The sequence below is a fragment of the Marinobacter sp. C7 genome (assembly GCF_022343555.1).
Classification (GTDB): Bacteria; Pseudomonadota; Gammaproteobacteria; order Pseudomonadales; family Oleiphilaceae; genus Marinobacter.
In genome coordinates this window covers 459,362-515,666 of the sequence record NZ_JAKQZH010000002.1, presented here as the reverse complement: position 1 = coordinate 515,666, position 56,305 = coordinate 459,362, and the positions used below count along the sequence as shown (strand labels likewise).

54 protein-coding genes and 1 pseudogene (2 of these 55 cut by a window edge) are annotated in these 56,305 nt (G+C 60.9%); 26 read left to right on the top strand and 29 right to left on the bottom strand.

The window, feature by feature from the left end; translation table 11 throughout:
* Positions 1-490 carry the 5' portion of a YfiR family protein gene (locus MD273_RS12275; RefSeq protein ID WP_239038078.1) on the bottom strand. It extends 47 nt beyond the left edge of the window, so only the first 490 of its 537 coding nucleotides appear in the window; the start codon lies at positions 488-490; the stop codon falls past the left edge of the window.
* An 87-nt stretch (positions 491-577) separates the two neighbouring features.
* Positions 578-1,084 carry a transcription elongation factor GreB gene (gene greB, locus MD273_RS12270; RefSeq protein WP_239038077.1) on the bottom strand — a complete coding sequence of 169 codons (507 nt, stop codon included), beginning with the start codon at positions 1,082-1,084 and terminating at the stop codon, positions 578-580.
* A 288-nt stretch (positions 1,085-1,372) separates the two neighbouring features.
* Here greB and MD273_RS12265 point away from each other — a divergent pair, with 288 nt between their 5' ends.
* Positions 1,373-1,654 (top strand): hypothetical protein, encoded by a 282-nt coding sequence (locus MD273_RS12265; RefSeq protein ID WP_239038076.1) that lies wholly within the window; start codon positions 1,373-1,375, stop codon positions 1,652-1,654.
* On the opposite strand, the gene MD273_RS12260 is transcribed toward MD273_RS12265, so the two are convergent.
* The 8 genes from MD273_RS12260 to ftsY form a co-directional block, all read right to left on the bottom strand.
* Positions 1,655-3,133 carry a HAMP domain-containing sensor histidine kinase gene (locus MD273_RS12260; protein WP_239038075.1) on the bottom strand — a complete coding sequence of 493 codons (1,479 nt, stop codon included), beginning with the start codon at positions 3,131-3,133 and terminating at the stop codon, positions 1,655-1,657.
* The gene (locus tag MD273_RS12255; protein WP_239038074.1) at positions 3,120-3,800 is read right to left on the bottom strand and encodes a winged helix-turn-helix domain-containing protein; all 681 of its coding nucleotides are present in this window, start codon (positions 3,798-3,800) and stop codon (positions 3,120-3,122) included. The genes MD273_RS12260 and MD273_RS12255 overlap by 14 nt, the downstream gene beginning before the upstream one ends.
* A 91-nt stretch (positions 3,801-3,891) precedes the next feature.
* Positions 3,892-4,683: a hydroxypyruvate isomerase gene (hyi, locus tag MD273_RS12250; protein WP_239038073.1), complete on the bottom strand. Its 792-nt coding sequence runs from the start codon at positions 4,681-4,683 to the stop codon at positions 3,892-3,894.
* Between the two features lie 5 nt (positions 4,684-4,688).
* Positions 4,689-5,600, bottom strand: a complete 912-nt coding sequence (locus MD273_RS12245) for an NAD(P)-dependent oxidoreductase (RefSeq protein WP_239038072.1) — start codon at positions 5,598-5,600, stop codon at positions 4,689-4,691.
* 118 nt (positions 5,601-5,718) lie between these two features.
* Complete coding sequence (gene rpoH / locus MD273_RS12240; protein WP_239038071.1) at positions 5,719-6,579, bottom strand: RNA polymerase sigma factor RpoH; 861 nt, start codon at positions 6,577-6,579, stop codon at positions 5,719-5,721.
* Between the two features lie 206 nt (positions 6,580-6,785).
* On the bottom strand, positions 6,786-7,790 hold the full coding sequence (gene ftsX, locus MD273_RS12235) for a permease-like cell division protein FtsX (RefSeq protein WP_239038070.1): 1,005 nt from the start codon (positions 7,788-7,790) through the stop codon (positions 6,786-6,788).
* Positions 7,780-8,481, bottom strand: coding sequence for a cell division ATP-binding protein FtsE (gene ftsE / locus MD273_RS12230; protein WP_239038069.1), 702 nt, complete (start codon positions 8,479-8,481; stop codon positions 7,780-7,782). Before ftsE ends, ftsX begins: the two co-directional genes overlap by 11 nt.
* 31 nt (positions 8,482-8,512) lie before the next feature.
* The gene (gene ftsY, locus MD273_RS12225) at positions 8,513-9,724 is read right to left on the bottom strand and encodes a signal recognition particle-docking protein FtsY (RefSeq protein WP_239038068.1); all 1,212 of its coding nucleotides are present in this window, start codon (positions 9,722-9,724) and stop codon (positions 8,513-8,515) included.
* 161 nt (positions 9,725-9,885) lie between these two features.
* Between ftsY and rsmD the strand changes: the two genes are divergently transcribed.
* On the top strand, positions 9,886-10,524 hold the full coding sequence (gene rsmD, locus MD273_RS12220) for a 16S rRNA (guanine(966)-N(2))-methyltransferase RsmD (protein ID WP_239038067.1): 639 nt from the start codon (positions 9,886-9,888) through the stop codon (positions 10,522-10,524).
* Positions 10,525-10,737: 213 nt separating this feature from the next.
* On the opposite strand, the pseudogene MD273_RS12215 reads toward rsmD, so the two are convergent.
* The 3 genes and pseudogenes from MD273_RS12215 to MD273_RS12205 all read right to left on the bottom strand — a co-directional run.
* Positions 10,738-11,049 (bottom strand): annotated as a pseudogene (locus tag MD273_RS12215) (type VI secretion IcmF C-terminal domain-containing protein); the annotation flags it as partial.
* Positions 11,050-11,270: 221 nt separating this feature from the next.
* Positions 11,271-11,966, bottom strand: a complete 696-nt coding sequence (locus MD273_RS12210) for a hypothetical protein (protein WP_239038066.1) — start codon at positions 11,964-11,966, stop codon at positions 11,271-11,273.
* Between the two features lie 15 nt (positions 11,967-11,981).
* The gene (locus tag MD273_RS12205) at positions 11,982-12,716 is read right to left on the bottom strand and encodes a HupE/UreJ family protein (protein ID WP_239038065.1); all 735 of its coding nucleotides are present in this window, start codon (positions 12,714-12,716) and stop codon (positions 11,982-11,984) included.
* A gap of 565 nt (positions 12,717-13,281) precedes the next feature.
* Here MD273_RS12205 and MD273_RS12200 point away from each other — a divergent pair.
* A complete protein-coding gene (locus MD273_RS12200; protein ID WP_239038064.1) occupies positions 13,282-14,592 on the top strand; it encodes an MFS transporter in 1,311 nt (436 codons plus the stop codon).
* Between the two features lie 34 nt (positions 14,593-14,626).
* On the opposite strand, the gene MD273_RS12195 is transcribed toward MD273_RS12200, so the two are convergent.
* Together MD273_RS12195 and MD273_RS12190 are read right to left on the bottom strand one after the other, a co-directional pair.
* Positions 14,627-14,827 carry a hypothetical protein gene (locus MD273_RS12195; protein WP_239038063.1) on the bottom strand — a complete coding sequence of 67 codons (201 nt, stop codon included), beginning with the start codon at positions 14,825-14,827 and terminating at the stop codon, positions 14,627-14,629.
* 97 nt (positions 14,828-14,924) lie between these two features.
* Positions 14,925-15,653: an HNH endonuclease family protein gene (locus tag MD273_RS12190; RefSeq protein WP_239038062.1), complete on the bottom strand. Its 729-nt coding sequence runs from the start codon at positions 15,651-15,653 to the stop codon at positions 14,925-14,927.
* Between the two features lie 542 nt (positions 15,654-16,195).
* Here MD273_RS12190 and MD273_RS12185 point away from each other — a divergent pair.
* Positions 16,196-16,456 (top strand): acyl-CoA-binding protein, encoded by a 261-nt coding sequence (locus MD273_RS12185; RefSeq protein ID WP_239038061.1) that lies wholly within the window; start codon positions 16,196-16,198, stop codon positions 16,454-16,456.
* A 71-nt stretch (positions 16,457-16,527) separates the two neighbouring features.
* Here MD273_RS12185 and MD273_RS12180 read toward each other — a convergent pair whose 3' ends face one another.
* From MD273_RS12180 to MD273_RS12160, 5 genes are all read right to left on the bottom strand, one after another.
* Positions 16,528-17,310 carry a MetQ/NlpA family ABC transporter substrate-binding protein gene (locus tag MD273_RS12180; protein ID WP_239038483.1) on the bottom strand — a complete coding sequence of 261 codons (783 nt, stop codon included), beginning with the start codon at positions 17,308-17,310 and terminating at the stop codon, positions 16,528-16,530.
* Positions 17,311-17,493: 183 nt separating this feature from the next.
* Positions 17,494-18,159 (bottom strand): methionine ABC transporter permease, encoded by a 666-nt coding sequence (locus MD273_RS12175; protein ID WP_239038060.1) that lies wholly within the window; start codon positions 18,157-18,159, stop codon positions 17,494-17,496.
* Positions 18,159-19,166: a methionine ABC transporter ATP-binding protein gene (locus MD273_RS12170; protein WP_239038059.1), complete on the bottom strand. Its 1,008-nt coding sequence runs from the start codon at positions 19,164-19,166 to the stop codon at positions 18,159-18,161. Before MD273_RS12170 ends, MD273_RS12175 begins: the two co-directional genes overlap by 1 nt.
* A gap of 143 nt (positions 19,167-19,309) precedes the next feature.
* The gene (locus MD273_RS12165; RefSeq protein ID WP_239038058.1) at positions 19,310-20,005 is read right to left on the bottom strand and encodes an anti-sigma factor; all 696 of its coding nucleotides are present in this window, start codon (positions 20,003-20,005) and stop codon (positions 19,310-19,312) included.
* Complete coding sequence (locus tag MD273_RS12160; protein WP_239038057.1) at positions 20,002-20,559, bottom strand: sigma-70 family RNA polymerase sigma factor; 558 nt, start codon at positions 20,557-20,559, stop codon at positions 20,002-20,004. Before MD273_RS12160 ends, MD273_RS12165 begins: the two co-directional genes overlap by 4 nt.
* Before the next feature lie 167 nt (positions 20,560-20,726).
* On the opposite strand from MD273_RS12160, the gene MD273_RS12155 reads away from it, so the two are divergent.
* From MD273_RS12155 to MD273_RS12140, 4 genes are all read left to right on the top strand, one after another.
* The gene (locus MD273_RS12155) at positions 20,727-22,211 is read left to right on the top strand and encodes a DUF4331 domain-containing protein (protein ID WP_239038056.1); all 1,485 of its coding nucleotides are present in this window, start codon (positions 20,727-20,729) and stop codon (positions 22,209-22,211) included.
* Between the two features lie 12 nt (positions 22,212-22,223).
* Positions 22,224-22,454, top strand: coding sequence for a hypothetical protein (locus tag MD273_RS12150; RefSeq protein WP_239038055.1), 231 nt, complete (start codon positions 22,224-22,226; stop codon positions 22,452-22,454).
* Between the two features lie 166 nt (positions 22,455-22,620).
* Positions 22,621-23,655: a tetratricopeptide repeat protein gene (locus tag MD273_RS12145; protein WP_239038054.1), complete on the top strand. Its 1,035-nt coding sequence runs from the start codon at positions 22,621-22,623 to the stop codon at positions 23,653-23,655.
* Positions 23,655-24,764, top strand: coding sequence for a HupE/UreJ family protein (locus MD273_RS12140; RefSeq protein WP_239038053.1), 1,110 nt, complete (start codon positions 23,655-23,657; stop codon positions 24,762-24,764). Before MD273_RS12145 ends, MD273_RS12140 begins: the two co-directional genes overlap by 1 nt.
* 43 nt (positions 24,765-24,807) lie before the next feature.
* On the opposite strand, the gene MD273_RS12135 is transcribed toward MD273_RS12140, so the two are convergent.
* Together MD273_RS12135 and MD273_RS12130 are read right to left on the bottom strand one after the other, a co-directional pair.
* The gene (locus MD273_RS12135; protein WP_239038052.1) at positions 24,808-25,416 is read right to left on the bottom strand and encodes a hypothetical protein; all 609 of its coding nucleotides are present in this window, start codon (positions 25,414-25,416) and stop codon (positions 24,808-24,810) included.
* Positions 25,417-25,539: 123 nt separating this feature from the next.
* Positions 25,540-27,027: an amidase gene (locus MD273_RS12130; RefSeq protein ID WP_239038051.1), complete on the bottom strand. Its 1,488-nt coding sequence runs from the start codon at positions 27,025-27,027 to the stop codon at positions 25,540-25,542.
* 52 nt (positions 27,028-27,079) lie between these two features.
* Here MD273_RS12130 and MD273_RS12125 point away from each other — a divergent pair, with 52 nt between their 5' ends.
* A complete protein-coding gene (locus MD273_RS12125; protein ID WP_239038050.1) occupies positions 27,080-28,207 on the top strand; it encodes a lysozyme family protein in 1,128 nt (375 codons plus the stop codon).
* On the top strand, positions 28,198-28,974 hold the full coding sequence (locus MD273_RS12120) for a sulfite exporter TauE/SafE family protein (RefSeq protein WP_239038049.1): 777 nt from the start codon (positions 28,198-28,200) through the stop codon (positions 28,972-28,974). The genes MD273_RS12125 and MD273_RS12120 overlap by 10 nt, the downstream gene beginning before the upstream one ends.
* On the opposite strand, the gene MD273_RS12115 is transcribed toward MD273_RS12120, so the two are convergent.
* Complete coding sequence (locus tag MD273_RS12115; RefSeq protein ID WP_353050312.1) at positions 28,971-30,935, bottom strand: sensor domain-containing diguanylate cyclase; 1,965 nt, start codon at positions 30,933-30,935, stop codon at positions 28,971-28,973. The genes MD273_RS12120 and MD273_RS12115 overlap by 4 nt on opposite strands.
* A 197-nt stretch (positions 30,936-31,132) precedes the next feature.
* On the opposite strand from MD273_RS12115, the gene MD273_RS12110 reads away from it, so the two are divergent.
* The 8 genes from MD273_RS12110 to MD273_RS12075 all read left to right on the top strand — a co-directional run bounded on the left by MD273_RS12110 (position 31,133) and on the right by MD273_RS12075 (position 37,870).
* Positions 31,133-31,933: a MotA/TolQ/ExbB proton channel family protein gene (locus MD273_RS12110; protein WP_239038048.1), complete on the top strand. Its 801-nt coding sequence runs from the start codon at positions 31,133-31,135 to the stop codon at positions 31,931-31,933.
* Complete coding sequence (locus MD273_RS12105; RefSeq protein WP_239038047.1) at positions 31,920-32,315, top strand: ExbD/TolR family protein; 396 nt, start codon at positions 31,920-31,922, stop codon at positions 32,313-32,315. The genes MD273_RS12110 and MD273_RS12105 overlap by 14 nt, the downstream gene beginning before the upstream one ends.
* A complete protein-coding gene (locus MD273_RS12100; RefSeq protein ID WP_239038046.1) occupies positions 32,312-32,722 on the top strand; it encodes an ExbD/TolR family protein in 411 nt (136 codons plus the stop codon). The genes MD273_RS12105 and MD273_RS12100 overlap by 4 nt, the downstream gene beginning before the upstream one ends.
* Positions 32,719-33,438 carry an energy transducer TonB gene (locus MD273_RS12095; RefSeq protein ID WP_239038045.1) on the top strand — a complete coding sequence of 240 codons (720 nt, stop codon included), beginning with the start codon at positions 32,719-32,721 and terminating at the stop codon, positions 33,436-33,438. The genes MD273_RS12100 and MD273_RS12095 overlap by 4 nt, the downstream gene beginning before the upstream one ends.
* 309 nt (positions 33,439-33,747) lie before the next feature.
* Entirely contained in the window at positions 33,748-34,602 is an 855-nt protein-coding gene (locus MD273_RS12090) for a formate/nitrite transporter family protein (protein ID WP_239038044.1), read from the top strand.
* Between the two features lie 3 nt (positions 34,603-34,605).
* Positions 34,606-36,354 carry a bifunctional protein-serine/threonine kinase/phosphatase gene (locus MD273_RS12085; protein ID WP_239038043.1) on the top strand — a complete coding sequence of 583 codons (1,749 nt, stop codon included), beginning with the start codon at positions 34,606-34,608 and terminating at the stop codon, positions 36,352-36,354.
* 200 nt (positions 36,355-36,554) lie between these two features.
* A complete protein-coding gene (locus MD273_RS12080; RefSeq protein WP_239038042.1) occupies positions 36,555-37,073 on the top strand; it encodes an Hcp family type VI secretion system effector in 519 nt (172 codons plus the stop codon).
* A 98-nt stretch (positions 37,074-37,171) separates the two neighbouring features.
* Positions 37,172-37,870 (top strand): hypothetical protein, encoded by a 699-nt coding sequence (locus MD273_RS12075; protein ID WP_239038041.1) that lies wholly within the window; start codon positions 37,172-37,174, stop codon positions 37,868-37,870.
* Positions 37,871-37,877: 7 nt separating this feature from the next.
* On the opposite strand, the gene MD273_RS12070 is transcribed toward MD273_RS12075, so the two are convergent.
* Positions 37,878-40,547 carry a nitrate reductase gene (locus tag MD273_RS12070; protein ID WP_353050311.1) on the bottom strand — a complete coding sequence of 890 codons (2,670 nt, stop codon included), beginning with the start codon at positions 40,545-40,547 and terminating at the stop codon, positions 37,878-37,880.
* Between the two features lie 548 nt (positions 40,548-41,095).
* On the opposite strand from MD273_RS12070, the gene MD273_RS12065 reads away from it, so the two are divergent.
* The 3 genes from MD273_RS12065 to MD273_RS12055 are packed head-to-tail and all read left to right on the top strand — an operon-like array spanning position 41,096 to position 44,355.
* The gene (locus MD273_RS12065) at positions 41,096-42,436 is read left to right on the top strand and encodes a CmpA/NrtA family ABC transporter substrate-binding protein (RefSeq protein ID WP_239038480.1); all 1,341 of its coding nucleotides are present in this window, start codon (positions 41,096-41,098) and stop codon (positions 42,434-42,436) included.
* A 23-nt stretch (positions 42,437-42,459) separates the two neighbouring features.
* Positions 42,460-43,458, top strand: coding sequence for an ABC transporter permease (locus MD273_RS12060; RefSeq protein ID WP_239038040.1), 999 nt, complete (start codon positions 42,460-42,462; stop codon positions 43,456-43,458).
* 21 nt (positions 43,459-43,479) lie between these two features.
* A complete protein-coding gene (locus MD273_RS12055; RefSeq protein ID WP_239038039.1) occupies positions 43,480-44,355 on the top strand; it encodes an ABC transporter ATP-binding protein in 876 nt (291 codons plus the stop codon).
* Positions 44,356-44,364: 9 nt separating this feature from the next.
* Here MD273_RS12055 and MD273_RS12050 read toward each other — a convergent pair whose 3' ends face one another.
* Complete coding sequence (locus MD273_RS12050) at positions 44,365-45,663, bottom strand: nitrate- and nitrite sensing domain-containing protein (RefSeq protein WP_239038038.1); 1,299 nt, start codon at positions 45,661-45,663, stop codon at positions 44,365-44,367.
* 366 nt (positions 45,664-46,029) lie between these two features.
* Between MD273_RS12050 and MD273_RS12045 the strand changes: the two genes are divergently transcribed.
* The 4 genes from MD273_RS12045 (at position 46,030) to MD273_RS12030 (ending at position 51,953) form a co-directional block, all read left to right on the top strand.
* Positions 46,030-47,262, top strand: a complete 1,233-nt coding sequence (locus tag MD273_RS12045) for an NAD(P)/FAD-dependent oxidoreductase (protein ID WP_239038037.1) — start codon at positions 46,030-46,032, stop codon at positions 47,260-47,262.
* A 31-nt stretch (positions 47,263-47,293) separates the two neighbouring features.
* The gene (gene nirB, locus MD273_RS12040) at positions 47,294-49,801 is read left to right on the top strand and encodes a nitrite reductase large subunit NirB (RefSeq protein WP_239038036.1); all 2,508 of its coding nucleotides are present in this window, start codon (positions 47,294-47,296) and stop codon (positions 49,799-49,801) included.
* A 184-nt stretch (positions 49,802-49,985) separates the two neighbouring features.
* Positions 49,986-50,354, top strand: coding sequence for a nitrite reductase small subunit NirD (gene nirD / locus MD273_RS12035; RefSeq protein ID WP_239038035.1), 369 nt, complete (start codon positions 49,986-49,988; stop codon positions 50,352-50,354).
* Between the two features lie 234 nt (positions 50,355-50,588).
* Positions 50,589-51,953, top strand: a complete 1,365-nt coding sequence (locus MD273_RS12030) for a WS/DGAT/MGAT family O-acyltransferase (protein ID WP_239038034.1) — start codon at positions 50,589-50,591, stop codon at positions 51,951-51,953.
* Here MD273_RS12030 and MD273_RS12025 read toward each other — a convergent pair whose 3' ends face one another.
* Together MD273_RS12025 and MD273_RS12020 are read right to left on the bottom strand one after the other, a co-directional pair.
* Entirely contained in the window at positions 51,954-52,361 is a 408-nt protein-coding gene (locus MD273_RS12025; RefSeq protein WP_239038033.1) for an NINE protein, read from the bottom strand.
* Between the two features lie 221 nt (positions 52,362-52,582).
* Complete coding sequence (locus MD273_RS12020) at positions 52,583-53,689, bottom strand: AraC family transcriptional regulator (RefSeq protein WP_239038032.1); 1,107 nt, start codon at positions 53,687-53,689, stop codon at positions 52,583-52,585.
* Between the two features lie 230 nt (positions 53,690-53,919).
* On the opposite strand from MD273_RS12020, the gene MD273_RS12015 reads away from it, so the two are divergent.
* Positions 53,920-54,810 (top strand): metal-dependent hydrolase, encoded by an 891-nt coding sequence (locus tag MD273_RS12015; RefSeq protein ID WP_239038031.1) that lies wholly within the window; start codon positions 53,920-53,922, stop codon positions 54,808-54,810.
* 7 nt (positions 54,811-54,817) lie between these two features.
* On the opposite strand, the gene MD273_RS12010 is transcribed toward MD273_RS12015, so the two are convergent.
* Positions 54,818-55,606, bottom strand: a complete 789-nt coding sequence (locus MD273_RS12010; RefSeq protein ID WP_239038030.1) for a class II glutamine amidotransferase — start codon at positions 55,604-55,606, stop codon at positions 54,818-54,820.
* Positions 55,607-55,732: 126 nt separating this feature from the next.
* On the bottom strand, positions 55,733-56,305 hold the 3' portion of the coding sequence (locus MD273_RS12005; protein WP_239038029.1) for an SDR family NAD(P)-dependent oxidoreductase. It continues 243 nt past the right edge of the window; the window shows 573 of its 816 coding nt (coding positions 244-816); its start codon lies beyond the right edge, outside the window; the stop codon is at positions 55,733-55,735.

Here is a 56,305-nt window from a genome sequence, read left to right as displayed (position 1 = left end):
TCAGGCCCGACGCCCGGGCGGCCCTGAGATTGATCTCGAATCTGATGACGTTGCCCTGTTTGACGTACCCAATGACACCTCCGTTATCGACAAATCCGGCGATATCACTGACCGTCATGATGCCCGCATCCGTGGCCTGTTCAATGATCCGGGAAAGCTCACGCCCCGCTGCAGAACGGACAAACAGAACCTGGCACGACTCAGGACGATCAAATTGCTCAATCAACGAGAGGGAAATGGTGCGGCCCTGTGCGCTGCGGCCACTGATTGGCTGGAGCGCATCCCAGAATTCTCTGTCATCAAGAACACAAAGGGACAGCTCCGACGTCTCCGGCAATTCCTCCCACTCGACGAACCGCGTGAAGTTGTAGAGATACGCTGCCTTGATTTCAGCTTCGGAACTGACCTCTGCCTGGGCCGGGACCGCCAGGGCTGCGAGTAACAAAGCGAAGATAACTACCCTGAGCACTCTCGGGGTACTCCATGTCATTTTAAGGATATTCCTGAACGCCCGAGTCTCAAGGTTCGAGTACAAGCTTGAACGCAAAGCGTAGCATCGCTAACGAGTCGATAAAACTCAAGATTTCACGCTGTAACAGATATCTGTGATGAACCAGGAGCTTTCGCCTTCGGGAGTCCGTACATGAACCTCATCATCAATACGCTTTCCAATCAGGGCCCGGGCCATGGGGGAATTGATGCTGAGATAGCCTTTATCAAGATCAAACTCGTCTGCCCCCACCAACCGGTAGGTCTGTTCCTCGCCATCCTCGTTTTCGATGGTCACCCAGGCCCCGAAGAAGACCTTGTCCCGCTGCTCCGGAAGCCGATCGACAACCGTGACTTCCTCCAGACGCTTGCTGAGAAAGCGGACGCGCCGGTCAATCTCCCGCAGCTGCTTCTTGCCATAAATGTACTCGGCGTTCTCCGAACGATCGCCGAGGGCAGCCGCCTCGCGCACGGCCTGAGTCACCTGGGGGCGTTTTTCCTTCCACAGGTACTGCAGCTCTTCCCGGAGTGCCTGCTCGCCCTCCGGCGTGATATAGCGCGGCCGGGCACCGCCGTTACCGGATGCCTGTTTCATGTTGCGGATGATTCCTTTGTAGTGTTGGCCTGAAATCCGGCCATAAAAAAACCCCGTGAGAACGGGGTTAAGGCTAGCGCTGTGCTGGAGGGAGAAGCAAGCGGTTGCTACCGCTCCTTCCTGTCTACAATGCCTATTCTCCACACTTCACATTACCCCGCTGTGGCCGGCGAATTACCTTTCAGACAGGCTTTGACCCACTTCAAATTAGGTTGCACAGCCTAGATGAACGGCGTTAGCGTTCTGGTAATCGATTATAGAATGCGGGTAATAGACGGAGATCCGACCATGAACACACAGAAACTGATGCAGCTGACCCTGAACGGCGTAGATGCGCTGGGGTACCGGCTGGACCAGCTGGGCGTGACCAGCAAGATCAACCGCCACAACCTGGCGGCCTTCCTGTTTGCCGAACAGAAGCACTGGGAAGGGGAGTGGGACAGCATCCAGGCTAAGGTGGACCGCCGACGCTCGCAGTTCGAGCACCTGGCTCACACCGTGGAAGACCGGGCTGACGCAGTGATTGGCCCCGTCCGGGACCGCTTCAACCGGTTCCGCGCCAGCCAGTAATCAATGGCCCGACGTCTCTGCCGGCGCTTTCGTATCCGCGCCGGCAGCTTCACTCGATTCTGCCTGGGTTGCCTTGATCCGCTTGCGGGCACCGGTGAAAGCCGGCATGTGGACGGTTACCGTCAGGCCCGGTGATTCTTCCCCGGGATAGGTATCGCTCAACACGATCCGCCCCTGGTGGATTTCCGCCACCGCACTGACGAGGCTCAGACCCAGGCCGTTGCCGGGCAGGGACCGGCTTTTTCCGACCCGGTAGAACCGCTGGAAGACCTGATCCTTCTCGTCATCGGGAATACCGATGCCGCTGTCCTGAACTTCAAAGATCGCCTCGTTCCCCTGACGCCTGACCACAATCCCGATCCGGCCTTTCTCCGGTGTGTACTTGATGGCGTTGTCGATCAGGTTGCTGATCATCTGGAACAGGAGGTCGCGATCCCCTTCAATCATCACCCCCTTGGCCAGGGACTGCTCGAACGCCTGCTCCTTGTCTTCCGCCAGCGCTTCGTAGAGTTCACAGGCATCGGAAACCAGTTCGTCCAGAGAGACCTCTTTCATATCGGCCGCGTTGCCCCGGGTTTCCAGACGGGCGATCCGCAAAAGGGCGTTGAAGGTGGCGAGCAGTTGGTCCGCCTCGGCCACAGCCTGGCCCACATGCTCCCTGGCCTCATCGTCGTCGACCATGATCAGGGTATTTTCCAGCTGATTCCGGAGTCGGGTAAGGGGCGTTCGCAGATCGTGGGCAATGCTGTCGGAGACATGCCGGATACCCTCCATCAGATACACAATCCGGTCCAGCATCTGGTTCAGGTTTTCTGCCAGCTGGTCAAAGTCGTCGTCGGTGCCCCGGGTGGGTATGCGCAGGGAGAGGTGCCCGTTCATGATTCGTCGGGAAGTGTTGTTGATCACCTCGATCCGCCGGGTGGTACTCCGGCTCATCAGGAATCCGCCCAGCAAGGCCAGGGCCAGGGTGATGCCCATGCCCCAGTTGATGGCGGTTTCAATCACCCGCTTGAGGTTGGTAAGTTCATCGACGTCCCGCCCCACCAACAGACGCAAGCCGCCCTGAACCTCGAAAATTCGCGCGCGAGCGAGGCGCTCGGGGCCGTTCCAGCCGACGGATTCGTTCAGGGTGAAGTTGATCCAGCCACTCTCCGAACGGCTGCCTTCCGGCCAGGCCTCAATGTTGCCGGCCAGCTTGAGGAAATCGTCAGTCGTCAGCAGGTAAATGGACTTGGCATTGGGATCCCGGGCAACCCGCTCCCGGATAATCGTGATCAGGCCGTTCACACCACGGCCCCGGTACTGCTCTGCCAGCCCGGCAATCTCAGCCTCGATGGTCTGGTCGGTCTGGGCAGTCATGAAGCCTGCTGTACGCCAGTAGATGAAGGCCAGTAACAGGAATACCGAGGTGGCAAAAACCACCATGTACAGCAGGGCGAGCTGAAAAGTAGAGGTTCTGAGCTGACTAAGCAGTTTCACGCAGCATGTATCCTGCACCCCGGATGGTTTGCAGCAAGGGTGTATCGAACTCCTTGTCGATTTTGGCGCGCAGGCGGCTGATGTGAACGTCGATGACATTGGTCTGGGGATCGAAATGGTAATCCCAGACTTTCTCGAGCAACATGGTCCGGGTCACCACCTGCCCGGCATTACGCATCAGGTATTCCAGCAACCGGAATTCCCGCGGCTGCACGTCAATATTCTTGCCGGCTCGTTTGACCGTGCGGGCCAGCAGATCCATCTCCAGGTCCGCGACCCGCAATACCGTCTCGGTCTCAGACGTCTGGCGATGGCGGCGAATCAGTGACTCGATCCGGGCCAGCAGCTCGGTGAAAGAGAACGGCTTGGTGAGGTAATCATCACCACCCCCACGCAAACCTTCCACACGATCATCGACATCCCCCAGGGCACTCAGAATAAGTACCGGGGTCTGGTTGCCTGTGGCACGGACCGTCTTGATGATGGACAGTCCGTCCATACCGGGCAACATCCGGTCAACAATCATGATGTCATATTCTTCACTGGCCGCCATCATCATGCCTTCTTTACCATCAGCGGCATGATCAACCACGAAATCGGATTCTCTCAGTCCCTTTAACAGGTAATTGGCTACATCCTTATCGTCTTCGATTACCAGTGCTTTCACCGGTTCCCCTCCTGATAGCGGATAACATTAACTGTAAGGTTACGGAGAAGTCGCAAACCCGGCCAGTTACGATCTTGTAAGAGGGTGTCGCCTAAAGCGACGGTCGCGAAGGGCCCGAAAACCACCCCAACGACGCCTCTGAGCCACCGGAAGGTCGATACTCCGCACTTACCCAGCCATCGTAGTCCAGGCCATCAATGGCCGCGAAAACATTCGAAAAGTTAATCTCTCCGGTGCCCGGCTCGTGACGACCCGGATTATCGGCAAACTGAATGTGGCCAATCCACGGCAGTAAGCACTCCATGGTCCGGATCAGGTCACCCTCCATGATCTGCATGTGGTAAAGATCGTACTGCAGGCGGACATTGTCCATGCCCACCTCTTCGATCAAAGCCAGAACCTTGCCCGAGGTATCCAGGAAGAACCCGGGCATATCCACCCGGGAGTTGATGGCTTCCAGACACAGCATGATCCCCTCGGAATCCAGCCTCTCCGCGGCATACTGGATATTGGCAACCAGGGTTTTCCAGGCTGTCTCCTCATCCAGATCCGCGGGCTTCAGCCCTGCAAGGCAATTCACCTGCTGGCATCCCAACGCCTGGGCATATTCGATAGCCTGGTCCACACCTTCCCGGAACTCCTCGACCCGGTCCGGCAGGCAGGCAATCCCCCGCTCGCCGGCATCCCAGTCTCCCGGCGGCAGGTTGAACAGGACCTGGGTCAGATTGTTGTTCTCCAGCTCCCGGGCAATGTCCGCTGCGGGCCAGGCATAGGGGAACAGATACTCCACCCCCTCAAAGCCCGCTTCCCGGGCCCGGGCAAAGCGCTCCATAAACTCCACTTCGGTGAACAGCATCGACAGATTGGCGGCAAAACGGGGCATAGCGTTTACTCCTTGGGGCCTCGGCCGAGAGAACCCATCAGGGCTCCGTTCAGGTGTTCCAGTTCCAGCAGCAAACCGCTGTGGTCGACATCACTGTGGCCGTTGGCCACCAGGGACAGATATTCATTATGCACCTGCTGGGACAGCGGCAGGGTCAAGCCTTCCGCCCGCGCCTCATCCAGAATCATGCGCAGGTCCTTGAGCTGGATCCGCGCCGGCGCGCCCGGTGCAAAATCCCGATCGATCATCCGCTGCCCATGCAGTTCCAGAATCCGGCTACCGGCAAAACCGCCCATCAGCGCCTCCCGAACCGCCGCCGGATCGGCCCCGCCCTTGGCGGCCAGCAACAGCGCCTCCGACACGGCCCCGATGGTAATACCGACAATCGCCTGGTTGGCCAGCTTGGCGAGTTGTCCTGCGCCTACCGGTCCGATGCGGGTACATTTGCCCAGCGCCTCGAACACCGGCCTCGCGCGCTCAACATCCGCCTCCGAACCGCCGGCCATGATACTCAACCGCGCCTCGGCGGCTCCGACGGTACCACCAGAGACCGGCGCATCCACATAACCGGCGTCCTTCTCCAGCGCGTGTTCCGCATGCCGCCGGGCCAGAGACGGCTGGACCGAACTCATGTCGATCACCAGTGCGCCGGGTTTCAGAGCTTCAATGACCCCCTGCGCAACCAGCACGTCCTCAACCACATCGCCGTTCTCCAGCATGGTGATCACCACGTCTGCCTCACGGACGGCCTCCGCCGGCGTTTCGGCGATGGTTGCCTCGTCGGCGAACGGATCACACTTACTGGCGGTCCGGTTCCACAACGTCAGCGGAAAACCGGCGTCCAGCAGATTGCGCGTCATCGGAGCCCCCATCAGGCCGATGCCGAGAAAGGCGATAGAAGGTTGTTTCGAGGTCATGGTCTGTCAGCCTTTAAACCAAATGTACGAGAAGCAGTTTTTACCGATTATACAAACAAAAACGCCACCAACCGCGAACGGTGGTGGCGTTTATATTCAGCCGATTGGCGGGACCGGATCAGGCCGCTTCCGCCATTCTCGCCTTGATCTTCTTCATGGCATTCTTCTCAAGCTGGCGGATCCGCTCCGCGGACACCCCATACTTGTCAGCCAGCTCGTGCAGCGTGGACTTGCTCTCGGACAACCAGCGCTCACGCAGGATGTCCTGACTGCGCTCGTCCAGGCTCTCCAATGCCTGCATCAGGCGACCGTTGGAATCCTCGGACCAGTCCGCGTTTTCCAGCTGGGTCGCCGGATCACTGCGGCGATCCTCCAGGTAATACGCCGGTGCCTGGTAGGCGTTGTCGTCATCATCGTCCATCGGACCATCAAACGCCGTGTCCTGGGACGCCAGCCGGCCCTCCATTTCGCGGACTACCTTCGGTTCCACACCGAGATCCTCCGCCACAGCGTTAAGCTCATCGTGGTTCAACCACGCCAGCTTCTTCTTCTGGCTGCGCAGGTTGAAGAACAGCTTGCGCTGGGCCTTGGTGGTCGCCACCTTCACGATCCGCCAGTTACGCAGAATGAACTCGTGGATCTCGGCCTTGATCCAGTGCACCGCGAAGGACACCAGACGCACCCCGTACTCCGGGTTGAAACGCTTGACGGCCTTCATCAGCCCGACATTCCCTTCCTGGATCAGGTCAGCCTGGGCCAACCCGTAACCGGAATAGCTGCGGGCAATGTGAATCACAAAACGAAGATGAGAGAGTACAAGCTGACGAGCGGCTTCCACATCGCCGTCATAATGGAGCCGTTCCGCCAGCTCCTTTTCCTCGTCTGCAGAGAGCACTGGGATGCGACTCGCAGCCTGTATATAAGACTCGAGATTGGCACCCGGAACCAGTCTGTCAACCAGTTGTAAACTCGTACCCATTCAGTTTCCTCCGAACTCGACGACCTTTAAATATAGCAACTAAAACTTAGACCGCCAAGAACTTGATAAGTTCCCGAACCTTCCAGTAAAACGTTTTAAATCAACTACCTGGAAAATTCACTGTTGCTTTCGCTGATTCTCAAACTACGCCAGCGCCAGCTGTGTTTTCAATACGGTTTTCCCGCGACGCGGATCACTCCTCCGCCTCAACCACCCGCAATATCACCGGGTTCAATGTCATCCAGATGACGCTTAACCGCCACCCATGAGCCAAGCCAGCCTAGCAGCATTGCCACAATAATCAACGTCAGCACACCATCAAAGCCCAGACCGACCAGGGCAAAATCCGTGCGGTACAGGCCCGCCAGACGCTCAATCGGGCCCGTCAGCCACCAGAGCGCCAATTGCAGCAGAATCCAGGCAACAACACCACCACCCAGGCCATACCAGGCACCGGTATAGAGAAATGGCCGGCGCACAAAGGCGTCGGTACCGCCCACCAGCTTGGCCACCAGGATCTCATCCCGGCGGTTCTCGATTGCCAGTCTTACCGTGTTACCAATAACCAGGATCACTGCCGCCGCCAGCAGGACCGCCAGCGCCCAGACCGCCCGGGCAAGCAGATCGGTCATCGCGTTGAGCCGTTGCAGCCAGCCCAGATCGACCTGCACCCGCTCAACGCCCTCCATTCCCCGGATAAACGTGACCAGCGCCTCGACACCGGTCGCCGACCGGCTGCGCTCCTCGGGGGTGATCAGGAGGGTGTGCGGCAGGGGATTTTCCTCAAGGTAGTCCAGGGCGTCCTCCAGGCCGGAATTGGCACGAAACTCCGCCAGCGCCTGCTCCCGATCCACCAGTTCGATGCCTGCAATGCGGCTATCGGCACGAATCTCGTCCACCAGCGCCTGCGCCTCCTCAAGCGGCACCTCCAGCTCCAGGTACGCGGTGACCCGGGCACTGCTCTCCCAGCCAGCACTGACACCCTGGAGACTGGTCAGCAACAGCAGCAAGGCCACCGGCAATGCCAGGGCGACGCCCATAACCGTCCAGGTCATGCCGGTGCCCACCGGCGTCTTCCATAGACGGCGTGCGCTGTCCTTCGCCACCTTCGCGTGGTGGTCAAAATAACTCCGGACCTGATCCTTCCAGGGCGAGCGCTCCGTCCTGGCACCGCGGGCCGGGTCGGGCTTCCGGCGCGAGTCAGTGGCCACTGACACCTCCCGTGGCTCCCTGCAGCGGCGAGCTGCCGCCGGCAATCAGGCGACCGTGGTCGAGGGTGAGGGTCCGGCGCTGCATTTCATTCACCAGACCGATGTCGTGGGTCGCGATCAGAACGGTCACGCCCACCTGACTGAATCGGGTAAACAGGTTCATGATGTCCGCGGACAGTTCGGGGTCCAGGTTACCGGTGGGCTCATCCGCCAGCAGCACCGGTGGCTTGTTCACCACGGCCCGGGCAATGCCCACCCGCTGCTGCTCACCACCGGACAGCTGCATCGGGTTCATCTTTTCCTTGTTGAGCAGCCCCACCTTGTCCAGCGCCGCACGCACACGGCGGCCGATATCCCGGGGGGAGGCCCCCATGACTTCCAGGGGCATGGCCACGTTGTCGAACACGGTGCGATCAAACAGTAACTGGTGGTTCTGGAAGACCACGCCGATGTGGCGACGGATGTAGGGGATCTGCCGGCGCGGCAGCCGGTTGAGCAGCTGGCCACCGACCACCACCTCACCGGCGCTGGGCCGCTCCATCACCATGATGAGCTTGAGGAGGGTACTCTTGCCGGCCCCGGAATGGCCGGTCAGGAAGGCCAGCTCACCCCGGTTCAGGGCAAAATTGACCTGCGCCAGCGCCGTGTGGTCGCTGTCATAGCGCTTGGTGACCTGGCGAAACTCGATCATCGGTGACTACTGCTCCGGGTTGAACGCGGCCTCAGTCGAACAGCGCGTCGACAAAGGTCTCGGCATCGAAACTGCGCAGGTCTTCGGCCTGCTCGCCCACACCGATAAAGCGGATCGGCAGCTGCAACTGGCGGGCAATGGCGAATACGATACCGCCTTTTGCGGTACCGTCCAGTTTCGTCAAGGTAATACCGGACACGCCCACCGCCTGCTGGAACACCTGGGCCTGGCTCAGGGCGTTCTGGCCGGTGCCGGCATCCAGTACCAGCATCACCTCGTGGGGCGCGGACTCGTCCAGCTTCTTCATGACCCGAACGACCTTAGCCAGCTCGTTCATCAGGTTTTCCTTGTTCTGGAGACGACCGGCGGTATCGGCGATGACCACATCGGTGCCACGGGACTGGGCAGACTGGATCGCATCGAAGATCACCGAGGCGCTGTCGGAACCGGTCTCCTGAGCCACCACCGGCACGTTGTTGCGCTCACCCCAGACCTGCAGCTGCTCGACCGCCGCCGCCCGGAAGGTATCACCGGCGGCCAGCATGACGGACTTGCCATCCGCCTGGAATTTCTTGGTGAGCTTGCCGATGGTGGTGGTTTTGCCCACCCCGTTCACACCCACCATCAGGATCACGTAGGGCTTCTTACCGGCATCAATCTCCAAGGGCTTGGTGACATCCGCCAGCAGGCCATGCAACTCGTCCCGCAGGGCCTTGCGCAGGGCTTCCCCATCCTTGAGCTGGTTGCGCTCGAGCTTGTCGGTCAGGGAATCGATGATCTCGGAGGTGGCCGTCACGCCCACATCGGCCATCAGCAGCGTGGTCTCGATTTCCTCGAGCAGCTCCTCATCGATCTTCTTGCCCACGGAGAACATGTCCGCCAGGCCACCGGTCAGGCTGGCGCGGGTCTTGCCCAGGCCCTGCTTGATGCGCTCGAAAACGCTGATTTGCGGCTCGGGTGCAGGTTCCGGCTCGGGCTCTGGCGCCGCTGCCGGAGCGGGCGCTTCCACCGGCTTCTCTTCCGCCGGCGCCTCAACGGGGGCTTCCGGAGCAGCCGGGGCCTCGGCTTCGACCGTTTCCTTCGCCTCTGGCTCGGCGGCCGGGGCCGGCCCCCTGGCGACCTCCGGCTTACGCTGGGGCACCGGCTTGGGCCGGGGGACCCGCTTGCGGTTCCCGGCGAGGTCCGCCACAAAGAAGAGCACCAGAAGGGCCAAAAGGCCGATTGAAATCCACTCTGCCGTCATAATTCTACCGTCTGTCTGAAAATGGGCGGGCGAAAACAAAGCCGACATTCTAGCAGACTGCTTGGTGTAAGTGAGGGGCCGCCGGGTTATCCACAGGGGCGGGGCTTTCCGGTACCATAACTCCCACCGATTCACCGCCCCCAGCACCCCGGAGCATACCCATGGCGCAACGCAGAACAGCCCGCCGAAAACCCGGCCCGCCGTCCCGGAAACCCGACGCCCAGAGCGGTACCGGCGAGCTGCGCATCATCGGCGGAGACTGGCGCAGCCGGAAGCTCCGCTTCCCCGACGCCGGCGGCGTGCGCCCGACCCCGGCCCGCACCCGGGAAACCCTGTTCAACTGGCTGAATTTCCATATCGCAGGGGCGGACTGCCTGGACCTGTTCGCCGGCTCCGGCGCCCTGGGCCTGGAAGCGCTCTCGCGCGGCGCCGGCAGTGCCACCCTCGTCGATCACACCCCGGCCCTGGCCAAAGCCCTGCGGGACAACCTGCGCCTGCTGAAATCCGACAAGGGTGACGTTGTCTGCCAGGACGTGGAAGCCTACCTGACCCACCGCCAGCGGCCACCCTTCGATATCGTGTTCATGGACCCGCCCTTCCGCCAGGGCTGGCTGGAAAGACTGCTCCCCCTGCTGGCATCGCAGCAATGGATCAAGCCCGGCGGTTGGGCTTACGTGGAACACGAGAGTGAACGGGCGACGCCGGCAATGCCTTCCGGCTGGCAACTACACCGGCAGAAAACCGCGGGGCAGGTGACCTATAGCCTTTTCCAGGTGCCATCCGAGGCCGCCGGCGTATAAAGAAGGGGTCAGAAGAAAACGTTCTTCTGACCCCGGATTCAGACCGTGAGCGCAGAGATTGAGTTAAAGAAGGGGTCAGATGAAAGCTTTCATCTGACCCCGCAGTCCGGCCGCAAACACAGAAGTTGAGCTGAAACTGGGGTCTGATGAAGACCTTCATCTGACCCCGACTTCGACGTTAGCACCAAAGCCATCCGTCCATCTCCCGCCCGATCAATAGAGGCTTCGCGGTATCCGGTACCCCGCCAACAGTTGTTGAGTGAAGGGGTTGGTATTGCTACTTGCATGCAGGCGGTACTTCATCTCCCCGTCGTCGACACGGAATCTCAAATCCACCGCATTACTGCTGACACCGGTAATGTCGGCTTTGCCCAGCAACCGGAACAAGGCCCAGGGGCCACGCTCGGAGATGCTACGGGGCGAGCGGTTGACTTGTATTGGCACCAGGGTGATGCGAGTTTCCACTGAATCCCTAAGCGTGTTAGGCCATATGAGCGGAATGCTCTGCCGCTGGCCATGCTCCCAAGCCCAGAGCATAGTATTGGGGCCAGCAATTTATCGTTCGCTGAGGTCGCAAAGCGAACATTGAGAGACTGCTCGTCGCGATCACTTTTTTAGACTTCAATGCAGTTTAAACTGGTTTGGCGTTTACTCCGAGTGGCTCGATCAGGTTCGACATGGCTGTATGCGACATCCGGACCTTTTTAAGCACAGGCCCGGATGTCGTCACCACACTCAGTGGCTAATCACAACATCTTCTTCAACTGCCCGTAGTCTCCTCCGGTGCGAAGTACCAGAGTAATGTCATTGTCGTTCCGGTTTCTGAAGAACCAGCCATGATTGCCGGTAAAGGCTGCTTCCAGCTCGCCTTCATCTTTCGGTACGCCCCGGCCTTTCTCATAGGAAATGGACTGGCCGCCTCCATCACCGTGGGTATCAAAGTTGATCGGGCCACCCTCAGATACCCAGGAGAACCGGGCTACCGCGCCTTCCTCCATTGTGAGTTTGAATTCGGTGCCCTCTCCCGGTGTGAGAACAACGCGCACTTCATCCTGCCATTTTGGTTCGGCAATTTCTGGTTCATGTGCGGGCTCTGGCTCCGCAGGCGCAACCTCGGCTTTCGATGAGGGAGCTGGTTCCTCAACGGCTTCAGCCATGACTGGTTCCGAGACTTCCGGAGCCGTCTGATCAGCCGAGGAGTTCACCGCAACCATCTGGGCAGCCTCGTCAGCCGCAGCTTCTTCGGCGAGCTGTTCCTTGATTTCGCCCATTTCGGTCAATCCCAGCAGTCGGCCCGCGCCAGTCGGGTCCAGAGCGTACTCGGCGGGCATGACCACGGTAACCAGCAGGACCAGTGCCACAATGGCTGCAATAATGGTTGATCGAATCAACTTGGCAGTGCTAGGCAGTTCTTCACGGTTGGGTATATCGGTGTTGTACATAGGGAATCTCCAGAATTAAGCGACAAAGTAACCGGTGAGCTGATAGCCAAATAGCAGGAAACCTGCACTCATCATGGCCACGTTGGCGGTGTAGGCGTGCCGGAAAAAGCCGTCGGTCTTCCGCCAGAAACTGATCGCAATCAGGATCATGGCGAGGGCGATGAGCTGTCCGATTTCCACGCCCACGTTGAAGGCGAGGAGGTTCGGAATCAGGCCATCCGGCGAGATGTCGTACTCGATAATCTTCGTGGAGAGACCGAAACCGTGGAAGAACCCGAAAATCAGCGTGGCGGCCTTGGTATTGGGTTGGAAGCCAAACCAGCGCTGATAGGCACCGATGTTGTCCAGTGCCTTGTACACGATGGACAGACCGATAATCGCATCAATGATGTAGCTATTGATGCCCACGTTGAAGTACACCCCGAGCAACATCGTTGTGGAATGCCCGAGGGCAAACAGGTTCACGTAGATCGCGATGTGCTTCATCTGGTAGAGGAAGAAAATGACACCCAGCAGGAACAGCAGGTGGTCATAGCCGGTGACCATGTGTTTGGCCCCGAGATAGGTGAAGGCGATGAGGTTTACACCGGTAATTTCCTGGATGTACCCCTTGTCGCCCTGGGCGACTGCGTGGGCGAGCACATCGGTACTCATCCCCAGCAAGCCCAGGGTCAGAAATATCCAAAACAGACGACTGCCGGTGCCCGTTGAGGACAGGCCACGGCAACCGCCAAGCAAGCTTGACAACATATAGACTCCAATCACATTTGTTTTCTTGGGCCGCTCCAGCGGCAAGAATCAAGTAGGAAGGGAGGCTTTTGGAGGGCGTTCGAGCCGATAGCGCAAACTGCGGGGAGAACCTCCGGCAAATGGAATGGCCTGCCGGAAAATGGTCGGGCTTTGGGAAACGAATGGAACCTTCAGCTGGTCAACGGTCTCGTGTGTATGGTTCCCAGCATCGTGGTGCAGTGAAGGTGACTCTGGTTCTTCGTCGAAATCGTGAGTGTGTCCGTGTCCACCGTGACTGCCATGGTGGCCGTCCGACTGAAACTCCCAGTCGCCCGCTATCTCAACCACACCGTGAGAGAACGACTCGCCAATCACCGACAGTGACAGGCCCGCCAATGCGAACAACATAACGAGCGTCGGAAGCAGTTTTCTCCGGTGAATGGCGGAAATCATCTATCGGATACGTCGAGTCTGTGGTTGGATATCATTGGACACAAAGGATACCAGCTCCCCCAAGAGGGATAGAAATTAAACATGGTAAAGCTACCACAACCGTTCAATTTTAGACCGTTTCACTGATGCCCCCATGCTTGAGATTCTGAAACACCGAACCTATCGCCATTTGTTCCTGGCCCAGGTGGTTGCATTGCTGGGTACCGGGCTGGCGACGGTGGCATTAAGCCTGCTGGCGTTTGACCTGGCCGGAGATCAGGCGGGACAGGTGCTCGGCACCGCCATGGCGATAAAAATGGTCGCTTATGTCTTGATAGCCCCGCTGGCGTCGGCCCTGGCAGAGAACATACCTCGTCGTGCTCTGCTGGTCTCCCTGGATGTGGTTCGAGCGGCGACGGCGCTGGCTTTGCCTTTCGTTACCGAAGTGTGGGAAGTGTACGTGTTAATTGCTGTCCTTCAGTCGGCTTCGGCGGCCTTTACACCAACCTTTCAGTCTACGATTCCGGAGACTCTCCCAGATGAGGATGACTACACCAAGGCGCTGTCGCTCTCCCGGCTGGCATACGATCTGGAAAACCTTATAAGCCCGGCACTCGCGGCGTTGATTCTGCTTGCTACCAGCTGGCAGGCGTTGTTTTCGGGCACGGTGATCGGGTTTATCGCATCAGCCTTGCTTGTAGTGTCCGTTGCTTTGCCATCTAGGACCAAATCAGAGAAACGTCGCGGCGTTTATGATCGAGCAAAGGCCGGATTCAAAATTTTCATGGCAACACCTCGCCTACGGGGCGTAATGGCCCTGAACCTCGTTGTCAGCCTTGCAGGAGCCATGGTAATCGTAAATACGGTTGTGTTGGTCCAGGGACGCTTCGGCCTCACTGAGCAGCACACAGCCATGGCTTTTGCGGCCTTTGGGGGCGGATCCATGTTGGCTGCATTGGCGTTACCAGCTCTCTTGAAGCGCTGGCAGGACCGGCAAGTCATGCTGACAGGCGGGTGGATTCTAATTTCCGGGTTGATTCTCGCACTGGCGTTGGATTCACTGGCGTGGCTATTACCCGTGTGGGGTTGGCTCGGCGTAGGTTTCTCGACGGCTCAAACCCCCATTGGCAGAGTCCTTACGAGGTCGTCGCATGCTGAAGACAGGCCAGCTCTGTTTGCCGCCCAGTTCTCTTTGTCGCATGCCGGATGGTTGGTCGCGTATCCATTAGCTGGGTGGCTGGGGTCTACTGCGGGTATGACCGTTACTCTGTTGGTACTTCTAGGGCTTGCTCTCGGAGGGCTGATTCTTGCGTTGAAGCTGTGGCCCTCCGTTGATCCGTCAGAACGCTGGCATAACCACGTGGATCTGCCAGGCGACCATCCTCATGTTGCAAACGCCTCTAACTCGGGAGTTCACCGTCACAACTATGTCATTGATAGCCTGCATCCTAAATGGCCGGATTGAGATTGCATGGGATGCTGCGAATGTCCGCTTTTGTTTAGAGGCGACCGGCAATTACGCGTTGAAAGAAGCCCAGGTCAACAGCAGTTTTTGCCTCATCTTTTCCCAGCCCAAGCGCCTTGGCGTGCTGGCCAATTTCCTTAGCCATGAACAGCACAACCAAACGGGACTTCGAATCAGCTGCATGCGCCAAAGGTCCCAGTGAAGCCAGGAAGGACGCCAGCACAAAAATTGTCATTTTTCGAACCTCGAATATGTCTCCAGAAAAGCGACCGAGGGTAAATGGTATACAGGACTAATTGGTTTGCTCTACTCCGAACATTCAGTGACCCTGGTTATGAGCGACACGTATTCAAAAAGTCACGGAGCCACGCCGCTTCAGTCTGTGTGGGTTGCAGCCCATACTGTTTGATGATCCGAGAGAACCGGGCGACATACTGACACTGACCCGACGGCGGCAGCCACTGATCCGGTCCTTTGGCGCCCTTACTGCGGTTCAGGCCCGCCTCGACTGGCCACAGGTTCACGGGGTCATTAGCAAAGCGCTCTCGTTTTTCGTCACTCCAATCGTCGGCCCCATGCGCCCAAGACCAGGCCAGCGGTACCACGTGGTCGATGTCGATATCCCCGGCATTCTGGATAACCTCGCCGGTGAACGGGCTGATCCAACGCCCTGTGGTTACCCGGCATCGGTCATCGTCATCAGCAAACCGGACGGTGGTCGTGGAGGTTGCAACTAGGGCTTCGGCCCGGCTGTCCTGGCAATCCCCATCGGCGTCGTCCCAGCCGTGACCGAACGCAGACCGGGTGTATTCCTTGCGGCCACCAGAGCGCGTCTGGCGGTCGCTGAGCGATGCCAATGTAATTCCGTTGGGCAGTCGACCGTCCGCCTCGAGGCACGCTTCAACAGAGTCGTAGGCGGTGTAGTTCTCCGTACGCTCATACCAGCTGCTTTCTGGCGGGTGACAAATGCCCGACGACGTTTTCTTGACCGTCTCTGCCACCGCAGGTGTGACCCCGATGACCCACCACAAAGCCAGTACCAAACACTGGAAATACCTCACCGACTGCTCCTTTCATCCGTAACCGTTTGAATTCATGGGCATAGTAAAGCGTGTGGCTGCGCGTGTCTCGCTGTAGGAAATGTCTTAACGGTTTTGCAGTAATATCGACTTATCCTAGGCACCAACAGCATAGATACTGTCGACGAGCCGTTTGATCAGGACGGTCGAGGCTCAGCGCCGGCACGGATGCCAGGCAAACGCGACACCTGCCGAGTGGTGTGACGCGCCGGGGAGAGGCCTGGCTTCCTTTCTCGCCTCGCCTTCGTCACCATAACCTCAGATTATGCGCAACGAAATGGCCTTGCTTTTTTGAGACCATCGCTCCCGACCTACGTCACCCAGAAATGATCAAAACGGCCAACTTTTATGGCTCTCGGACAGGTTGTTAGCAGAAAGTACACATCGCTACAATCATGAACGCCCCATACAACTGACTCCATGCTCGACTCTATAGGACGATCAAGCCAATTGCGCCCACTCGCCCGCTGCTATACTCCCACCATCCACCTCAGGACAGAACGATCAACCCCAAGGAGACATTCATGAGTGACCTGAAAGCCAAGTTCGACGAAGCGGTGAACTACATCCAGTCCGCTGAAGGCGATTTCAAACCGTCCAATGAGATGAAGCTGGAGTTCTATGCCCTGTACAAGCAGGCCACCGAGGGCGATGTCTCGGGCAAGCGGCCGGGTATGATGGATTTTGTCGGGCGTGCCAAGTATGACGCGTGGGAGAAGCTGAAGGGGATGTCGAAGGACGATGCGATGCAGCAGTATGTGGATAAGCTTGAGGCACTGAAGTAAGGGTGAAGTTGGGGTCAGAAGAAAGCTTTCTTCTGACCCCGGAGTTATAGCCCCTTTTTGATGGCCGCTGATCAGAATGCCGGGACGACGGCACCTTCGTATTTCTCCATGATGAAGTCCTTCACGGCTTCGGACTTCAGCGCGGCGGCCAGTTTCTGCATGGCTTCGCTGTCTTTGTTGTCCGGGCGGGCAACGAGGATGTTCACGTACGGAGATTCGGAGCCTTCGATCACCAGCGCATCTTCAGACGGGTTCAGGCCCGCTTCCAGCGCGTAGTTGGTGTTGATCAAAGCCAGGTCGACCTGGTTCAGGATGCGCGGCAGGGTTGCGGCTTCCAGTTCCTTGAAGTCCAGGTTTTTCGGGTTCTCGGCGATGTCACGCGGGGTCGCGGTGATCTTGCTGGCGTCCTTCAGTTTGATCAGTCCAGCTTTCTGCAGCAGGAGCAGGGCACGGCCACCGTTGGTCGGATCGTTCGGGATCGCGACGACGGCACCGTCTTCCAGTGCGTCCAGGGAATCGATCTTGCTGGAGTAGGCGCCGAACGGCTCAACGTGAACGCCGGTCACGGTGACCAGGTTGGTGCCACGGCCTTCGTTGAACTCGTCCAGGTACGGCTGGTGCTGGAAGAAGTTGGCGTCCATCCGCTTCTGGTCCACCTGGATGTTGGGCTGGATGTAGTCGGTGAAGACTTTCACGTCCAACTCTACGCCCTGCTCAGCCAGGGTCGGCTTCACGAACTCCAGGATTTCCGCGTGGGGAACCGGAGTTGCGGCTACGGACAGCTCCTCGGCGGACGCGGCAACGGAAAAAGTGGCGGCTGCGGCAAACACGGCCAGGGTCTTCTTGAAGTTCATCATGTGTTCTCCTGTTTGAGAGACATCGAAGTTAGATAGTCCTGCTGGCTCGGGCCGCCGACGGGCGCTGCCTCCCGAAAACGTGGAGCGCCAGGGACGGCGCGACCGAGCCCTACAGGGATGTATTCACGGGCGTTTTTCGGGAGGCAGCGCCCGTCGGCGGCCTCCCCCAAACTCTGACGGCTACTTACGACTGAAATACAGAACCAGACGGTCACCGACCATCTGCAGCACCTGAACGAAAATCACCAACAGGGCCACAGTAATCACCATCACGTCGGTCTGGAATCGCTGATAACCGAAGCGGATGGCCAAATCACCCAGGCCGCCGCCACCGATGACGCCGGACATCGCGGCATACGACACCAGGGTAATGGCGGTCACCGTAATACCGGCAATGATGCCCGGCAGCGCCTCGGGCAGCAAAGCCCCGAAGATGATCTGGCGCACGTTGGCGCCCATGGCCTGGGTGGCTTCGATGATGCCCCGGTCCACTTCCCGCAGCGAGGTTTCCACCAGGCGGGCGAAGAAGGGCGCGCCACCGGCCACCAGCGGCGGGATGGCACCGGCGACCCCCAGCGAGGTGCCGATAAGCATGACGGTGAACGGAATCATCACGATCAGAAGGATGATGAACGGCACCGATCGCAGCACGTTCACGACAAAAGACAGCACGGCATAAGCCACCGGCTGCTCCAGCAGCTGGCGCTTGCCGGTCAGGAACAACAGCACCCCGATGGGCAGGCCGATCAGCACGCTGAACAGCAGGGACATGCCCACCATGACCAGGGTATCCCAGCTGGCCCAGCCGATTTCGCTCCAGTCGACGTTACTCAGTAAGGCTTCCATCAGCGCAGCACCTCCACATGGACGTCAGCGGCTTCGAATTCCTGCATGGCCACGTTCAGGTCACCGCCGACCAGGGACAGGGTCAGCTGGCCGTAGGGGGTATCCTTGATGTGGTCGATGCGCCCGGACAGGATGCTGAAATCCACCCCGGACTTGCGGGCCACGCTGCCCAGCAGCGGCTGGTAGGTGGACTCGCCCTTGAAGGTCAGGCGCAGGATGCGGCCATTGGCTTTCTGCAGGTCTTCCTGCAGTTCCTCGTGGTCGATGCTCTCGCTCTCGAATACAAAATCCCGGGTAGTGGGATGCTGCGGGTGCAGGAACACCTCGCTGACCGGCCCCATTTCCACCACACGGCCGGCGTCCATCACCGCCACGCGGTCGCAAACGCGGCGCACCACGTCCATCTCGTGGGTGATCAGTACGATGGTCAGGCCCAGCTCGCGGTTGATGTCCGCCAGCAGTTTCAGGACCGACTGGGTGGTCTGCGGGTCCAGGGCGCTGGTGGCTTCGTCACACAGCAGGATGGTCGGGCGGCAGGCGAGGGCACGGGCAATGCCCACTCGCTGCTTCTGCCCACCGGAGAGCTGGGACGGGTACTTGTTGGCGTGATCGGTGAGGCTGACCCGCGCCAGCAGTTCCTCGACCCGCTCCCGGATCTCGGTTTTCGAATAGATGCCGGCCAGCTTCATCGGGAAGGCGATGTTGTCCGCCACGGTCTTGGAGGACAGCAGGTTAAAGTGCTGGAAGATCATGCCCACCTTGCGGCGGAAGGCCCGGAGCTCGGACGGGTTATAGCCGGTGATGTCTTCGTCGTCGATCAGGATGCGGCCGCCGGAGGGTGGCTCCAGCAGGTTGATCAGACGCACCAGGGTGGACTTGCCCGCCCCGGAGTGACCGACGATGCCGAATACCTCGCCGGTTTCGATGGTCATATCGGTCGGGTGCAGCGCGGGGATCGCCCGGCCACCTACCTGATACGACTTCTGTACCTGGTCAAATACAATCACAGTCAGCGCCTTGTGGGTGCAGCGTTAAAAGCCGCCGATTATAGCGCAATCAGTGACCAAACCCGAATGGGAATGAATTACGAACCGTGGCGAGGGCATGGGTAAATGCCCTTATAACCACGGTCCGAATTGCCGGTGCGAGCCTACAGTGAGTAAAGCTTGGTCACGTGCAGGATCGGTCCGGTGGGCGCACCGGTCGGCGAACCACCCCGGGGCTCCAGACTGATGGCCAGGGTCCGGCTCCGGGACAGCGCCTCGCGGGCCTCGTCACTCAGCCGGACCTGGTGAACGCCGCCAGCGGGAATGACGCCCAGGGAGAGCGGCTGACCGTTCTCCGGCACCACCCACAGCTCGTAGTCCTTCCCGGCCTCTGCCGCGCTGGCAGCGACCGAGCGCAGTTTCAGCAGGTTCTCGGCGCCGGATTCACTGACCAGCCAGAGCGGGTCTTCCAGGTTTGCCTGCACGATGGCGCCGGAGAGCTGCTCCCCGGTCGGGCGGGGCTGCTGGACCAGCACAACCGCCAGAACCAGTACCGCCGCCGTCGCCAACATGCTCCAGCTCGGCCAGAACCAGCGGCCGAGGCCGCGAACCGTGTTGTCAGCGGGTTGTTCCGCACCCCACAGCCTGCGCTCGATGTTTTTCCAGACCGAAGCGGGAGGCTGGTTCTCGGGGACGTCCTCGGCCAGACCTCCGAGCTTTTCTTCCCAGAACCAGACTTCCTGACGCACCCGGCCCGATTCCATCATCCACTGTTCAAAACGGCGGCGGGCGGCGCCCCTGAGGGAGCCGAGAACATATTCCGCCGCCAGTGCTTCAATGCGTTCCGGTGTCTTTTTCATTGTTCAAGGCACCTTTTCAAAGCCATCAGCCCGCGCCTGATCCAGCTCTTCACGGTGCCGATGGGAGAGCTCAGGGCCTGGGCCAGCTCTTCATGGGTAAAGCCACGGTAATAGGACAACAGGATGCTGTCACGCTGAACGTCCGATAACTCATCGAGGCAACCGGTCAGCTTTTCGGCACCGGCTTCACGCAGGGAAAATTCCAGCGGCCCCTCGCGGCCATCGTCGAGATCATGCAGATCGTCATCGCTGGTGGCCTGCCGCGCCTTGCGGGCCCGGACGAGATCCAGGGTCCGGTAGCGGGCAATGGTCATCATCCAGCTCAGGGGTGCGCCCCGGTCACTGTGGTATTCACCGGCGCGGTGCCAGATCTGGATAAAGGCGTCCTGGAGCGCCTCCTCCGCCAGCTCCCGCTGCCCGGCAAGCCTGAGGCACAGCCCGAACATGCGCGCTGCGATGCTTTCATACAGTTCCTGGAAGGCCCGTCGATCCTGCTGGGCAATCTTCATCAGCAGCCGCATGAGCTGATCCTGATCGGCATCGGTCTGTGCCATACCTACCCCTTTTTATCCTGGTTATCTTCGGGTAATACGCGGCAGCCGGCTTGAGGGATGCACGCCCGGGGCATTCCGGAATTTTTTATTCGGTTGTGCATCTGTCCGGTGTGCTCGCCCGTTACCCCCAGTGCAACACCACAAAATAATTGCCTGAGGAGAACGGGATGAACAACGTACTAAAACGGTCCGGCCTCACGGTTGCTGTCGCCAGCGCTGTGCTGACTGCGGGCCTGAGCGAGGCCTCGAGCCACCGGGAGGCTCCGTTCATCACGGAAGTGCCCAAGGTCGATGGTACCGACTTCTACATGTTTCGCAGCTACGAATCCGGCCGTGAAGGATTTGTGACCCTTATTGCCAATTATCTGCCCCTGCAGGATGCCTACGGCGGCCCGAATTACTTCGACCTGGACGACGACGCCATCTACGAGATCCATGTGGATAACGATGGTGACGCAGTAGAGGATCTGACGTTCCGGTTTGAGCTCCAGGACGTTCTGAACGACATACAGCTGCCGGTGGGTCCCGACGGCGCCACTGAAATAGTCTCTGTCCCGCTGAAGAACATCGGCGACGCGACCGACAACGCCAATGTCCAGCTTCGCCAGGAGTACAGCGTGAAGGTTGTTACCGGTGACCGGAATACCGGCACGGTGCAGACCGCGACCAACGTGAGCACCGGTACCGAGACCTTCGCCAAGCCGCTGGATAACATCGGCGCGAAGTCGTTCGCCGACTATGCAGCCTATGCAAACCAGCATGTGTTCGGCATCGACATCCCGGGCTGTAACACCAACGGCAGGGTTTTCGTCGGCCAGCGCAAAGAGGCGTTTGCCGTCAACCTGGGCGAAATCTTTGACCTCGTGAATACCAACCCGCTCGGCGCACGCAACGGCGAGGGGCCTGGTGATCTGGCAGACAAGAACGTCACCTCGTTGGCGCTGGAAGTCCCGACGGACTGCCTGACCGGTTCAGCCGTGAACTCGAACGGTCAGCCGGTGATCGGTGCCTGGACCACGGCCAGCGTGCGTCAGGCCCGTGTGCTCAATCCTGCGCCTTCTGCGGACGGCAAGGGGGCAACCGTCGAGGGTGGCGCCTACACCCAGGTTTCCCGTCTGGGCATGCCGCTCGTGAATGAGGTGGTGATCGGCCTCAAGGACAAGGATCGTTTCAATGCCAGTGAGCCCAGGGATGATGGCCAGTTCCTGACCTATGTGACTCATCCGACCTTGCCGGAGCTGCTGGAAGTTCTGTTCCCGGTGCAGGCGCCCAATAATTTCCCGCGGAACGATCTGATTACGGCCTTCCTGACCGGGGTACCGGGGGTCAATATGCCGGTGGGCGTGACCGCTTCCGAAATGCTGCGCCTGAACCCCGCCATCGCGGCGACGCCGCTGGACTCCCAATCCGATCTGGGCGTGCTCGGTGGCGATAATGCGGGCTTCCCGAACGGCCGTCGGCCTTATGACGATACCGTCGATATCGCATTGCGAGTCGCGATGGGTGTACTGGCCGACCCGGCCGATGCGCCAGATGGCGGACTTGCCTACACCGACGGCGTCCAGCTGGCCGCAGATCCGGCGACCTTGCCGGCGGACTACGAGGTCTTCCCTTACCTGGCAACACCGATTGCAGGTTCACCCAACGAGTAAGAGGTGCGAGCCATGAGAACGCTACTCCGATTAACCGCCGTTGGGTTATTGGCAGCCGGTCTGAGCGCCTGCTCTGGCAGTTCCGGCAACGGCCGACCGGAACCGTCTGTGGACTTCACAACCTTCGTGAAGGCCCAGATTGCCGCCACCGGCACCGTGAAGGCGCCGGTCGCCATCAACCCGGTCGCCTTCAGCTTTAACGACCAGAATAACCCACAGGCCTATGACGATCTTTTCCGTTAACACCAAAGGCAGCCGGACACGACCTGGCCAGTGTCCGGCGACCTTCCTCCCTGCCTTTCGGGGCAGGGCTTTTTGGTTTGGGCTCGGCCTCGCTGGCCTGTTGTTGTCTCCACACCCCTTGCAGGCAGCGACGAGCCCAATCCAAAGCGATTTTTCGGACGACGCGGTGCTGGCGACCCTGCCAGAGGCTCCGCCGGTGCCCGAACAACTCCCGACTTCGGCAACTGAACTCGCGGATCGGGTTCAGGATCTTATCGGGCAGGCACGCGGTACTGGCGACCCCCGCTATCTCGGGTACGCCGAACGGCTTTTCCAGCGATGGCCCGAGTCCCCCCTCAATGATCGCCTGCTGGTACTCCGGGCCACGCTCTACCAGAGCCTGCACCGGTTCGAGCAGGCGCGGGAGGATCTTGCCGTTGTGCTGGAGCGCAGCCGCAACCGCCAGCACCGGATTCAGGCCCGCCTGACCCTGGCCAACCTGGAAACCGTACAGGGCCGCTACCCCGAGGCGGCACACCAATGCCGTCAGCTGACCCGCCAGTATCCGGGTTTGATCGCTGCGAGTTGCTCCGCCCAGGTTACCGCCAGGACCGGCGAGCCGGAAGCCGCGTATCGGGCACTCGAGACGTTGTTGGCAGACGCCGATAGCGAGAGCCCGACGGCCCGGCTCTGGGCAGAGGGAACCCTCGGAGACATCGCAGCGCAACTGGGCTGGACGGTGGCGGAAAAGCACTGGCAACAGGTGCTGTCGGCCTCGCCCTCCGATCTCTACACCCGGGCACAACTTGCCGACTGGCACCTTCAGAAAGGCAACCATCGGGAGGTGCTGGCGCTCACCGAGGGCCATGAGCGAGTGGATTCGCTGGCGGTCATTCGCGCCATCGCCATGCTCCGCAGCCATCATCCCGACCAGGATACCCTGATCCGACAACTCCGGGAGCGCTTCAGCGAAGCCCAATGGCGCGGGGCGTTGCTGCATCAGCGCGATTATGCCCGCTTCCTGCTGGATGTGGAGGCCCGGCCCGGGCAGGCGCTGGAACAGGCCCGGGACAACTGGCGATCCCAGCGCGAACCCCTGGATACCCGGCTGCTGTTACGCGCCGCGCAGGCCGCCGGAAATCCGGACACGCTCGCGATTCTGCGCCAGTGGCTGAAACATCACGGGCAAACCGATGCCCGCTATCCGGAGGACGCTTCGTAATGGCACCCGGACTCACGAAACCGTGGCTACTGCTACTGGCAGTCCTGCTCCTGAGCACCCCCGCCCTGGCCCATAAGGCCAGCGACAGCTTTCTCTACCTGGATTCCGGCACGGGTGAACTGCGGATCGATGTGGCCCTGCGGGACCTTGCCCTGCTGGTGCCGCTGGACCAGAACCAGGATCGGCAAATCACGGGCCGGGAGGTTCGCAGCCAACGCGCGGCCATCACCCGAACGGTGGAAGCCGGGTTTGAGGTCCTGGCCAGGTCCGGTGCTTGCCGTCTTCAGGGTCTGGAGTGGGGCCTGAGCCGTCACAGCGACGGTCGCTATGCGGCGGCACGTTACCGGATCAACTGTCCGGCTGGAGAGTATCCCGAACAGCTCCGCTATTCGCTGCTGTTTGACCGGGACAGCCTCCACAGGGGACTGGTCCGGATCAGCTCGGATTCCGGCTCCACCCTTGCAGTGCTCTCCCCGGACCGGAACACGTTACAATTGGTCCCCGGCTCCTCCCGACCACTGGAGACCTTCACCACGTTTCTTGTGGAGGGCGTGATTCATCTGCTGATCGGACTGGATCACATCCTGTTCCTGCTGGTTCTTGTCCTGCCGGTCAGCCTGATGGCCAAAGACACCGGGAACGGCACTGCCAGAGCCCGGATTCTCCGGCTCGCCGGAATCGTCACCGCCTTCACCGTCGCTCACTCCATCACGCTGGCACTGGCGGCCCTGGACCTGGTGACCCTGCCCATCGCCTGGGTCGAGACCGTCATCGCAGTGTCCATTGCCGTCGCGGCAGTGAACGTGATCTGGCCCGTGCTTGGCCAGAAAACCTGGAAGCTGGCGTTCGCCTTCGGCCTGATACACGGTTTTGGCTTTGCGAGTGTACTGGGGGATCTGACCAATGGTGTGTCAGACATGGCCCTGGCGCTGGCCGGATTCAACCTGGGTGTCGAGGTGGGGCAGCTGGGGCTGCTGGCACTGGGCTTCCCGGTTTTGTATCTGCTCTCGCGCTGGCAGCTTTACCAGCGCGCTGTCGTGCCGGTCCTGCTGCTGGCTGTGGTGAGCACAAGTCTGGTCTGGGCAGCCGAGCGGGCAGCCGCTATCTGACAGGGAGTGCGGCAGCGGTTGCCCGCCACCGCAACACCGGGCCTCAGTGCAGGGCGCGCATCTGGCGCGGGTAAAGTGCGGCGCTTACCTCGGGTTCCTCGAGGAGGTCCGCCAGTTCACGATCCACTTCGGTTTCCTCACCCTCGGCCGGTAACGGCTCAAAGAGCGTATTCAGCCAGGCGGTGACCGATGGCGCTTCGTCCCGCCGGTAGTCCGTGGACAGCGCCTTGATCCGGCGAAAGCCGATAATGCGCTGGTGGCGTGGATCCCGGATCTGCTCAAAGCCCCGCCAGTACACGTGGTCCCGCGTGTGGAGCTGAACAAACAGGGTGTCGATGGGGCCGCCTGAATCGTCGTCCGCGGCGGCTTCGGTTGTTGTCTCGTTTGCTTCGCCTTCTTCGGTTTTTTTCTGGCGAATGGTGGTCCAGGCCGGGTAGAGCACCGCGACAGCGTCTGCCTCCACGTGCTCACGTGCAGCACGGAGAATCAGTCCCCAGCGGGCCTTGTCGGCATCGGTTTCAAGGGAGTTAATGGGCAAGTCGTAGCTTTGTTCACTGGACAGGACAATTGCCATCATCGGGGCGTCCAGCTCCCCCATGGCCTCGGCCTGTGCTACTGATACCAGTTCGTCGATTGCCATCGGTTGGTTCATAAGACGCTCGCCTCCTCGATGCCATCTGGTGGGTCAGGAAGAACATGCCTTCCTGACTCACAGCATAGCCTGTTCCACATACAAAGATAAACGTGGAGTTGAGAAGACCGGATCACAACCCCCTCAGAATGCATCCTCCAGGCGTTCATAGTGGCTGAACCAGGGCGAAGCCTCCTCCAGCTGTGAGGCCAGCTGGAACAGTACGTCCTCACCGCCGTGAGGCGCCCCGAACTGAACCCCGACCGGCAACCCTGACAACGTCCAGTGCAGGGGCACCGACATGGCCGGGGTGCCGGTCAGGTTAGCCAGCTGGGTGAACGGAGTGCGTGCCAGGCTTTCCAGGGCCATCTGGTCGACCTGACCGGAACGGTGCACCAGTCGCCCCGCCCTCAATGCCAGCATCACCTTCGCGGCAAACCGGAGGTGGGCCGGCGTCTCAAGCTCGCCGATGCGGGCCGGCAACTGGCCCGTGGTCGGGCACAGGTAGAGGTCATAACGCTCGAAGAAAGTCCCCAGTGCCCGGGCGAAATCATTCCATTGCTGGCGGCGCTGGACATAATCCGGCAACGGCATGGTCCGGCCGAGCATATCGATCAGCCGGGTATCAAGCTCGAAGTCCCGGTTGGTGGCCCCAATCTGCTCCCGGGCCCGGGCCATGAGGACGGAAACCTCGCCGAAATACAGCCCGAGATAGCAACGGGCCAGGGCCATGCCATCGAATTCCGGCTTGGCGTATTCGACGATGTGGCCCATCCTTTCCAGGGTCCGGGCGGTCTCTTCCACTGCCGCGATGCAGTCGGGGGCAACCTCGGTGTCGTACGGGGAGTCGGTGAACACACCAATCCGCAGACGGCCCGGAGATTTCTGCATCAGCTCCGAGTAGGATGCCTCCGGAGGCGCGATGGCAAAAGGATCGCCCTGAACAGGTCCGGCCAGCACATCAAGCATCGCAGCACTGTCGCGCACGGTGCGGGTCACCACGTGGTCGGTGGAAGCTCCGGTCCAGGCTTCTCCCATGTATGGACCACTGGAAACGCGCCCCCGGGACGGCTTGAGGCCGAACAGCCCGTTATAGGCTGCCGGGATGCGAATGGAGCCGCCGCCGTCATTGGCACCCGCCATGGGCACGACACCGGCGGCCACGGCAGCACCGGAACCTCCGCTCGAACCGCCGGGAGTAAGGTCGACGTTCCAGGGGTTACGGCTGGGGCCCCAGAGTTCCGATTCGGTTACCCCTTTCAGGCCGAACTCCGGGGTCGTGGTTCGCCCCAGGAACACCAGGCCACCCTGGCCGGCTCGTCGGGTAAACTCGGAATCGACCGGGGCGATGTTGTTTTTCAGCCCTCGACTGCCATAGCTGCACGGATGGCCGGCCTGTTCCTGGGCCAGGTCCTTGAGCAGGAAGGGTACTCCGCTGAACGGGGCGGATTCGGTAAACTTCTGCTCGAGAGCTTCCGAGAACTGGGGATGACAGATGGCGTTGAGGGTCCCGTTAACCCGGGTTGCCCTCTCTATGGCCGCCTCGCAAACCTCGCGGGCACGAACCTCGCCACGGTCGATCAGGCCGGCGAGAGCGGTAGCATCAAGTTTCTGATACTCGGATTGCTTCATGATCACGTCCGTTTGTTATTGTGTTATCTGAATGGTGACGGGTATTACAGGTATGAACCGGAAAATCGGAAGCTTACGCCAGGCTGCGCTGTTTTTCATCCTGGTCCTGAAGGCCTTTTCAGCAACCGGAGCTGCGTCACAGGACGAGAGCGAAAACGATGGCTGGACCAGCGTTATCCGCGATTCGCCGTACTGGGTCAGTCAGGGGGTCTACCAGAACATTCAGACCATCCGCAGCTGGGTGCTTGCCGAGAACGCCTATTGCTCCGAAGCCAAGCGTCATATCCTGTTCGATATGCGCGGCCGGTTCCTGGGCTGGATCGCCAACGGTCCGGACAGTGCCAGCACCCAGAAAAAACTGAACGCGACCCGGCAATCCCTGCATGAGGAGGGGGAAGTGGATCGCTGGGTGGCCGGCAGCGAAGGGCAGACCGGCTATCCCTTCGCCCTTGCCTGCGACCAGCCGCACGTCAATTTGCCCGAAGCGCTCGCCCGTTACCTGGGCACTCTGCCCGCAGACCGGCTCTGGGGTCGATGGGACGACCTGAGCTTTGCCAGTAACGACCAGCCCGGTACCCTGCATGATGCCCTGATGTATGTTTACAACACCCGCCAGAAGCAGGGCCGACTGGAACTTCCAGCTGCCATGCCCCGGTACCTGGCCGGCCAGTTGCTGATCGAGAGCGGTGGCCAGACCCGGGCCCACTCCGCGGCAAATGCCCGGGGCATCCTGCAGCTTTCTCCGAGTGCGCTGTCTGACTGCGGCCTGAAGCCAACCAACTACTGGCATCGTCTGGCTCAGATTGACTGCGCTCTTCGGCTGTCCAGCCAGAATGCCCGGAATCTGCGGCCGGCTTTCGAATCCCGGTTCGGGCACCTGCCCGAGGACAAGAAAGACAGGCTGTTCACCCTTCTGCTGGTCCAGGCCTACCATGGCGGTGCGGCCCGCGTTCAGGCCCTGCTGGACGACGAAACCCTGGCCCGCCCGGCCGCGTATTTTGCCGAGCACCAGGAACGTTTCACCGCCGGCGATATCGCCTTTGGCATCGTGTTCCACAACCTTGGCCGGGATCGGCTCGGCCTGGCCTCACTTTACTATGTGGCCGATGTCCAGCTGGCAACCGAGGCTCTCTGCCGGAGCGCCGGCATCAAGACCTCGGACTTCTGCCAATGGAACTGACCCTGATTCCGGAATCCCTGGCTCCGGGGATTGCTGTTTTCCTGCTGGCCTGTTCGATCCTGACGTCAATGATTACCGCCAGCCTGGGTGCCGGCGGTGGCTTGCTGTTGCTGGTTCTGATGGCGGGCTGGCTGCCGCCGACGGCCATCATCCCGGTTCATGGCATGATCCAGCTGGGTTCCAACGCCGGCCGCATGGCACTGACCTGGAGGCATATCGACTGGAAAGTCATTGCCGCTTTCGCGCCGGGGGTTGCGGTCGGCGCCGGCATCGGTGCCTGGTTGCTGGTGAACCTTCCTGAGCACCTGTGGCAGCTGGCCATTGCGCTGTTCGTGCTCTATCTGTGCTGGGGGCCGGCTTTGCCCAGGGCGGCACTCGGCCATACCGGGGTATTCCTGGCCTCCGGGCTGACCAGTTTTGTCAGCCTTTTCGTTGGCGCCACCGGCCCCCTGGTTGCCGCCTTCATCAAACAGATTCACCGTGACCGTTTCGCGACAGTCGCCACGTTTGCCACCGCCATGACCCTGCAGCACCTGCCCAAAGCCATGGTGTTCGGCTTTGCCGGCTTTGTCTTTGCGGACTGGCTGATCTTCATTCTCGCCATGGTGGCGTTCGGCTTTGCCGGGACCTGGCTCGGGCTGCATGTACTCCGGTCCCTGGGCAACCGCTGGTTCACATTGATCTTCAACGTGATGCTCACGGCCCTGGCACTGCGACTGATCTGGCAGGGAGGAATAACAGCGGGGTGGTGGTCGGCTCCAGTCTAGTCCATCGACTCAGCCGGTTCGGGGGGTGCGGGCACCACGACCACGGTGTTCCGGCCCTGTGACTTGGCCACATAACAGCCTTCGTCGGCCCGGGCCACCACCTCGCGAGGGCCTGTGTCCCACGGGGTGAGGTCGGTGAGGCCAATGGATGCGGTAACGCCGAAGCTGCGACCATCACGCTCAATGCGCAGCGCCTCGACGCCAGCCCGTATCTTTTCCGCCAGTAACTCAGCGGGTTCGAGTCCGCAGGAAGGCAGAATCACTCCGAATTCGTCGCCGCCAAGCCTGGCGACGATATCCGAATGACGCACGGACTCACGGAGCAGGTGTGCCAGCTGGCGAAGCAGGTCATCGCCGAGCAAATGACCGCCCTGATCATTCACCGGTTTGAAGTGATCAAGGTCGATCAGCATAAGCACCGAGGGTACTTCGTCTCGGGCAGCGTCTCCCAGCAGCTTGACCAGATTTGCGGTGAAGGCACGGCGGTTCAGGACCTGGGTCAGGCTGTCATGGGTGGCCTCCCAGGACAGGCGCTGCTCTTCCCGACGGCGCTCGGTGTCATCCCTCAGTACAAACACCAGCTGTTCGTTGTGCAGGCCTTTACGGAGATGCAGCAATGCCAGATCGACATCCAGCTCGACGCCCCGACTGTTCCGCAAGACAGCATCGAGACTGTCGATGTCTTCGCCATTGAGGAAATCTTCTCGACTCCAGGGCTTACCATCCACACTGATCGTCACCATCTCGAACAGGTTTCGGTCAATGCAGTCGGCTTCTGACCCGACAAACCAGCAGGCCGCCCCATTCGCAAAACGGACAAGCCCATCCGCGTCGACCATCAGAACACCCTCCCGAAGGACGCCGAGAATGTTTTCCGCCCGCCTTTGCTCGTGATAAAGCCTTTCTGTGACGTTATTGAAGGTCTCCGCAACCCGGCGAATTTCCCGCCCCCCGGCCACGTCAACCGGGCTAAGCCTTGTCCCCCGATAGCGTTCCTCGATCTGTACCCCCAGCGTCTGCAGGGGAGCCATCAGTCGCCTGAACCCCCACAGGGCCAGGGGCACCACGATCAAAAAGGTCGCAAGAAGAATCCAGACAGAGATATCCCCGACTCGGGTGATGGGCGCATAAGCCTCCCTCGCCGGCCAGACCGCTGCCACGAACCAGGGCACCTGGGCCATTTGCCGAACCGAAATGATGCTCTCCTGCCCCGTGCTACTCCGGTCTTGAGTCGTTCCCTCAAAACCATTCAGGGCAGCGGTCATGGCAGGGTTATCCTCAGGTACCGGAACCATCACCTCCCCGGTAGCACCATGACTGACAATGATGCCGCGACGGCTGGCGAGCTTCAGGTAACCTGTTTGACCAATGCTGAGGCTGGCGAATTCTTCCATTAAGTTATCGCCTTCCAGGAGAATTGCACCGCCCAGAACGCCGATAAACCGCCCCTGGTGATTGAACACAGGGGCCGCGATCATCACTGCCGGTTTGTCCCGGTAGTTGGAAACGTAGGGTTCGCTGATCACTGGCGTCAATCGGCTGGAAACCCGCTGGAAGTATTCCCGGTGACTGACATCGAACCCGGTCTGCTCGTAGGCTTTCGGGTATTCCGCCCGCACCAGCCCCTCGCTATCGATGAGATACAGTCCGTCAAACTGGTGGTGTAGGGCGACCTGCTGCTGCACCAGTACCCGGGCGCGGCCCAAAAGCGCCGCCTCACTCATGGTGAGACTCTCCGCCACTTCAGTGAGGATGTTCAGCCGCTGGCCGAGTTTGACGTCCAGCTCCACCGCCACCAGTTCGGCAATGGTCGCCACCTGGTTTATGGCCTGTTGCTCCAGCTCGGCCCGGCTCAGCAGGGAGCCGGCGCCGGCGACGATCAGCGCAATCACCAAAGCAACACTGGCGACCAGAGCCACCGCCCGGTTTACCAGACTTCCGAACCACCGCTGGATCAGCACGACAGGCCAACTCCGTAGTCGTTTACCAAGGGTGCGATTGACTTCCCCTCGCGTACAAAGGATTCAATGGCCAGTTTAGCGAGCCTGAAACCTCCTGCAAAAGACCCTCCCAGGCCAATCGACAAGATTTAACAGATTTGAAATTTTACTGATAATCGTTATTATTTAGATCCAACTTTGACACCGAGGGAATTCCGATGTCCGATCCGGCTGATTTGGCCAGCTTCCCGTTCCTGCATGGCCCGATAGCGCAACTGGTTGATATGGGCGGCCCGGTCATGGTGGTGTTGCTCGCCCTCGCCGTCGTGGGGGTGGTAACGTTTTTCTATCTGATGCTGTCCGGGGCCTTGTACGCCCCGAGGTTGAACCGAGACCTCAAGCAAACGCTTAACCGCTGGGGGGACGACCCCAACGCCGTTGATCCTTTACACCTTCGTCAAAAGGCCGGATTCCGTGACCGGAAGAACCCGCTGTTTCATCTGGTTGCAGACACGATCGAAGCCTGCAAAAAGCGGCTCGACGGACAACAAATCAGGGAAACCGCAGCCCGGGATGCCCAGCACGCCCTGGAACCGTTCGAAGCACCGCTGAAAATCATTGAAGTGATTGCCGCCCTGGCCCCCCTGCTGGGCCTGCTGGGCACCGTCATGGGCATGATGGAAGCATTCAGCGCGATGGCTGCCACCGAGGGCCGTGCCAATGCCGCGCAACTCAGTGGAGGTATCTACGAAGCCCTCACCACCACCGCTGCGGGCCTGGTGGTCGCGATTCCCTTTGCCGCCCTGGCCGCCTGGATCGAATTCCGCCTGCGCCGGATTCACAAGACCATCAACAGCACACTGGTGACCGTGCTGAACATCGCGGAAGGCGCCACAGGTGAACCGCACCGGCCTCCGCAATCCGGCCAGCCTGACGAGGGCGGAAATGACTGGCCCCCTGAGGAAACCAGGCACTACGGCTTTACCGGAAAGCAGCGATTCGCTCATGCAACTGGTTGAGCCAAGACCCGGTCGGCCCATTCCGATCCGGATCACGCCGTTGATCGATGTGGTGTTCATCCTGCTGGTTTTCTTCATGCTCACCAGCCGGCTGTTGCCGGTCGGTGCGCTGGAACTCGCCAACGACACCAGCGACCGCAACGGCGCGAGTGGGGACCCCCTGCCTGCGCTGACGATCCTCAGTGGCGGCAATGTTCGGTGGAAAGAGCAGACCCTCAGACCGGATGAACTGGCAGCCGCACTGGACCGGCAAGGTATCGGCGAGGTCAATCTGAGCACAGAGGGGAACACACAGCTCTCCAGCTTCACCCGGATCCTCAGCCTGCTCGACCAGCAGGGCGTTACCACCCACTGGAAACGGACAGAACCGAAACAGCCATGACCCATCTGGTTCCGCCTCCGGCCACGTCCGGAAAGTCCCTGCTGGAGCGGGTGGAAGACGCCCTGTTGCCGCTCATCAATCTGGTTTTTCTCCTGTTGATGTTTTTCATCGTCGCCGGTCAGCTGGCCAATGAGCCGTTACCCGATTTGCCGGGTACAGCCGCCAGCGGTCAGGAACAGGCACCGGAGGCGGACCTGCAAGTCACGGGCACTGGCCACTGGCTTGCAGGGGGCAGGATCCTGGACGAGGACAGCCTGCTGGCAAGCCTCCCGCAACCGGGCACCGGACAGCCACTGCGTGTGGCGGCGGACGAGTCCGTCACCATGGATGAGCTCGAACGCCTGTTCCGGGTGTTGGAGGGGGGTGGTTACAAAGATGTCCTGCTCCTGACGGAGCCGGACTCATGAATCCAATTCGCCCCCTTCCGAAAGCAGGCCTGCTGATCATCGCCATACTGCTGACCTCGGGAGTCCTGGTATGGGCAGCGCCGCAGACGCCCCTCAACCTCAAACCCCTCGGTGAGGAGGCCATCAACCCCGCGCCGGCCATTCGCATCAGCCTTGCCGGCCCGCGGCCGGAGCCTGAAGAACCCGCAACTCCCCCGGAGCCGACGCCGGAACCCGAAGTTCAGCCCAAGCCCGAGCCTGAGCCTGAGCCTGAGCCTGAGCCTGAGCCTGAGCCTGAGCCTGAAGCGGAGCGTAGCCCGGTTGTCCCGGACCCGGAACCCCAACCTGAGCCTGCCCCCGAGGTAAACCAGGTGGTGAAAGCGAAATCGCCGGTCACAAGCCCAAGCCAGCAACAACCGGTAGCGTTGCAGAACGCCGGATCTTCATCAGAGGTGGACAACTACCTTTCCCGACTCAGCCGTCACCTCGCACGATTCTACGATTACCCCAGACGGGCCCGCCGGCTGGGACAGGAGGGCACGCCGGTGATCGTGTTCGAATTCCGACGCGATGGCAGTCTGATCCGCCATGAGCTGAGGGATTCTTCCGGGCATGAGTTGCTCGATGACGCCGCACTGCAGATGCTGGCGCGCGCTGCGCCTCTGCCCGAGGTTCCGGAGCGGATGCGGGGACAGAGCTTCCACTACGCGTTGCCGGTCCGGTTCCGGCTGCGCTGATTCCGGCGCAAAGCCCGCCTCGGCATGTTGCAAAATCGCTGGTGCCTGCACGCTTGAGGTGCAGGAACATCGCCCACACTCCTGGCAATGCACCGCGCCTGTCATCGGCGTTCTTTTTTCAACCTGTTGAAAACCCGTTTCTTTCCGGTAAAAACCGGGATCTGGCACGAACCCTGCTATTTCTCTCCCAGGCGAGGCCACTGGCGGCCCCGCCCACAGCGACAGAATTATTCAGACGACGGCGTCTTCCTGTTTCCGGTTCTACCGGTCAACGGGAGCGCCGTTTTTTTTCGTTCAGAGGGAAGCATTATGTCTTATATCGTGCCTTCGGAATTCGCCACCAAGATGGTCGATGCCGGTGAATCCAAGATCTATATGTCCACCCGGGATACACTCATTCGCGCTTTCATGGCCGGAGCTATCCTGGCTCTGGCAGCCGCCTTCGCAGTCACCGTAGCCGTCCAGACCGGCGTTTTCCTGATTGGTGCCCTGCTGTTCCCGGTGGGTTTCATCATGTTGTACCTGATGGGCTTCGACCTGCTGACCGGCGTTTTCATGCTGACGCCTCTGGCTTTGCTGGACAAGCGCCCCGGTGTGACCGTCAAAGCCATCCTTCGCAACTGGGGCTGGGTCTTCCTCGGCAATTTTGCCGGCGCACTCACCGTTGCCTTCTTGATGGCGTTTATCTTCACCTACGGCTTCAACACGGAGCCGGGAGCCATCGGTCAGAAGCTGGCCAGCGTTGGTGAGTCCCGGACCCTGGGTTATGCGGAATTCGGCCTGGCCGGATGGGTGACGATCTTCATCCGCGGCATGCTGTGCAACTGGATGGTGTCCATGGGCGTGGTCGGCGCCATGATCTCCACCAGTGTCAGCGGCAAATTCCTGGCGATGTGGATGCCGATCATGCTGTTCTTCTTCATGGGCTTCGAGCACTCGGTCGTCAACATGTTCCTGTTCCCCTCCGCCATGCTGATGGGTGGTGGCTTCTCTATCGCCGACTACTTCCTCTGGAACGAGATTCCGACCGCACTGGGCAACCTCGTAGGCGGTCTGGCCTTCACCGGGCTGACCCTGTATGTCACCCACGTACGCACGGCTCCGAAGCGCCAGGTTGCACCTGCCGCCATGGACAGTGCGGCCATGTCCTCCAGCCGTGCCTGATCAATGGCGACGGCCTGCTCAAAGACCGGCCTGCGTATCGCGGCCGGTCAGCATTCTTCAACGGGCCGAAAGCCGGTCAACCAGGATTTCCATGGTTTGTACCGGCCCAGGAACCATCAGCTGGTCACCAAAGGTATTGCTCTGGCCATCGCCGACGGCATCAGCAGCAGTACCGTCAGCCAGGAGGCCAGTGCCGCCGCCGTCACCGGTTTCCTGAGCGACTATTACTCCACCCCCGACACCTGGAGCACCCGGCAGTCCGCGGGCCGGGTCATCCGGGCCAGCAATGCCTGGTTGCATGCACAAACCCGCCAGAGCCGTTTCCGCTATGATCTGGATCGCGGCTATGTCTGTACGTTCAGCACGCTGATCCTGAAGTCCGCCACCGCCCACCTGTTCCACGTGGGGGATAGCCGTATTTACCGGCTCACAGGCGATCGTGCGGAACAGCTCACCACGGATCACCAGCTGTCCCTGTCCTCCGGGGAGGGTTACCTGACCCGAGCCCTCGGCCTGGATCACCACGTCGATATCGACTATCTCCGGTTGCCACTGGCGCCCGGCGATACCTTCATGCTCTCCACCGACGGCGTCCACGACCACCTTGGCGACCGGGACCTTGCCAACGTGGTGCGCGACCACGGGGACGACCTCGATGGCGCGGCCCGGGCCCTGGTGGATCTCGCGCTGGCCCGTGGTAGCCGGGACAACCTGACTGTCCAACTGGTCCGTGTTGAAGCGTTACCGCTGGTCCGCCAACGGGAGGAACTGCAACCGCAATGGCGGGATCTGCCATTTGTGCCGGAATTGCGGCCAGGGCAGGTGCTCGACGGATTCCGCATCATCCGGCAGCTGCACGCCAGCAGCCGGAGCCACGTTTACCTGGCTGTGGATGACACTTCGGGCGTGGAGGTTGTCCTCAAGTGCCCCTCACTGGAGCAGCGGTCGAATCCGGACTACCTCGCGCAGTTCCAGAGCGAGGAATGGATTGCCCGGCGGATAGACAGCCCCCACGTGGTCCGCCCCTTCGCCATCGATCGGGTCCGTTCCTGCGGTTATCTTCCCCTGGTCTACGTTCCCGGTCAGAGTCTTCGACAATGGATGCTCGATAACCCTCGCCCGGAACTGGAAACCGTGCGGGCCCTCGTGGAGCAGATTGCCGTCGCCGTGCGCGCGTTCCACCGGCTGGAGATGGTGCACCGGGACCTGAAACCCGAAAACATCCTGGTGGATGCCCATGGCGCGGTTACCCTGATCGACTTCGGGGCCACCCGGGTTGCCGGGCTCCAGGAACTGTGGGCAGAACCCGAGGCCGACTGGCCCCGGGGTGCCGCCCTGTACAGCGCTCCGGAATGTTTCCTGGGGGATCCCGGGACCTGGCAGAGCGACCAGTTTGCGCTGGGTGTGATCACCTACCAGTTGCTCACGGGTCAACTGCCCTACGGAGCAGAGATTCCGAAGACCCGCACGCTCGCCCAGCAGCGGCGCCTGCAGTACCGCCCGATCACGGGCTTCCGTAACGACGTGCCGGCATGGGTGGACCGGACCATTGCGCGCGCGGTCGCGATTGAACCCCACCGCCGTTACCGGGCGTTATCGCACTGGCTATTCGACCTGAGGCATCCCGCCGATGACTGGCAGGGAGGCCGTTCCGTACCGCTGATCGAGCGGCATCCGGTGGCATTCTGGCAAGGTATCTCGGCACTCTTGCTGGCGGGACTGGTCGCGGCGCTCATCCTCCCCGGGCAGTGAGCAAAATCCTGCCCAGCGGCAACGTCTCGCCCGCGGGTCGGGTGCAATCTTGCCCACGGGCACCAATCGATCCGGCCAAAATAATCATAGGCCATTGTTCTAATTTGGAATTATAAGTCTGGCACAGTGTTTGTTAACTCCGTACTGTCCAGGGAAACACCCGGGGACACACATTCATCAGACAGTCATGGAGCAGACTCATGCCAACCCCCTGTTATATCAGTATCGAAGGCCAGACCCAGGGCAACATCACCGCCGGAGCGTTCACCTCCGATTCCGTCGGCAATATCTACGTTGAAGGCCACGAGGACGAAGTCCTGGTTCAGGAATTCAGTCATGTGGTTACGGTACCGACCGATCCGCAGTCCGGTCAGCCATCGGGCCAGCGCGTGCACAAACCCTTCCGTTTCACCGCCGCCCTGAACAAGGCCACGCCGCTGATGTACAACGCCCTGGCATCCGGTGAAATGCTGCCCAAGGTGGAGCTCAAATGGTACCGCACCTCCGTGGAAGGCAAGCAGGAGCACTTCTTCTCCACCATCCTTGAGGATGCCACGGTCATCAACATCGACTGCAACATGCCCCACTGCCAGGATCCGGCCAAGGCCGAATTCACCCAGCTGGTGGAAGTGTCCCTGGCCTACCGGAAGGTGACCTGGGAACATGCCGTGGCCGGCACCTCCGGCGCGGACGACTGGCGTTCGCCGATCGAGGCCTGATCCCGGCGCCCGGAAACGGCTGGCTGAAGCGCCAGCCGTTTTCGTTTGTGCTACCTGCCGCCCCCCGTTACCATGATTACCTGAATAACAGGTTCATCATGCGCGACTCCTCAACTCCCCTGCATCAGATCGGCCAACTCATGTGCCAGGCCACCCGGGAAATTCTCTGGCAGCCGGCCGGAGAATGGCTGGGTAAGCGAGCCACTGGCGTTGCCTTGCACTGCCGGGTGGGGTCGGGGCAAGCGACGTACCATCGCTACGACTCCGGGAAAAAGGTGCACCTGATCAACTACGGCCTGAGGATGATTGCGGCCAAACAACGGCCAGAGACTGCCGAAGGCTGGCTGTCCACCCGGGAAATTCAGGGGCGCGGTTATTTCCGGGGTGAGCTGAGCCCTCTCAACCTCCTCGCCCACACCTGCTGCCACGAATTCGCGCATCTGGTTCAGTACAGCGCCGGCAAGCGCGCCTATGGTTCGGTCCATAACCGCCATTTCTACGACATTCTCGATCAGTTGCATGAGGATGGTGGCGCGAAAGCCACCCGCGACTTTCTGGCCCGGGAGGCGGATTCTCGGGGCCTGGATCTTCCGAGCGCCCCGTTTGCAGTGCCGGACAGCCGTATTCTGGCGAGAAACTGGCAGGTGGGCGATTCGGTCAGTTTCGGCGAAGGTGTCCGCCAGCACCATGGCCAGATTATCCGGGTCAACCGCAAGACCTGTACGGTGCAGACCAAAGGGCCGTCGCGGGGCAGCCGCTATCGGGTGCCTCTGTCCATGTTGCGTAAAAGCAACTAATGGCAGACTAGACCTCTGCCACGGGTCGGCTCTGCTGAACCTCCGCCAACAGGGCCTTCAGTTCCGGCAGACAGGAGCCACAGTTGGTCCCGCACCGGAGTTTACGTCCCAGCGTCTCGACATCACCCACACCCTCGGCAATGGCCTGACAGATCTGGTTTTCGCCCACCTGAAAACAGCTGCAAACCAGGGCGCCGGCATCGTCGCTGTCGAGTGCGCGACCGGCCAGCAAGGAACGTCGTACCGGTTCGTCGAGCTCTGCCAGGGCGAACACGGTGTCCAGCCATGCACTATCCGGAAGGTTGGCTCCGTCGGAGTCCACCATTAGGACCCCTTCAAGGCGACCCTCACACAGGCGGGCCGCCCGGAAGCGTCCCTCCGCGGGATCCGCCATCAACAGTTGCGGCGGTCCGCCCAGCAAATCTTCCACCTCGGTCGCCCACCTCACCTCGCCGCCACCGGCAAGTGACCAGAGCTGGCTGTTGGCCAGCGGTTGGCGCACCCGGTACTGGCCGGGCAAGTCAGACCACCCGGGCACCTCACTGCGACGCATGAGACGTGCATGCCAACGGGTTTTCAGCCGTCGCAACCGGGCAGTACCATGCTTGCTCTCCGGTTGTCCCGAAACCGGATCCGTTACCGGACGGATCAGACTGCTGGCCAGACCCATCGGGGTGAAGCGCCGGTTCCAGTGGATCGGGATGAAAACCTCACCACTGCGCATTTCCGGGGTTACCCGGATCCGTCCCATGTACTCGCCGCCGTCCGGTCCGGAAAGAATGCCGAGATCACCGGCCTCGACTCCCCGGCGCCCGGCTTCCTCCGGGTGCAGCTCGATAAAGGGTTCCGTCCGGTGGGCCAATAACTTCGGGGTCAGGGCAGTGCGTGTCATCGTGTGCCACTGGTCCCTCACCCGGCCGGTGTTGACGATCAGGGGATAGTCGTCTGTCGGCGACTGGACTGGCGCCACCGTTTCAACAGCCACCAGACGGGCCTTGCCATCGGGGGTGGCAAACCGGCCATCGGAAAACAGGCGCCGGGTCCCCTGCACGCGGCCGTCAGCCCGGGCAACCACGGGCCACTGAATGGGCGTCAACTGGTCATACTGCTCCGGGCCCAGGGACGCCATTGGTGCGATATTGAAGCATCGCCCCGCGATACCGGAGAGCGCGGCGTGTTCCCGAAAGATATCCAACGGCGTCTCGTACCGGAAGGCCGGACCGTGGCCCAACGCACCGGCAACCTCGGACATGATCCACCAATCCGGGCGCACGTCCCCCGGCAACGGCAGGAATTTGCGCTGCCGGGAAATCCGCCGCTCGGAATTGGTCACCGTGCCGTCCTTTTCACCCCATCCCGCCGCAGGCAGCAGGATGTCGGCGAAGGCGGTGGTGTCGGTATCGGCCACGCAATCAGAGACGATCACCGTCGGGCATCGGGCCAGCGCCTCCCCGATCCGGTCACTTTGGGGCAAGCTGACGGCGGGATTGGTCCCCATGATCCACAGGACCCGGATCTCCCCCCGGTAAACGGCATCGAACAGATCGACCGCCTTCAGGCCCGGTTGTTCAGGAAGTCGGTCCGTGCCCCAGAAACCGGCCACCAACTCCCGGGCGCCCGGACTGTCGTAGTCCAGGTGACAAGCCAGGGTGTTGGCCAGGCCGCCAACTTCCCGGCCGCCCATGGCATTCGGTTGCCCGGTCAGGGAAAAAGGACCGGCACCGGGCAGCCCCACGCGGCCCGTGGCGAGGTGGCAGTTGATGATGCTGTTGCCCTTGTCGGTCCCGGCCACAGACTGGTTGATGCCCTGGGAGAACGCGGTCACCGTTCGCGGTGTTTCGGCAAACCAGCGGAAAAAGCATTCCACATCGGCGGGCGCAAGGTCGCATTGTCGTGCGACCATCGCGACGGAGGGCCCGGCCCTGCGGGCGCTGGCCAGTGCTTCCTCAAATCCCCGGCAGTGGTTGTCGAGATAGTCGCGGTCGAGCCTGTCCTGGTCGGCCAGCCAGGCCAGCAAGCCGTTGAACAGGATGGTGTCGGTGCCCGGTTTCAGGGCCAGGTGAAGGTCCGCCAGTTCGGTCGTCGCCGTTTTCCTCGGGTCAATCACCACGACCTTGCGGCCGGCACGGGCGGCGGCTTTCATCCGCTGATACAGCACCGGGTGCGCCCAGGCGGCGTTACTTCCGGTGAGTACCAACAAATCCGCCAGCTCCAGGTCTTCATAACACCCGGGCACACAGTCCTCCCCGAAGGCCCTCTTATGGGCCGCCACCGCCGAGGACATGCAAAGCCGGGAGTTGGTATCCACGTGGGGTGTCCCGATAAAGCCCTTAGCCAGCTTGTTGGCGATGTAATAGTCCTCGGTCAGCAACTGGCCAGACAGATAAAATCCGACCGAGCCGGGGCCGTACCTGTCAACCGCGTCCCGAATCGCACCGGCCACGGCACCCGCGGCCCCTGTCCAGTCGACCTCCCGGCCCTTAACCCGGGGGGCCAGCAACCTGCCCGCAGGCACCAGGGTTTCGTGTAACGCCGCCCCCTTTACACACAAGCGGCCGGAATTGGCGGGATGAGACGAATCGCCCTCCACCATGGCAGGACGGGCTTTCACACCGCAGCCGACGCCACAGTACGGGCAGGTGGTGTCGACCGCGATCGTGTCAGGTGTGGATTTCACAGCGGTTCCTCTTTTCATGGGACAAAAAAGCCCGCCGGTCCGTACACCTGCTGGAGGTTCGGACCGGCGGGCTTCGTCGCCTGCAATCAGTTTTCTGTCAACAATAACGGGAATGCTGCAAATAAAGGGCCAGTCAATCCGCCCATCCATGAAACCCGGGCAAAATCAGGCCTTACAGGGCCCTCGTCGGACTCGTGCTCGCAAACAGGCGGCAAAAACCGCTTCCGGGCGCTCAAGCGAGGGGCACACATTGGTGCAAATTCTCGCCAACGCGCACTAAAACGAATCGCGCCAGCACGGGTTGACGAACCCTGCCAGCGCAAGCCAACGCGCCAACCTTATGTTTTGAATCGATTTCCTAAACTGGCACGGGCTGTGCAACACCCGAACTGAACATCTCTCAAATTTGACGATCTACATCAGGCATCGGCGCCTGCTTCCCGAAAAAGGGAGGCGGGCGCTTTTTTTTGCGTTAAAGGAAAGTGGCGAGGCAAGCAATTATGAAGACTCCACTAGTGCACATCACCCGGGACCTGTTCCTGCTTCTTATGGCGGCCATCCTGGTCGCCCTGCTGGCTGGCGCCAGTGCTGCCCGGGCCGACATCGGGCCGGCGGAAAAACCGGACCTGAAACTGGGCTTCATCAAGCTCACCGACATGGCCCCCCTGGCGGTCGCCTGGGAACAGGGCTTCTTCATGGATGAGGGGCTGTTCGTAGAACTGGAAGCCCAGGCCAACTGGAAGGTGCTGCTGGACCGGGTCATCACCGGAGAGCTGGACGGTGCCCACATGCTGGCCGGTCAGCCCCTGGGGGCCACCATCGGCTATGGCACCCAGGCCAACATCATTACCGCCTTCAGCATGGACCTGAACGGCAATGGCATTACCGTCTCCAACGATGTCTGGGAACAGATGCGACCGCAGATCCCCAGCGAGGACGGCCAGCCGGTACACCCGATCAGCGCCGGCGCCCTGAAGCCTGTGGTCGAGGCGTCTCTCGCCAAGGGCGAGCGGTTCCGTATGGGCATGGTGTTCCCGGTCTCCACCCACAACTACGAGCTTCGTTACTGGCTCGCCGCCGGCGGGCTGAACCCTGGCTTCTATGCCCCCCAGCGGGGGGACACCAGCGGTACTCTCAAGGCCGACGTGCACCTGTCCGTGACGCCGCCGCCGCAAATGCCCGCCACCATGGAAGCCGGCACCATCCAGGGTTACTGCGTGGGCGAGCCCTGGAACCAGCAGGCTGTTTTCAAGGGCATCGGGGTTCCGGTCATTACCGACTACGAGATCTGGCCCAACAACCCGGAGAAGGTCTTCGGCGTGACCGAAAGCTGGGCGGAGCAGAATCCGAATACCCATCTGCGTCTGCTGCGGGCCCTGATCCGCGCCGCGCACTGGCTGGATGAGAACAACAACGCCAACCGTGAGGCTGCCGTGGAACTGTTGGCCCAGCCAAGTTATGTCGGCGCTGATGCCGAGGTGATTGCCAACTCCATGACCGGCACCTTCGAGTACGAGAAAGGCGATGTGCGCAAGGTACCGGACTTCAACGTGTTCTTCCGCTACCACGCGACCTACCCGTACCCCTCTGATGCCATCTGGTATCTGAGCCAGATGCGACGCTGGGGCCAGATTCCGGAGGCCAAGTCCGATGACTGGTATATGAAGACGGCGGCGAAGGTTTACCGCGGCGACATTTACGCCAAGGCGGCACAATCCCTCATCGACGAGGGCCTGATGCAGGCATCCGATTTCCCGGACTTCAGTCAGGAGAACTTCGCGCGGCCCGAACAAGGCAAGCTGATCGACGGCGTCCCCTTCACGCCCCGCCAGCCCAACGCTTATATCGACAGCTTTGAGATCGGTCTGAAAGGCTCGGATACCCCCTGAGCCGAAGATCCGAGGAGGAAACGATGACTACCCTGACCACATCCAAACCCGCCACGCCGTCGACACCGGCATGGCTGAAAGCCCTGGCAGAGCGGTTCAGCGGTCCAGCCCTGATAGCCACAGGACGGCAGCTCTTGCTGCCGATGATCGGCATCCTGCTCTTCCTGGGATTCTGGCACCTCGCTGCACCCCAGGTGAACACCTCGCTGGGCAGTTTTCCGGGGCCGGCTCAGGTCTGGGAGCAGGGCGGACAGCTCTGGCAGGAGCACGCCGCTCAGCGGGAAAAGGCAGACAAGTTCATTGCCATGCAGGAAGCGCGCAACGAGCGGATCCTGGCGGACAATCCGGACGCCGAGGTCAAAATCAGGCCCTATCCGGGTGCTCCGACGTTCCTCGACCAGATCGTGACCAGCCTCGGAACCGTGTTGGCCGGATTTATCCTGGCCACCATTATTGCCGTGCCGTTGGGCATCGTGTTCGGCCTGAACCGGTATTTCCAGGCGGCGGTCAATCCGCTGATCCAGATTTTCAAACCGGTATCGCCGCTGGCCTGGCTGCCCCTGGTGACCATGGTGGTTTCCGCCACCTATGTCAGTGACGATCCGATGTTCGAAAAATCGTTCCTGACCTCGATGATCACAGTCACCCTGTGCAGTCTCTGGCCCACGCTGATCAATACCAGCGTGGGCGTGGCGGCCGTCAATCCCGACCTCGTGAACGTCTCGCGGGTGCTGCGCCTGTCTTTCTGGACCCATGTCCGCAAGGTGGTACTGCCCTCATCGGTACCGATGATCTTCACCGGCCTTCGCGTCTCGCTGGGGATCGCCTGGATGGTCCTGATTGCTGCGGAGATGCTTGCCCAGAGCCCGGGACTCGGAAAATTCGTGTGGGACGAGTTCCAGAACGGCAGCAGTCAATCCCTGAGCCGGATCATGGTGGCGGTACTGACCATCGGCTTTATCGGCTTTCTGCTCGACCGGATCATGCTGCTGATCCAGAAGAAAGTCGCCTGGAACCAGTAAAACTACCCTGGAGATTACGCAATGACCAAATCACACCTGGAACTTACCGGCGTCGAAATGGCCTTCGATACCCCGAAGGGCTCCTTCATCGCTCTCGACAACATCAACCTGAAAATCCGGAAAGGCGAGTTTGTCTCCCTGATCGGCCATTCCGGCTGCGGTAAATCAACAGTCCTCAATATCGTTGCGGGTCTGCTCCAGGCCACCAGGGGTGGTTGTGTCCTGGACGGCCACGAGGTCAACTCACCGGGGCCGGAACGGGCCGTGGTGTTCCAGAACCACGCCCTGATGCCATGGCTGACGGTTTACGAGAATGTGGAACTGGCGGTCCAGCAGGTCTTTCGCAGGTCCATGGCCAAACAGGAGCGCAAAGACTGGATCAATCACAACCTGGAACTGGTGAACATGGCCCACGCCGCCAATAAACGGCCGGGGGAGATCTCCGGGGGTATGGCGCAGAGGGTGGGAATTGCCAGGGCACTGGCCATGAAGCCCAGCGTGCTGCTGATGGACGAGCCGTTCGGGGCCCTCGACGCCCTGACCCGGGCGCACCTGCAGGATTCGCTGATGGAAATCCAGCAGGACCTGAACAACACCGTGATCATGATTACCCACGATGTCGACGAGGCCGTGTTGCTCTCGGACCGCATCATCATGATGACCAACGGCCCGGCGGCCACCGTGGGCGAGGATCTTCGCATCGATCTGCCACGGCCCCGGAATCGGGTGACGCTGGCCGATGATCCCACCTATGTGCACTACCGCCAGGAAGTCCTGCGATTCCTGTACGAAAAGCAGCGCAAGCTGGAGAAAATCACCCCCCGAGCTGCCTCTACCAGGGAGGCAGCCAGTGCCACCGGGGAGAAAGACCGTCTGACTCAGGCCGCCCGTGCCTGAGTCAGACCTTCACTTCAGGACATCCGCCATGGAGACCAGGGCCCGGGCAACTTCCGGCAGTTTCTTGCCCTGATCCATGGCCAGTTTTCTTAGCACCCGATGGGCCTCGTCGTTACCGATTTTCCGGTGTTCCATTAAGAGCAGTACCGCTTTCTCCTGGGTTTTCCGATCTTCCAGCGCTTCCTTGGCACTCTGGAGCTCATCGGTCATCTGCTGGAGCCGCCGGGTCTGTTCCTGCACCAGATCAAAGATCGAGCGTCCGAACTGTTGGCCCACGCCATCACTGCCCCAGGCTTCCCCGGACTGGCCCTCGTTGCCGGAATCACAAAGCACCAGCATGGGCTGAGTGCCCTGACCCCGTTCATCCAGCGAGCCAATCAGCGTTTCCTGGTGGGCCAGCGAGTTTCGGGCCTCGCCAAAGCGATCCACGCAGCGGGCGTGGAAACAGCCCTCGACCGCATCCTCGACCTTCTTGAGCTCGTCCATACGTTCGGTCATCAATTTGAACCACTGTTTCGCCAGCTCAGGGTCGAGGGTCTTGTAGGGACCGACCGAACAGCCATGGCGCCGCAACTGCTCGATTTCCGCCTCCCGCGGATGGGCACGGACGCGGTACCAGAGCTCCCGCGAATCCGCATCGGAAAAGCTGACAAACACCTCGAAGCACCGTTCCTGCGCTTCAACAAGGTGCATCATGCGCTGGGACAGTGCAGTATCGAAGCGGCCACTGGAAAACCCGGCAGAGCCCACAGCCCGCTCCTGGCCGCAAAACTCCTTGCCATTCATCAGGTGCACCATGGCCACCAGCAGACCGGCGATGGACGGGTCCACAGCCGTATCCGCCGCTTCGAAGACCACCGTGATCAGGTTCTGGATCAGCCGGCTGTACGCCTCTGTCGCCTCGGTGGCAGTGAGGGTCTGGCGCTCGACCTGCCGACGTAATGCCGACAGGTCCTCCAGACCGTGTACGGCACTGGCAATATGGTTGAGAAGCTGGGTGCTGACCGGGTGCGCGGTCAGGGAGTCATGCACCTCTGCCAGAGCCTGGTTGAACGTGGCACGCAGTCGTTCGGCTTCCTTGACCATCGCCTTTCGCTCGGTGCCAAATTTCTCCCCTCCGGAGCCCAGGAACATGTTGGCGGCTCCCCGCTCCTGCTGCAGTCCGTGGACGAGGTTGGAGATACTCTGGATCAGCTTGCCCAGCTGCAGAAAATGCTGCAGATGCCCCAGTTCACATTGTTTGGAGGCGATCAGATAATCCGCTGCGGAAGGCGCGGCAGGCATGTCTTGATGGCGTTTCGTGTTCATGACTCAACTCCGGGCAGCACCAACGGCGCCGCATTTTTCAAACTGTCATGCATAAACACAGCAATTACCACGCCATTGCTCTCCGGCCTGGCTTCAATCTCGTGCAAAGCGCCCCACCAAAGGGCAGCAATTCGTGTCCTGAAAGTGCCCCGGCCCGGCCAAAATACGCAAGCCACTGTTTTTAAAGAAAATAGAAAATTGGCACGAAGATCGCTTTAGCTTAAGCAAGGATGAATGTCCCGGCCAAGGATTCGGCCGGACCATCAGATCATTGTTGTTGGCATTGGCGCCGGACCCTCAGATCCCTCACGGGACGCGAGGCTCCGGCTTTTTTTGTTGGGCGGAAGAAAACACGGAGACACAGCCATGACCCGGACCCCGAATGACACTCTGGTGGTGTGCGGCCACGGCATGGTGGCACAGCGGTTTCTCGAAGAACTGGTAAACCGGGAGGACCGGCGATACCGGAACATTATTGTTTTCAACGGGGAGCCGGTTCCGGCCTACAACCGCATCCAGCTGTCGGCCCTGCTCGCCGGTGATACCACAGAGGAAAGCCTGACCCTGAAGCCGGAACGATGGTTCAGGGACCACGCCATCCAGGTCCATGACCGGGAACCGGTGGTCGCCATTGACCGGCGCGCCCGGACCGTCACCACCGCCACCGGTCGGGTTCAGCCATACGACTCCCTGGTGCTGGCCACCGGATCAAGACCGAGCACACTCGGGCTTCCGGGCGAGCAACTGTCCGGCGTGTTCGGCTTCCGGGATCTTCAGGATACCCGCACGCTCATCAAGCTCAGCCAGCACCACCGTCGGGCCGTTGTTGTCGGCGGCGGCTTTCTGGGACTCGAGGCGGCCGAGGGGCTTCGCCAACGGGGGATGGAAGTCACGGTGCTGCACCGGGGCGGGCACCTGCTTAATCGCCAGCTGGATCCCACGGGCGGGCAAATACTGGCCGAGAGGCTGACCCGGCGGGGCCTGAACATTCTCACCGGTGCCTCGCCGGTGCGATTCCTGGGTCGCGATACGGTCCGGGCCGTCCAGCTGACCGACGAAACCCTGATCAGTACCGACCTTGTGGTGGTGGCCACCGGGATCACGCCCAACCGGAACCTGGCCGAAGCCAGCGGCCTGGACTGCGACCGGGGCGTCCTCGTCAACTCGCAGCTACAGACCAGTGATCCGGCCATCCATGCCCTGGGCGAATGCTGTCAGTTAGGCGACCACACCTTCGGACTGGTGGAGCCGGGGTTCCAGCAGGCACAGGCTCTGGCACAGATACTGACCAGCGAAAGCCGTTCCGTCCGTTATCAGCCGACCGCTACCCCGACCCGCCTCAAGATCAGCGGGCTGCCCCTGTTCTCCTGTGGTCAGCATGCCCCTGATGACACCACTGAGTCCCTGATATGGCGGGACATGGATACCGGTCATTACTGCCACCTGCTGATCCGTTGCGATCGGCTGGTCGGCGCCATCCTGATTGGCAACACCGCCGACGGCCCCTGGTACCAGGAGCGGATTGTCACCGCTGACAACATTGCCCGCTTCCGGAGCCAGCTGCCCTTCGGACAACAGTTTTGCGAGGCCGCGGCCTGAGCCCGCGTGCCCCATGAGAGAGGAAATCACCATGAGCAAGAAAACCCTGATCGTTATCGGCAACGGGATGGTGGGTCACCATTTCCTGGAGCAGTTCGCGACCAGCCCCGCTGCAAAAGAGTATGAGGTCGTCGTCTTCGGCGAGGAGAAACAGCTGGCCTATGACCGGGTCCACCTGTCCGAATACTTCTCAGGTTCCACCCACGCGGACCTGGCCATGGGCACCGCAGACTGGTACGCCGACAATCACATCACGCTGAAGCTCGGCGAGCCGGTGCTTGCCATCGATCGTGACCGGAAAACGGTCACCACCCCCGCCAGCGACTATCCCTACGATGAACTGGTGCTGGCCACCGGCTCCTATCCCTTCGTTCCGCCCATCGAGGGCAACGACAACGAGCGCTGTTTTGTCTACCGGACCCTCGATGATCTGGACGCCATTCGTGCCAGCGCCAATGATGCCAGAACCGGCGTGGTGGTCGGTGGCGGATTGCTGGGTCTGGAAGCGGCCAATGCCCTGAAAAGCCTGGGTCTGGAAGCGCATGTGGTGGAGTTCGCACCGCGTTTGATGCCGGTGCAGCTGGATACCGATGGCGGTGCCGTGTTGCGCGGAAAGATCGAGGAACTGGGTGTCCGGGTCCACACCGAAAAAGCAACCACCGCCATCGTTGACGGTGAGACTGCCCGGCTGCGTATGAATTTCAGTGACGGTGAATTTCTGGAAACCGACCTGATCGTGTTCTCCGCCGGGATAAGACCCCAGGACACGCTGGCGCGCGAGAGCGGACTGGAGGTGGGCGAGCGTGGCGGCATCGTCGTCAACAACCAGTGCACCACCTCCGATCCCCACATCCACGCCATTGGCGAGTGCGCCCTGTGGAACCAGAGAATCTTTGGCCTCGTCGCCCCCGGCTACACCATGGCCCGGACCCTCTCGGCAGTGCTCAACGGTGACCGTGACGCCGCCTTCACCGGCGCCGACATGAGTACCAAGCTCAAGTTACTGGGTGTGGACGTCGGCTCCATCGGCGACGCCCATGGCCAGACCGCCGGGGCCAGGAATATCCGCTACAACGATGAACAGGCCGGCCACTACCGCCGCATGGTGGTCAGCAGTGACGGCAAGAAACTGCTGGGAGCCATCCTGGTTGGCGATAACAGCTATTACGATACATTGCTGCAATATGCCCTGAACGGCATCGATCTTCCGGAAAATGCAGAAAGCCTGATCCTTCCGGAGAGCCAGGGAGGCGCGCCGGCACTGGGTGCCGATGCCCTGCCGGATACCGCTTCGATCTGTTCCTGCCACAACGTCACCAAGGGCGATATCTGCGGCGCGATCGACGCCGGCTGCAGTGACCTCGGGGGTATCAAGGTCGAAACCAAAGCCAGCACCGGCTGCGGCGGCTGTGCCGCGCTGCTGAAAAACGTGGTAGACAGCGAACTCGAAAAACGGGGCGTGGAGGTCAGCAAGGACATCTGCGAGCACTTCCCGTACAGCCGTCAGGAGCTGTTCCATCTGGTCAAGGTCAACGGCATCCGGACCTTCCGCACACTGATCAGCCAGTATGGCAAGGGGCATGGCTGCGACATCTGCAAGCCGACGGTCGGTTCCATCCTCGCCACCTGCTGGAATGAACACATCCTGGCCACCGATCATGTGCCCCTGCAGGACACGAACGATACCTTCATGGCCAACATGCAGAAAAACGGCACCTATTCCATCGTGCCACGCATTCCCGGCGGCGAGATCACCCCGGAAAAGCTGATTGTGCTGGGGCAGGTGGCCAAGGAATACGATCTCTACACCAAGATCACCGGTGGTCAGCGGGTAGACCTGTTCGGTGCGACCCTGAGCCAGCTGCCGGAGATCTGGGAAAAACTCATCGCCGCCGGATTCGAAACCGGCCACGCCTACGGCAAGTCCCTGCGCACGGTGAAATCCTGCGTTGGCAGCACCTGGTGCCGCTATGGCGTGCAGGACAGCGTGGGCATGGCGATCTTCCTGGAGAACCGCTACAAGGGCCTGCGTGCGCCCCACAAGGTCAAGATGGCAGTCTCCGGCTGTACCCGGGAGTGCGCCGAGGCCCAAAGCAAGGACATCGGTGTGATCGCCACGGAGAACGGCTGGAACCTGTATGTGTGCGGCAACGGCGGCATGCGTCCGCGCCACGCCGATCTGTTCGCAACCGATCTCTCGGACGAGGAGCTGATTCGTACCATCGACCGGGTGCTGATGTTCTACGTGCGCACTGCCGACCGGTTGCAGCGCACCAGTGTCTGGATGGAGAACCTGGAGGGCGGCCTCGACTACCTCAAGGAGGTGGTACTGGAGGACAGCCTCGGGATTGGCGCCGAACTCGAGGAGCACATGGAAGGCATTGTCGGCACTTACCAGTGCGAGTGGAAGGCAGCGGTGGAGGATCCGGAGAAGCGCAAACGGTTCCGGGAGTTCGTGAATGCGCCGGAGAAAGCGGATCCGGTGCAGCAGTGGACGACGGAGCGGGATCAGCGGCGGCCTGCTTTGGAGTCTGCCTGACGGTTTGGGGGTGGAGCACGGCGGCGCGGGGGATGCCTTTCTTCTGGGAACAAAGAACTCGCTGCGCTCAGACAATTGTTCCCGGCAGAAAGGCATCCCCCACACCACCGCGCTCGTGGACCCTCGGGGAAGCGCGACGCGAAAACAAATTGAATCTGGCTAAAAAGACTCTGGGAGAATGAACATGAAAGCACGGACTCGTTGGGATGCGGTTTGTACGGTAGAGGATCTGGTGCCGGAATCCGGTATTGCGGTCTGGACAGAGAACGGCCCGGTGGCGGTGTTCTACCTGCCACACCGGCTGCCGGCACTGTTTGCGATCAGTCACACCGATCCGTTCAGCGGCGCCAATGTGCTGGCACGGGGTATCACCGGGGACCTGAAAGGTGAACCTATCGTCGCCTCGCCACTGTATAAGCAGCATTTCAGCCTGCGTACCGGTGTCTGCCTTGAGGATGACACCGTCAGCGTCAAAACCTATCCCGTCCTCTTGGACGGAAACCGTATCCGCCTGGAAGTTCAAGCAACACAGCAACAACCCCAAGCGGCCTGACCAAAGCCGAAAGGCGAGGGGCCCGGGGTGCTTTTCTACCGGGAACAATTGTCTGAGCGAAGCGAGTTTTTTGTGCCCGGCAGAAAAGCACCCCGGGCCTCGCGCCATGCACCGCCCTCGGACGGCCAATAAACCTGAATTGCCAACTTTCAGACCCACCAATCCCTCAAGGTCAATTCCATCACTGTGCAAGTGGGGTAACATCACGGAAAACAATGTGACAAGGATGCTCCCGTGAAGCCCCTGAGCCCTACTGACCAACTGTTCCTCTGGCTCGAAAAACGCCAACAACCCATGCATGTGGGTGGCCTGCAGCTATTTTCCTTCCCGGAGGATGCGCCGGACGACTACGTAGCCCGACTCGCTGATCAGCTCCGGGAACATACGCTGGTCACCCCACCATTCAACCAGCGTCTGGATTATCGCTTCGGTCAACCAATGTGGGTGGAGGACGAGCATTTGGACCTGGAGCACCATTTCCGTTTCGAGGCCCTGCCCACACCCGGTCGCATCCGTGAACTTCTGACCTTTATCTCGGCGGAGCATTCGCACCTGATGGACCGGGAACGACCGATGTGGGAAGTGCACCTGATCGAGGGGCTGGGAGAGCGGCAATTTGCCCTGTACACCAAGGTGCACCACTCCCTGGTGGACGGCGTCTCGGCCATGCGCATGGTGACCCGTACCCTGTCCGAGGACCCGGAGCAACGGGGCATGCCGCCGATCTGGGCCTTGCCGCCAAGAGTCCGGGAGGCATCAGGTGAGGGCGCTTCGCTGTGGCGCAGTGTCGGGCACCTGCTGGGGGAATCCGGCAAGCAACTCGGTACGGTACCCACCGTGGCCAGGGAATTGCTGAGGACCATCAACGAGGCCCGCAAGGATCCGGCCTACGACTCCATCTTCCACGCGCCCCGTAGCGTGCTAAACCAGAGGATCACCGGTTCACGACGGTTCGCGGCCCAGTCGTTCTGTCTGAAACGGATCAAGGCGGTTTGTCAGGCTTACGGAACCACGGTGAACGACGTGGTCACAGCCATGTGCGCCACGGCCTTGCGGGGCTACCTGATGAATCAGGAGGCGCTGCCGGCCAAGCCACTGATTGCCATGGTGCCGGTGTCCCTGCGCCGGGACGACAGCTCCGGCGGCAACCAGGTGGGCGTAATCCTGGCCAACCTGCATACCGATGAGCCGGATCCGGCGGAGCGGCTGGTGAAGATCCACCAGGGCATGCAGGAAGCCAAGGAACGCTATGCCCACATGTCACCCGAGGAGATCATCAACTACACCGCGCTGACGCTGGCACCGGCTGCATTCAACCTGCTCACCGGGATGGCTCCGAACTGGCAGACCTTCAACGTAGTGATCTCCAATGTCCCGGGGCCAGGCGAAACCCGGTACTGGAATGGTGCAAAAATGGAAGGCATGTATCCGGTCTCGATTGCCATGGACCGGCTGGCGCTGAACATGACGCTGACCAGTTATAACGATCAGGTGGAATTCGGGCTGATTGGCTGCCGGCGGACCCTGCCCAGTCTCCAGCGCATGCTGGACTACCTGGACAGGGGTCTGGCCGAACTGGAGGGCGCTGCAGGCCTGTAATCAGCCGAAGCGGCGTTCTTCGTTCCGCACCGAGATCTGATCGTTCAGGGTCCAGAAATCATAGAGGATCCCGATCAGGAACAGACCGCCGGTGAGCAGGTAGATGATGCCGGTTATCCACTTGCCCATGTACATGCGGTGTACGCCGAAGACACCAAGGAAGGTGAGCAGCAGCCAGGCGATGTTGTAGCTGATTTCGCCCTCGCGGAAGCGCAGATCCGCCTCGCGGTCCATGGCCGGGATCAGAAACAGGTCGATGATCCAGCCGATGAAGAACAGGCCCAGGGTGAAGAACCAGATGGTTCCGGTTACCGGCTTGCCGTAGTAAAAACGGTGTGAGCCCAGGAATCCGAAGATCCAGAGGAGGTAGCCAAAGAGTTTGCTGTGGGTGTTGGGTCTGTCGGTCATTTACACGTCCTGGTGGTTTTTTGGATTCAGGGGGTTATATGGGAGCCTGGTTTCAATTTAGCAAGGTCTGAGGGTTTGTGCCTTGGTGCCGGGCCGGAGGGCGGGAAGTTTTCCCAGCCGGTAAAAACAACTCGCTGCGCTCAGACAATTTTCCCGGCTGGGAAAACTCCCCACCCCCCGTCCTGCCGAACTCCGTGATTATTCCGATTTAAGCTCTCGTATCACGGACCGACCTCTGGCGCCGGGTCGGGGCCGCCCTCCCTGAATTCGCTGGCTGACTTTCCTGTCCACTTTCGAAACGCCCGGCTGAAGTTGGACAGGTCGGCGTAGCCCAGTTCGTAGGCGATCTCGCTGACGGACTGGTTGGTGTAACGCAGCAGCTGGATGGCCCGGTCCTTGAGCACCGCTTCGAGGATTTCCCGGTAGCTGGTGTCCTTGTCCGCCAGCCGCCGTTTCAGGGTTCGGGAGGAGACGCAGAAACGGTCAGCCATGGCCTCCAGTGACGGCAGTGGGCCGGGCGTCATGCGCAGCATGTTGCGGACCGCCAGGGCGATGTCGCCCTGTTCTTTCAGGGCTTTCTGCAGCTCGAACTCGCATTGTTCCCGCGCCATGGCGGAGGCGTCGGCATCGGCCAGACGCATGCGGACGTCCAGCATGGTCTTCGGGAAGATCATCATTTCTTCCGGCTGACCGTACTCAAAGCGCACCGGCAAATCATTGGCGAACTTGCGGTAGTACGACGGTTCCGGCGCGCTCAGGTGGACGGATACGCCCGGTAGCTTGCCATCTTCCAGTGCGAAGCCCCGGGCTTCGGCGTCTTCCCGGTCGAGCAACTGTTCGGTCAGCAGGATCAGCGTCGCGCTGACGGTTTCCGCCAGGAAGGCATACAACTCCGGCACTTCGAATTCGGTGCACAGTTGCACCAGTACCTGATCCCCGGCCAGGGCCTGGTTCATGGTCAGGAACGGAGCCCGCAGTTGCAGGTAGCGGCGCACGGAGTCCAGCGCCCCTTCGAAGGTGGGACTGGTGAGTGCTGCAAAACCAAGGGTTCCGTGAATGGTCAGTCGCAGTTCCCGGGCGAGGGCAAAGCTCAGTCCTTCGCTGCCGGCCAGCTCCCGGGCCCGCTGCGCCATGATGATGGCGTCAGTGACAAACACCCGGCTGTCGTTCGTTTTGAGGTCGCTGGGGGTGAAATTCAGCCCCTCGTACAGCGGGCGATCATTGTGGCCCAGTTTCCGGACGGTTTCTGCCAGCACCCGGAGGTACACGCCGGGAACCAGGAAAAAACCGAGCATCTGCCGCTCTCTGTCCGGGGTGCCTGTTGCCATAAACGGTTCCTGATTGTTTTGTCTGATATGTCCCGACTCTATCAGAAGCCACAGGCCCCGACAGTGGGGCCACATGCCCCTCCCGCAGCGTCACGCGAGTCAATCGCGAGCGGGTGGCTGTCCCATCCTGAATGATGGCCGTCCCGTTCGAGCATTCAGCCGTTCCGTTGACGGGCGCACACTGGTGCCATGACATCGGCCAAAGCGTGTGAGCGCAGAGGAGTAGCACCATGCTGAATACCAAAACCGCCGGAACCACTCCGGCATCCCAGACTCCGGACCACGTCGCCATCAAACCGCAGCGGATGGGGTTTGAGTTCGGCGAACAGGTCCCCCGTTACTGGCTCAGTGACAATTACCTTCTGAGCCATATGATGAATGCACTGTCCGTACTGTTCCCCCAGGGCGAGCAGTTCTTTGTGGATTCAGTCCGCGAGTTTCGCGACCAGATCACCGATCCCAAGCTCAAGGGAGAAGTCCGGGGCTTTATCGGCCAGGAAGCCATGCATTCGCTGGAACACATTGCCATGAACCAGCATGTGCGCGATCAGGGCATGCCGGTAGAGGACATGGAGAAACACCTGGAGGTTGTCCTGGGTATCGCAAGCAAACTGCCCAAACGCCACCGGTTGGCGATTACCTGTGCCCTTGAGCACATGACCGCGATGATGGCGGATATGCTGCTGGCCCGCGATGACGTACGCGAGGACATGCACGAATCCATGCGACCGCTGTGGGTGTGGCATGCCATCGAGGAGACAGAGCACAAGGCAGTCACCTTCGACGTGTTCCAGCAGGTCGGCGGCACCTACGCCGAACGCTCCTTCTATCTGGCGTTCAGCACTGCAGCGCTGGGTGTGATGGCTACCTACTTCACCACACGGATGATGCTGAACGACTGGAAGAACTTCTCCGTAAAGGACGCCGGCAAAGGCCTATGGCGCATGTGGGGCAAAAACGGCACCTTCTCCAGCCTGATTCCCACCTGGCTGGAGTATTTCAAGCCGGGGTTCCATCCCTGGGATCACGATAACAGCGAGTTGATTGCGCAGTTCAAGGAGCAGGTCCTCGCTCACATCGCGCCCCAGTACCGCAACGGTAACCGTCGCACGCTGCAGTAAAACGGGGTCAGTCGGGCCGGGCAGGCGCCAGGCCCGACTGTACCACCTCTCCCTTGCGCCAGAGCCGCCATTCCCCGGGCTGGTAGATATCCCAGGTCTCATCGGTGGTGAGCGGCTCGGTCACAATCACGCTGACGATGTCATTCGGCGTCGTTTCCGCCTCGAAATCAACCGTCACATCGGCATCCTTCAACCGGGCCGGGCCAAACGGCGCCCGCCGGGTAATGCTGGCCATTTTCGTCGTGCAATAGGTGAACAGCCAATCCCCGTTGCTGAGCAACAGGTTGAACACGCCCTGCCTGGCGTAGTCGCGGGAGAGGCTGACCAGGCGCCGAACGATTTTTTCCGTAGGGCAATCCCGGTCACAGCCCCCGCGCAGATGGTTGAGGATATCGCAGAACAGCGCCTCGCTGTCGGTGGTACCAACGGGCTCGTAAAAGCCTTTGGAACCGCTGAAGTGACTTAGCTGGCCATTGTGGGCAAAGACCCAGTAACGACCCCACAACTCCCGCATGAACGGGTGGGTATTGGCCAGGCAGATGGAACCGACGTTGGCCTGCCGGATGTGGCAGATCGCCACTTCACTCTTGATGGGATGGGTCTGCACTACCTCGGCAATCCGGGAATTGGCGCTGGCGTCGGCGTCGTGGAAGGCTCGGACCCCCTTGCCTTCATAGAAGGCCACGCCCCAACCGTCCTTGTGCGGGCCGGTTTCACCGCCCCGGCGGGTCAGGCCGGTAAAGCTGAAGCACAGATCGGTGGGGGTATTGGCACTCATGGCCAGCAGTTCGCACATGGGCTTGGTGACTTCCTGAGGGTTCCGGATCTATCCCCAAGGATACCGGAATCAGGCGCCGGTGCCAGACGCCCGATTCCTCTGCCGGCGACTTCACTCACACCGGCTAACGGCTGATCCCGGAGATCAGATGTACAGGTTCTTGCGGGAGAAGCGCTCCACCAAGGGCTGGTAGGCAGAGCCGAGCAGACGGTTGATGGCGTCGATGCCCCAGGCGTCCGGCCCCACCAGGATCCGGGATTCATCCCGAAGGATGCCCCTGACGATGATCTCTGCCGCCTTGTCCGGGGTGGTCATGGCCAGCTTGTCGAACCCCTTGCGCTGGGCCTCGCCATTCTCGGATTTGCCCATCCGGGCGGAGTTGGCGATGTTGGTCCGGATGCCACCCGGGTGGACGCAGCTGACCGATACCGGCTGGCCCTCGAGCTTCATTTCCTGACGCAGGGACTCGGTGAACCCGCGCACCGCAAACTTGGCAGCGTTGTAGGCACTCTGCTTGGGCACGCCGATCAGGCCGAAGACGCTGGAAATGTTCACCACGTGACCGTCGCCGGAGGCAATCAGGTGCGGCAGGAAAGCCCGGGTGCCATGGGCGACGCCCCAGAAATCGATATCCATGATCCATTTGAAATCTTCGTCGGTCATTTCCCGGACCGAGGCAGACAGGGCCACGCCGGCGTTATTGATCACCAGGTTGAC

Excerpts from the sequence above, each read along its gene's own strand:
- rpoH (WP_239038071.1), bottom strand. The coding sequence starts at position 6,579 with ATGGGTACGAGTTTACAACTGGTTGACAGACTGGTTCCGGGTGCCAAT.
- MD273_RS12180 (WP_239038483.1), bottom strand. The coding sequence starts at position 17,310 with ATGAACTTCAAGAAGACCCTGGCCGTGTTTGCCGCAGCCGCCACTTTT.
- MD273_RS12210 (WP_239038066.1), bottom strand. The coding sequence starts at position 11,966 with ATGTACAACACCGATATACCCAACCGTGAAGAACTGCCTAGCACTGCC.
- MD273_RS12110 (WP_239038048.1), top strand. The coding sequence starts at position 31,133 with ATGTCCGATCCGGCTGATTTGGCCAGCTTCCCGTTCCTGCATGGCCCG.
- MD273_RS12065 (WP_239038480.1), top strand. The coding sequence starts at position 41,096 with ATGGCGGCCATCCTGGTCGCCCTGCTGGCTGGCGCCAGTGCTGCCCGG.
- MD273_RS12055 (WP_239038039.1), top strand. The coding sequence starts at position 43,480 with ATGACCAAATCACACCTGGAACTTACCGGCGTCGAAATGGCCTTCGAT.
- MD273_RS12185 (WP_239038061.1), top strand. The coding sequence starts at position 16,196 with ATGAGTGACCTGAAAGCCAAGTTCGACGAAGCGGTGAACTACATCCAG.
- MD273_RS12105 (WP_239038047.1), top strand. The coding sequence starts at position 31,920 with ATGCAACTGGTTGAGCCAAGACCCGGTCGGCCCATTCCGATCCGGATC.
- MD273_RS12140 (WP_239038053.1), top strand. The coding sequence starts at position 23,655 with ATGGCACCCGGACTCACGAAACCGTGGCTACTGCTACTGGCAGTCCTG.
- MD273_RS12160 (WP_239038057.1), bottom strand. The coding sequence starts at position 20,559 with ATGGCACAGACCGATGCCGATCAGGATCAGCTCATGCGGCTGCTGATG.
- MD273_RS12075 (WP_239038041.1), top strand. The coding sequence starts at position 37,172 with ATGCGCGACTCCTCAACTCCCCTGCATCAGATCGGCCAACTCATGTGC.
- MD273_RS12120 (WP_239038049.1), top strand. The coding sequence starts at position 28,198 with ATGGAACTGACCCTGATTCCGGAATCCCTGGCTCCGGGGATTGCTGTT.
- MD273_RS12010 (WP_239038030.1), bottom strand. The coding sequence starts at position 55,606 with ATGTGCGAACTGCTGGCCATGAGTGCCAATACCCCCACCGATCTGTGC.
- MD273_RS12060 (WP_239038040.1), top strand. The coding sequence starts at position 42,460 with ATGACTACCCTGACCACATCCAAACCCGCCACGCCGTCGACACCGGCA.
- rsmD (WP_239038067.1), top strand. The coding sequence starts at position 9,886 with ATGGCGCAACGCAGAACAGCCCGCCGAAAACCCGGCCCGCCGTCCCGG.
- MD273_RS12195 (WP_239038063.1), bottom strand. The coding sequence starts at position 14,827 with ATGACAATTTTTGTGCTGGCGTCCTTCCTGGCTTCACTGGGACCTTTG.
- MD273_RS12100 (WP_239038046.1), top strand. The coding sequence starts at position 32,312 with ATGACCCATCTGGTTCCGCCTCCGGCCACGTCCGGAAAGTCCCTGCTG.
- MD273_RS12130 (WP_239038051.1), bottom strand. The coding sequence starts at position 27,027 with ATGAAGCAATCCGAGTATCAGAAACTTGATGCTACCGCTCTCGCCGGC.
- MD273_RS12125 (WP_239038050.1), top strand. The coding sequence starts at position 27,080 with ATGAACCGGAAAATCGGAAGCTTACGCCAGGCTGCGCTGTTTTTCATC.
- MD273_RS12015 (WP_239038031.1), top strand. The coding sequence starts at position 53,920 with ATGCTGAATACCAAAACCGCCGGAACCACTCCGGCATCCCAGACTCCG.
- MD273_RS12175 (WP_239038060.1), bottom strand. The coding sequence starts at position 18,159 with ATGGAAGCCTTACTGAGTAACGTCGACTGGAGCGAAATCGGCTGGGCC.
- MD273_RS12155 (WP_239038056.1), top strand. The coding sequence starts at position 20,727 with ATGAACAACGTACTAAAACGGTCCGGCCTCACGGTTGCTGTCGCCAGC.
- MD273_RS12090 (WP_239038044.1), top strand. The coding sequence starts at position 33,748 with ATGTCTTATATCGTGCCTTCGGAATTCGCCACCAAGATGGTCGATGCC.
- MD273_RS12085 (WP_239038043.1), top strand. The coding sequence starts at position 34,606 with ATGGCGACGGCCTGCTCAAAGACCGGCCTGCGTATCGCGGCCGGTCAG.
- ftsY (WP_239038068.1), bottom strand. The coding sequence starts at position 9,724 with ATGACGGCAGAGTGGATTTCAATCGGCCTTTTGGCCCTTCTGGTGCTC.
- ftsE (WP_239038069.1), bottom strand. The coding sequence starts at position 8,481 with ATGATCGAGTTTCGCCAGGTCACCAAGCGCTATGACAGCGACCACACG.
- MD273_RS12050 (WP_239038038.1), bottom strand. The coding sequence starts at position 45,663 with ATGAACACGAAACGCCATCAAGACATGCCTGCCGCGCCTTCCGCAGCG.
- MD273_RS12135 (WP_239038052.1), bottom strand. The coding sequence starts at position 25,416 with ATGAACCAACCGATGGCAATCGACGAACTGGTATCAGTAGCACAGGCC.
- MD273_RS12205 (WP_239038065.1), bottom strand. The coding sequence starts at position 12,716 with ATGTTGTCAAGCTTGCTTGGCGGTTGCCGTGGCCTGTCCTCAACGGGC.
- nirD (WP_239038035.1), top strand. The coding sequence starts at position 49,986 with ATGAAAGCACGGACTCGTTGGGATGCGGTTTGTACGGTAGAGGATCTG.
- MD273_RS12165 (WP_239038058.1), bottom strand. The coding sequence starts at position 20,005 with ATGAAAAAGACACCGGAACGCATTGAAGCACTGGCGGCGGAATATGTT.
- MD273_RS12045 (WP_239038037.1), top strand. The coding sequence starts at position 46,030 with ATGACCCGGACCCCGAATGACACTCTGGTGGTGTGCGGCCACGGCATG.
- greB (WP_239038077.1), bottom strand. The coding sequence starts at position 1,084 with ATGAAACAGGCATCCGGTAACGGCGGTGCCCGGCCGCGCTATATCACG.
- MD273_RS12025 (WP_239038033.1), bottom strand. The coding sequence starts at position 52,361 with ATGACCGACAGACCCAACACCCACAGCAAACTCTTTGGCTACCTCCTC.
- MD273_RS12020 (WP_239038032.1), bottom strand. The coding sequence starts at position 53,689 with ATGGCAACAGGCACCCCGGACAGAGAGCGGCAGATGCTCGGTTTTTTC.
- MD273_RS12245 (WP_239038072.1), bottom strand. The coding sequence starts at position 5,600 with ATGACCTCGAAACAACCTTCTATCGCCTTTCTCGGCATCGGCCTGATG.
- nirB (WP_239038036.1), top strand. The coding sequence starts at position 47,294 with ATGAGCAAGAAAACCCTGATCGTTATCGGCAACGGGATGGTGGGTCAC.
- MD273_RS12150 (WP_239038055.1), top strand. The coding sequence starts at position 22,224 with ATGAGAACGCTACTCCGATTAACCGCCGTTGGGTTATTGGCAGCCGGT.
- MD273_RS12080 (WP_239038042.1), top strand. The coding sequence starts at position 36,555 with ATGCCAACCCCCTGTTATATCAGTATCGAAGGCCAGACCCAGGGCAAC.
- MD273_RS12200 (WP_239038064.1), top strand. The coding sequence starts at position 13,282 with ATGCTTGAGATTCTGAAACACCGAACCTATCGCCATTTGTTCCTGGCC.
- hyi (WP_239038073.1), bottom strand. The coding sequence starts at position 4,683 with ATGCCCCGTTTTGCCGCCAATCTGTCGATGCTGTTCACCGAAGTGGAG.
- MD273_RS12095 (WP_239038045.1), top strand. The coding sequence starts at position 32,719 with ATGAATCCAATTCGCCCCCTTCCGAAAGCAGGCCTGCTGATCATCGCC.
- MD273_RS12265 (WP_239038076.1), top strand. The coding sequence starts at position 1,373 with ATGAACACACAGAAACTGATGCAGCTGACCCTGAACGGCGTAGATGCG.